The sequence below is a fragment of the Ancylomarina longa genome, from assembly GCF_003996985.1.
GTDB lineage: Bacteria > Bacteroidota > Bacteroidia > Bacteroidales > Marinifilaceae > Ancylomarina_A > Ancylomarina_A longa.
The window spans coordinates 57,672-115,342 of sequence record NZ_RJJX01000005.1; the positions used below are offsets into that span (position 1 = coordinate 57,672).

At 34.6% G+C, this 57,671-nt stretch carries 52 protein-coding genes (2 of these 52 cut by a window edge); 1 reads left to right on the forward strand and 51 read right to left on the reverse strand.

The annotated features are described in order from the left end of the window. The 38 genes from DLK05_RS05450 to DLK05_RS05630 form a co-directional block, all read right to left on the reverse strand. Nucleotides 1–65, reverse strand: the beginning of a protein-coding gene (locus tag DLK05_RS05450; RefSeq protein ID WP_127342999.1) for a hypothetical protein. Its footprint begins 925 nt before the window's first position; 65 of the gene's 990 nt are visible here — the first part of the coding sequence; the start codon lies at nucleotides 63–65; its stop codon lies off the left edge, out of view. A gap of 25 nt (nucleotides 66–90) precedes the next feature. Then, a complete protein-coding gene (locus DLK05_RS05455; protein WP_127343000.1) occupies nucleotides 91–879 on the reverse strand; it encodes an HNH endonuclease family protein in 789 nt (262 codons plus the stop codon). Next, a complete protein-coding gene (locus DLK05_RS05460; protein ID WP_127343001.1) occupies nucleotides 866–2,458 on the reverse strand; it encodes an AAA family ATPase in 1,593 nt (530 codons plus the stop codon). Before DLK05_RS05460 ends, DLK05_RS05455 begins: the two co-directional genes overlap by 14 nt. 37 nt (nucleotides 2,459–2,495) lie before the next feature. Next, complete coding sequence (locus DLK05_RS05465) at nucleotides 2,496–2,771, reverse strand: hypothetical protein (protein WP_127343002.1); 276 nt, start codon at nucleotides 2,769–2,771, stop codon at nucleotides 2,496–2,498. 41 nt (nucleotides 2,772–2,812) lie between these two features. Beyond that, entirely contained in the window at nucleotides 2,813–4,240 is a 1,428-nt protein-coding gene (locus DLK05_RS05470) for a restriction endonuclease subunit S (RefSeq protein ID WP_127343003.1), read from the reverse strand. Then, complete coding sequence (locus tag DLK05_RS05475) at nucleotides 4,230–5,633, reverse strand: class I SAM-dependent DNA methyltransferase (protein WP_127343004.1); 1,404 nt, start codon at nucleotides 5,631–5,633, stop codon at nucleotides 4,230–4,232. The genes DLK05_RS05470 and DLK05_RS05475 overlap by 11 nt, the downstream gene beginning before the upstream one ends. 108 nt (nucleotides 5,634–5,741) lie before the next feature. Then, complete coding sequence (locus DLK05_RS05480; protein ID WP_127343005.1) at nucleotides 5,742–8,018, reverse strand: DUF262 domain-containing protein; 2,277 nt, start codon at nucleotides 8,016–8,018, stop codon at nucleotides 5,742–5,744. Nucleotides 8,019–8,120: 102 nt separating this feature from the next. Continuing rightward, a complete protein-coding gene (gene hsdR / locus DLK05_RS05485) occupies nucleotides 8,121–11,381 on the reverse strand; it encodes a type I restriction-modification system endonuclease (RefSeq protein WP_127343006.1) in 3,261 nt (1,086 codons plus the stop codon). 26 nt (nucleotides 11,382–11,407) lie between these two features. Further along, entirely contained in the window at nucleotides 11,408–12,313 is a 906-nt protein-coding gene (locus DLK05_RS05490) for a restriction endonuclease (protein WP_127343007.1), read from the reverse strand. A 114-nt stretch (nucleotides 12,314–12,427) separates the two neighbouring features. After that, nucleotides 12,428–15,004, reverse strand: coding sequence for a phospholipase D-like domain-containing protein (locus DLK05_RS05495; RefSeq protein WP_127343008.1), 2,577 nt, complete (start codon nucleotides 15,002–15,004; stop codon nucleotides 12,428–12,430). Between the two features lie 8 nt (nucleotides 15,005–15,012). Then, the gene (locus DLK05_RS05500; RefSeq protein ID WP_127343009.1) at nucleotides 15,013–16,584 is read right to left on the reverse strand and encodes a hypothetical protein; all 1,572 of its coding nucleotides are present in this window, start codon (nucleotides 16,582–16,584) and stop codon (nucleotides 15,013–15,015) included. Nucleotides 16,585–16,783: 199 nt separating this feature from the next. Next, nucleotides 16,784–17,695 carry a relaxase/mobilization nuclease domain-containing protein gene (locus DLK05_RS05505; RefSeq protein ID WP_127343010.1) on the reverse strand — a complete coding sequence of 304 codons (912 nt, stop codon included), beginning with the start codon at nucleotides 17,693–17,695 and terminating at the stop codon, nucleotides 16,784–16,786. 17 nt (nucleotides 17,696–17,712) lie between these two features. Beyond that, nucleotides 17,713–18,090: a hypothetical protein gene (locus DLK05_RS05510; protein ID WP_127343011.1), complete on the reverse strand. Its 378-nt coding sequence runs from the start codon at nucleotides 18,088–18,090 to the stop codon at nucleotides 17,713–17,715. A 225-nt stretch (nucleotides 18,091–18,315) separates the two neighbouring features. Continuing rightward, entirely contained in the window at nucleotides 18,316–18,984 is a 669-nt protein-coding gene (locus DLK05_RS05515; RefSeq protein WP_127343012.1) for a DUF3945 domain-containing protein, read from the reverse strand. A 31-nt stretch (nucleotides 18,985–19,015) separates the two neighbouring features. Beyond that, nucleotides 19,016–20,947: a YWFCY domain-containing protein gene (locus DLK05_RS05520; protein WP_127343013.1), complete on the reverse strand. Its 1,932-nt coding sequence runs from the start codon at nucleotides 20,945–20,947 to the stop codon at nucleotides 19,016–19,018. 25 nt (nucleotides 20,948–20,972) lie between these two features. Beyond that, nucleotides 20,973–21,773, reverse strand: a complete 801-nt coding sequence (locus DLK05_RS05525; protein WP_127343014.1) for a DUF4138 domain-containing protein — start codon at nucleotides 21,771–21,773, stop codon at nucleotides 20,973–20,975. Between the two features lie 2 nt (nucleotides 21,774–21,775). After that, nucleotides 21,776–22,969, reverse strand: a complete 1,194-nt coding sequence (gene traM / locus DLK05_RS05530; RefSeq protein WP_127343015.1) for a conjugative transposon protein TraM — start codon at nucleotides 22,967–22,969, stop codon at nucleotides 21,776–21,778. Next, a complete protein-coding gene (locus tag DLK05_RS05535) occupies nucleotides 22,944–23,270 on the reverse strand; it encodes a hypothetical protein (protein WP_127343016.1) in 327 nt (108 codons plus the stop codon). The genes traM and DLK05_RS05535 overlap by 26 nt, the downstream gene beginning before the upstream one ends. A gap of 16 nt (nucleotides 23,271–23,286) precedes the next feature. Then, the gene (gene traK, locus DLK05_RS05540) at nucleotides 23,287–23,913 is read right to left on the reverse strand and encodes a conjugative transposon protein TraK (RefSeq protein ID WP_127343017.1); all 627 of its coding nucleotides are present in this window, start codon (nucleotides 23,911–23,913) and stop codon (nucleotides 23,287–23,289) included. A gap of 12 nt (nucleotides 23,914–23,925) precedes the next feature. Beyond that, nucleotides 23,926–24,879, reverse strand: a complete 954-nt coding sequence (locus DLK05_RS05545) for a TraJ family protein (RefSeq protein WP_127343018.1) — start codon at nucleotides 24,877–24,879, stop codon at nucleotides 23,926–23,928. 9 nt (nucleotides 24,880–24,888) lie between these two features. Beyond that, entirely contained in the window at nucleotides 24,889–25,608 is a 720-nt protein-coding gene (locus tag DLK05_RS05550) for a hypothetical protein (protein ID WP_127343019.1), read from the reverse strand. A gap of 11 nt (nucleotides 25,609–25,619) precedes the next feature. Next, a complete protein-coding gene (locus DLK05_RS05555) occupies nucleotides 25,620–26,270 on the reverse strand; it encodes a hypothetical protein (RefSeq protein ID WP_127343020.1) in 651 nt (216 codons plus the stop codon). A 12-nt stretch (nucleotides 26,271–26,282) separates the two neighbouring features. Further along, complete coding sequence (locus DLK05_RS05560) at nucleotides 26,283–28,703, reverse strand: TraG family conjugative transposon ATPase (RefSeq protein WP_209319730.1); 2,421 nt, start codon at nucleotides 28,701–28,703, stop codon at nucleotides 26,283–26,285. A 103-nt stretch (nucleotides 28,704–28,806) separates the two neighbouring features. Then, nucleotides 28,807–29,208: a DUF4133 domain-containing protein gene (locus DLK05_RS17995; RefSeq protein ID WP_127343022.1), complete on the reverse strand. Its 402-nt coding sequence runs from the start codon at nucleotides 29,206–29,208 to the stop codon at nucleotides 28,807–28,809. Further along, nucleotides 29,103–29,417 carry a DUF4134 domain-containing protein gene (locus DLK05_RS05570; RefSeq protein WP_127343023.1) on the reverse strand — a complete coding sequence of 105 codons (315 nt, stop codon included), beginning with the start codon at nucleotides 29,415–29,417 and terminating at the stop codon, nucleotides 29,103–29,105. The genes DLK05_RS17995 and DLK05_RS05570 overlap by 106 nt, the downstream gene beginning before the upstream one ends. 21 nt (nucleotides 29,418–29,438) lie before the next feature. Further along, nucleotides 29,439–29,798: a hypothetical protein gene (locus tag DLK05_RS05575; protein ID WP_127343024.1), complete on the reverse strand. Its 360-nt coding sequence runs from the start codon at nucleotides 29,796–29,798 to the stop codon at nucleotides 29,439–29,441. Nucleotides 29,799–30,803: 1,005 nt separating this feature from the next. Next, on the reverse strand, nucleotides 30,804–31,094 hold the full coding sequence (locus DLK05_RS05580) for a helix-turn-helix domain-containing protein (protein ID WP_127343025.1): 291 nt from the start codon (nucleotides 31,092–31,094) through the stop codon (nucleotides 30,804–30,806). Between the two features lie 117 nt (nucleotides 31,095–31,211). Next, nucleotides 31,212–32,381 (reverse strand): RteC domain-containing protein, encoded by a 1,170-nt coding sequence (locus DLK05_RS05585; protein ID WP_209319732.1) that lies wholly within the window; start codon nucleotides 32,379–32,381, stop codon nucleotides 31,212–31,214. Between the two features lie 301 nt (nucleotides 32,382–32,682). Next, on the reverse strand, nucleotides 32,683–32,883 hold the full coding sequence (locus tag DLK05_RS18000; RefSeq protein ID WP_127343026.1) for a mechanosensitive ion channel: 201 nt from the start codon (nucleotides 32,881–32,883) through the stop codon (nucleotides 32,683–32,685). A gap of 696 nt (nucleotides 32,884–33,579) precedes the next feature. Then, a complete protein-coding gene (locus DLK05_RS05595) occupies nucleotides 33,580–33,771 on the reverse strand; it encodes a hypothetical protein (RefSeq protein WP_127343027.1) in 192 nt (63 codons plus the stop codon). Then, nucleotides 33,764–34,834: an adenylate/guanylate cyclase domain-containing protein gene (locus DLK05_RS05600; protein ID WP_209319733.1), complete on the reverse strand. Its 1,071-nt coding sequence runs from the start codon at nucleotides 34,832–34,834 to the stop codon at nucleotides 33,764–33,766. The genes DLK05_RS05595 and DLK05_RS05600 overlap by 8 nt, the downstream gene beginning before the upstream one ends. Further along, nucleotides 34,827–35,021 carry a hypothetical protein gene (locus tag DLK05_RS17470; RefSeq protein ID WP_209319734.1) on the reverse strand — a complete coding sequence of 65 codons (195 nt, stop codon included), beginning with the start codon at nucleotides 35,019–35,021 and terminating at the stop codon, nucleotides 34,827–34,829. The genes DLK05_RS05600 and DLK05_RS17470 overlap by 8 nt, the downstream gene beginning before the upstream one ends. Before the next feature lie 93 nt (nucleotides 35,022–35,114). Beyond that, nucleotides 35,115–36,479 carry a TolC family protein gene (locus tag DLK05_RS05605; RefSeq protein ID WP_127343029.1) on the reverse strand — a complete coding sequence of 455 codons (1,365 nt, stop codon included), beginning with the start codon at nucleotides 36,477–36,479 and terminating at the stop codon, nucleotides 35,115–35,117. A 17-nt stretch (nucleotides 36,480–36,496) separates the two neighbouring features. Next, nucleotides 36,497–39,553, reverse strand: a complete 3,057-nt coding sequence (locus tag DLK05_RS05610; protein WP_235831957.1) for an efflux RND transporter permease subunit — start codon at nucleotides 39,551–39,553, stop codon at nucleotides 36,497–36,499. After that, nucleotides 39,550–40,620 (reverse strand): efflux RND transporter periplasmic adaptor subunit, encoded by a 1,071-nt coding sequence (locus tag DLK05_RS05615; protein WP_209319735.1) that lies wholly within the window; start codon nucleotides 40,618–40,620, stop codon nucleotides 39,550–39,552. The genes DLK05_RS05610 and DLK05_RS05615 overlap by 4 nt, the downstream gene beginning before the upstream one ends. 206 nt (nucleotides 40,621–40,826) lie before the next feature. Beyond that, nucleotides 40,827–41,402, reverse strand: coding sequence for a TetR/AcrR family transcriptional regulator (locus tag DLK05_RS05620; protein ID WP_127343031.1), 576 nt, complete (start codon nucleotides 41,400–41,402; stop codon nucleotides 40,827–40,829). A 280-nt stretch (nucleotides 41,403–41,682) separates the two neighbouring features. Further along, nucleotides 41,683–41,931: a type III secretion system chaperone family protein gene (locus DLK05_RS05625; RefSeq protein ID WP_438830176.1), complete on the reverse strand. Its 249-nt coding sequence runs from the start codon at nucleotides 41,929–41,931 to the stop codon at nucleotides 41,683–41,685. 1,165 nt (nucleotides 41,932–43,096) lie between these two features. Further along, on the reverse strand, nucleotides 43,097–43,948 hold the full coding sequence (locus DLK05_RS05630; RefSeq protein ID WP_127343032.1) for an SDR family oxidoreductase: 852 nt from the start codon (nucleotides 43,946–43,948) through the stop codon (nucleotides 43,097–43,099). Between the two features lie 123 nt (nucleotides 43,949–44,071). On the opposite strand from DLK05_RS05630, the gene DLK05_RS05635 reads away from it, so the two are divergent. After that, nucleotides 44,072–44,449 carry a winged helix-turn-helix transcriptional regulator gene (locus DLK05_RS05635; RefSeq protein ID WP_317126934.1) on the forward strand — a complete coding sequence of 126 codons (378 nt, stop codon included), beginning with the start codon at nucleotides 44,072–44,074 and terminating at the stop codon, nucleotides 44,447–44,449. A 198-nt stretch (nucleotides 44,450–44,647) separates the two neighbouring features. On the opposite strand, the gene DLK05_RS05640 is transcribed toward DLK05_RS05635, so the two are convergent. The 13 genes from DLK05_RS05640 to DLK05_RS05700 all read right to left on the reverse strand — a co-directional run. Beyond that, complete coding sequence (locus tag DLK05_RS05640) at nucleotides 44,648–44,872, reverse strand: DUF2798 domain-containing protein (RefSeq protein ID WP_127343033.1); 225 nt, start codon at nucleotides 44,870–44,872, stop codon at nucleotides 44,648–44,650. Beyond that, nucleotides 44,872–45,255: a hypothetical protein gene (locus DLK05_RS05645; RefSeq protein ID WP_127343034.1), complete on the reverse strand. Its 384-nt coding sequence runs from the start codon at nucleotides 45,253–45,255 to the stop codon at nucleotides 44,872–44,874. Before DLK05_RS05645 ends, DLK05_RS05640 begins: the two co-directional genes overlap by 1 nt. 66 nt (nucleotides 45,256–45,321) lie before the next feature. Further along, nucleotides 45,322–46,173, reverse strand: coding sequence for an NmrA family NAD(P)-binding protein (locus tag DLK05_RS05650; RefSeq protein WP_127343035.1), 852 nt, complete (start codon nucleotides 46,171–46,173; stop codon nucleotides 45,322–45,324). 87 nt (nucleotides 46,174–46,260) lie between these two features. Next, nucleotides 46,261–47,160, reverse strand: coding sequence for a helix-turn-helix domain-containing protein (locus DLK05_RS05655; RefSeq protein WP_127343036.1), 900 nt, complete (start codon nucleotides 47,158–47,160; stop codon nucleotides 46,261–46,263). Nucleotides 47,161–47,393: 233 nt separating this feature from the next. Further along, nucleotides 47,394–48,131: a fibrobacter succinogenes major paralogous domain-containing protein gene (locus DLK05_RS05660; protein WP_127343037.1), complete on the reverse strand. Its 738-nt coding sequence runs from the start codon at nucleotides 48,129–48,131 to the stop codon at nucleotides 47,394–47,396. Nucleotides 48,132–48,183: 52 nt separating this feature from the next. After that, nucleotides 48,184–49,236 (reverse strand): NAD-dependent epimerase/dehydratase family protein, encoded by a 1,053-nt coding sequence (locus tag DLK05_RS05665; protein ID WP_127343038.1) that lies wholly within the window; start codon nucleotides 49,234–49,236, stop codon nucleotides 48,184–48,186. A gap of 32 nt (nucleotides 49,237–49,268) precedes the next feature. After that, complete coding sequence (locus tag DLK05_RS05670) at nucleotides 49,269–49,439, reverse strand: nuclear transport factor 2 family protein (protein WP_127343039.1); 171 nt, start codon at nucleotides 49,437–49,439, stop codon at nucleotides 49,269–49,271. A gap of 147 nt (nucleotides 49,440–49,586) precedes the next feature. Continuing rightward, complete coding sequence (locus tag DLK05_RS05675; protein ID WP_127343040.1) at nucleotides 49,587–50,462, reverse strand: AraC family transcriptional regulator; 876 nt, start codon at nucleotides 50,460–50,462, stop codon at nucleotides 49,587–49,589. Between the two features lie 130 nt (nucleotides 50,463–50,592). Further along, nucleotides 50,593–51,846 carry a group II intron reverse transcriptase/maturase gene (gene ltrA / locus DLK05_RS05680; protein ID WP_127343041.1) on the reverse strand — a complete coding sequence of 418 codons (1,254 nt, stop codon included), beginning with the start codon at nucleotides 51,844–51,846 and terminating at the stop codon, nucleotides 50,593–50,595. A 921-nt stretch (nucleotides 51,847–52,767) separates the two neighbouring features. Continuing rightward, entirely contained in the window at nucleotides 52,768–53,619 is an 852-nt protein-coding gene (locus DLK05_RS05685) for a tetratricopeptide repeat protein (RefSeq protein WP_127343042.1), read from the reverse strand. A 316-nt stretch (nucleotides 53,620–53,935) separates the two neighbouring features. Next, nucleotides 53,936–55,087 (reverse strand): IS91 family transposase, encoded by a 1,152-nt coding sequence (locus DLK05_RS05690; RefSeq protein WP_209319737.1) that lies wholly within the window; start codon nucleotides 55,085–55,087, stop codon nucleotides 53,936–53,938. Further along, nucleotides 55,068–55,904 (reverse strand): tyrosine-type recombinase/integrase, encoded by an 837-nt coding sequence (locus tag DLK05_RS05695; protein WP_127343044.1) that lies wholly within the window; start codon nucleotides 55,902–55,904, stop codon nucleotides 55,068–55,070. The genes DLK05_RS05690 and DLK05_RS05695 overlap by 20 nt, the downstream gene beginning before the upstream one ends. Before the next feature lie 802 nt (nucleotides 55,905–56,706). Continuing rightward, a protein-coding gene (locus DLK05_RS05700) for a TonB-dependent receptor (protein ID WP_127343045.1) crosses the window boundary here: on the reverse strand, nucleotides 56,707–57,671 show its 3' end. The gene runs 1,372 nt beyond the window's last position; the window shows 965 of its 2,337 coding nt (coding positions 1,373–2,337); its start codon lies beyond the right edge, outside the window — the gene reads right to left on this strand; its stop codon occupies nucleotides 56,707–56,709.

Sequence of the window (57,671 nt, forward strand, 5' to 3'; positions counted from 1 at the left end):
TCTTCGTGAGTTTGAGTATTTTTAAAAGAAGACCAAGTTGAGTCTGGAGTGGTGAATTTTTGCATAAAAATGATAAGAAATAAACTACACTTATAACAAACCTCTCTTGATATTTTCCCTAATCATACCTGAGAACGGTTCATGATCGTCTATCGCAGTTCTAACAAATTCGATAGCATCATCAATCTCAACTTGTGTTATTTGCTGGTCAGGGGATAGTCTTTGGGCAATTATTTTCATTGCTTTATATAACCTTAGGCGCTCCTTTCTACCAGAAATAAGATCATATCTTTGATCTAAACCTAGGATTTCAATTGTTTGCTCTCCTCTAAAATTATTATTCACAGCAATAGGATTATCCAAATTAAAAGAAATAAATATAGATGGATCTTCTTCTGCTGGGTTTATAAGAACTGGCAATTCATTTCTGTAATCATCCAAATGAGTTTTAGCTCTATAACCATTCATCAAAGGAAATAAATTCCCCTTTCTTTCAGACTTGTTGCAGTCATCACATGATAATAACATGTTTTCCCAATAATAAGCTAGCCAATAATAACCTGGTCTTATTAATGAATTACGTTTAGCCACCTTATAAGCCTCCTTGGGTCTAAAATGCTCAATAGCACCACTATCGATTGGTTTTTCACAATAGCAACATTTAGGACCTTGAGCATCTCTCAATTGTTTCTTAAATTTTGCATAACCATAAGCTTGGGTGAATTTATTCTTATCCTTAAGAAAATCCACCAAACCTGAGTTATATTTTTTTATTAGAGCTAAAGTAAATACTCTCCATTTTTGTTGATTGTAATTAGGGTGAGAATTGCTAGTAAACTTTACTACAGGAGGAGAACTTTGTTTATTAATCTTTATCATCGCCTTTATTTATTCTAAGAGCTATATTATGAATTGTATTTAGTGCTTTCACATCACGAATAGTCTCTCCTGTTGGGAATACATCTTCAGTTTTTGATATCTCTTTTAAGCCAGCTATATCCTCCACACTTAAATCCGTTTTGGACAGGAGCAATTCTCTCTCCTTCATGAATTCATCTGTTGACGGGGGTCTTGAATTCTCCAATCCGAAATACTTGCTCATCATCACATGATCAATTCTCCAATTGGCTATTCTGTGGGGATCCTTTAAAACAGTAATCTTATTGTTTTCATCTTTTTTAAAAAGAAAGACGTCTGCTTTATCGGCAGCTTGAACAATCAGGGGACTATGGGTTGCTACAATGATGTGACTATTCTCGTTTTTCTTATTGAAGTCATCCAGCAAACGTACGTAATCACGCTGCCATTGAGGATTTAGGTGAGTATCTGGTTCGTCTAAAAGAAATAAACAATCCTCTTTGCCAAAAATTAAAAGTAACCCCAACACAGTTAATAATTGCTGCTCTCCTTCACTTAATTGAATAAATTCAAAAGGCGTGGAAATCCCTTCCTTTTTCACCCTTAAACTTAATTTATTAAATATATCAATCTTCTGAATCATTGTGGATTCAATAGCGTCAAAAAAATCAAGAGGTGATGGAAATTCTTTTTTAACATCATTGTATAGCTCTTTTAATCTTATTCTATCAAACTCAAGCTCCTCTCTCTTTTCATCAGTATTGAGACCTGCCAATGGAACACCATAATCAATTTGATGATCGTATAAGACTGTCAGTAATTTGTCAATTTTACCAGCCAGGTTCCAGAAGGGAAACTCAACTTCAGAATTGATATTCTCAACTATCAATTCTATACTCTTATTAACACCACCAATATCTTCAACTTGCCACGAAGGTTGTTTGAAATGCAAAGACAAATTTTTGATTTCTTCTATTTGAAGATAGTTTTCAAATAAATCTTCAACACTACTATTGAATTCATTTTCATCACTTTCAAAGAATCTATAAACTATTAGAACAAATAAGATAAGTTGACTGTGATGATTTTCAGAAAAGTACAAATTACGGAATGAACTAATCGTATCAGCCCCCTGCATAGATCTATAGAGCAAATCATATTGTTTCTCTTCATGTACCTTAATAATATCACGTACACGCTTATTTTCACCGGAATAATAACCTATAATATATTTAGGAAGGTATTTTTCTTTTCTGTTCTTGATAAAATCGCGAAATGTAATCTCTTGATACTCGCCCACTGTGTTCCCCTTCCAAACCTCAAACACGTTAGATTTACAAACGATCTTTAAATCATTACCTCGGCAAGAATATTCAATTTCATATTCGAAGCGATCATTAGGATTTGACCAAACTTCAAATTGTTCCTCTTTAGTTAGTAAATCTAAATCTCTAAAAATTAAAGCTAAGATTTCAATTAAGTTGGATTTACCTAAACCATTCTTTCCAACAAGTAGAGTGATTAGGTGATTGGAATCAAAATTTAGAGTTAAATCCTCAATATTCTTATATTCCGAAATCCAAAGGCTATGTAACTTCATTATTAATGGTTTGTATTTTAATTAAAATATATCAATTCTAAACACATCTTTTTTTAGCCTTGTATGGATCCGCTATAACTAATTGACAACCTGAAATCAAATTGTCAATATGGTCAATTAAGGATATATCTGAATTGAGTTTTAACATCTCTAAACTTGACATTAATTGCCTTGATTTAGCAATTGCTTCGTCTTCAATATCTATATATTTATTCTGAATAACAGGATTTTTACTTTTACTTTTTTTATCTGGCAAATCAGATATAATTTTCGAAATCTCGTCTAATTTTATGTTCGCTTCTTTTATAGTCATTGTATCTTCAATTTAATCTTAAAAAACTATCAGGTATAACTTCACTTTCGTACTCCTTTTTTAGGAATAGACGCACCCTCATTTTTCTCTTCATTTATACGATCAAGAAGTTTTTCAGAGGATTCCCAATCTGGGCTTTTTCGAATATTTTCTAATTCTTTTTCCGAAAGGAGTTCTCCCCGGAAAGCTTTATCCAGGATTGCATATGGTAAAACAACCAACTTTTCTTTAGCTAACTTGCACTTTACTTCCAGTTGATCTGCAATAGCAAACAATTCCTCTATTCTTCTAACAATTTCTTGTTGTTCTTCTTCAGAATATAAAACTATTGGCGTTTCAGAAACAATCCTCTGGTTTATTTTGGGCATATTCCCAGCTGTACCTGAAGCATTTTTTCTAAAATATTCTCTTACCCGAATTGATGAAAGTTGATAATAAATATAGTTCGTGAGATTCTTATCTTTTAATCTCAACTTCATCATTAAATCAGGGTATATAAAGTCATCATCAATTCCATCATAAATAGCAGAGACACCAACATAATCTAATGAGTTTGATCTTTGCACTAATAAGTCTCCATTTTTTAACCATAAATGGGAATCTTTAGATGGCCTGTCAATATCCAAATACTTCTTTTTTGATGGATCAAACTTACCAGATGTAGTCGCTCCTAATGATAAACTCTTAACATTTGTGACAAAATCGACACCTTTTGGGGAAAATCCATTCCTGGGTCTTTCAGATAACAAATCAATTAATTGTTTATTTTCCTTTTTATCATGAAGATTACTACCCTTCCTCCACATCTTTGTTAATTCACCAGAAAAAGCTTTATGAAGAACAGACTGTCGAAAATCTTTTATTATTTTCGGGAATACATCTAATTTGGTATGTGTAGTCTTTAGCTCATCCATTATAATATCGAGCCTCTCAGCAATCTTATTTTGTTCTAAGATTGGTGGTATTGGGATTGATATTTTCTTATAATCTTTAAATTTTAGATTTCTCAAATTATTGCTACCTCCTTGATACTTTACAACTTCACCTGATTTATAAAAAGATTGCAAATAGTAATTTAGAAAAGTACTATTGATATTTGAAGATGGTCTTAATAAACGGAAAAAATTTGTACACACTTTAGGTAAACCTGGTTCAATATTAAGAACTTCCTTATCAATAACCACTGTTCTTCCTACAGGTTGATCTGGACCACCACCTGAAATTTCAAGTAAGATATCGTTCTCCTTAAGTCTTCGTTTTTCCAAGCTTGTAATTTTAATACTTCTTAAAGCAGCTGACCTCCCTTTATCTCTCTGCCAATTTTTAAGCTCTGAACCACGAATACAAAGTGCATTTGAAAAATCTTTATTTTGAATACTCGGATCCTTTCCCCAGTCTCCACCTAAAACAAAAACAAGTATTTCCTCAAGTTTCGAACCACACCATCTTTCTGGTAAATTATTTTTCATTATCCAAAATTTTTATGATGCTTTCAATACTTGAAGTGATAGCCTTCATATCATCTTTCAATCCTTTTACAATATCAATTGGTTCACCCATGTTTTTGCCATTTTTAAGATTATCATCTGGCATCTCACCAAGATCAAGAAGATCATTGTTTTCACTAATCTCAGCCCTTGAAAAACAAGACCAGCGTTCATCTTTAATAGCTGCTCGGTTTTTAGCTTCATATGCCGTTTCAAAATCTGTAAAATGAGCTTCAGTAAGTGGGCTGTTTTTTCCAAAGTTGGGCATATTGGTGCGTAGATCGTAAAACCACACCTCTTTGGTATTTTTTTTATCTGTTCTACCCCTTTCAAAGAAAAGGATATTGGTTTTTACACCCTGAGCATAAAAAATTCCGGTAGGCAAACGAAGGATGGTATGCAAATTACATTTATCCATCAAATCCTTTCGAATGTTCCTACCATCGCCATCCTCAAACAATACATTATCTGGCAATATGACTGCTGCCCGAGCACCACCTTCAATATGAAGAGAACGATAAATGTGCTGCAAAAAGTTTAACTGCTTATTAGACGTTGGAAATGTTAAATCGGAACGAGTTGGTCGATCCCCACCTTTTTTTGTACCAAAAGGTGGATTAGTGAGTACCAAGTCGTAATTTTTCATCAACTCACCTTGTTTGGAAAGTGTATCTCCCAAATTAATGTGAGAATCCAGACCATGCAGCATGGCATTCATCAGCGCCAAACGATGAGTTTCAGCCACCAATTCGCCACCAGTAAATGCATTATTAACCTGAAAATCGGCATCAACATCGGCATCCATATATTCATCGTACTTTTCGTACAAATAATTATGAGCCGCTACCATAAAACCAAAAGTTCCACAAGCAGGATCGTTACAGATTTCACCCAATTGGGGTTTCATCAAACGAACCATCACATTAATCAAGGGACGAGGTGTAAAATACTGACCTGCACCCGATTTTTTTTCATTGGCATTTTTCTCCAATAAACCTTCATACATGTCTCCCAATCCTTCCTCTTTAGCAGAAAACCAATCCAATTCATCTATGGATTTAATAATCTTGTGAAGGTTTACTGGCTGGCTAATATTGGTCTGGGCATTGTTGTAAATCAAACCCACTTTTCCGCTAGCTTTTCCTAAATCGAGTAATAGTTGACGGTAGAACTCGTGTAATTCCTGTCCTTCTTTTTCAGCTAAATTTTCCCAACGGTACTCTTCTGGAATCTCTCTTTCAGACCCCGTTTCCTTTGCCATTTTCAAGAAAAGGATGTAAGTTAATTCTGTTACGTACTGGTGGTAAGTAATACCATCATCTCTTAATACGTTACAAAGATTCCAAAGCTTGTTTACAATTTCCTGAGTACCCATATTTTATCTTATCCATTGTTGGTTCAATCTGGTTGAACCTATGTAAATATCATATTTAAATCTTTTGCGAAGATAACATTTTCGACTTGAACTTTGAGTTTATAAGCCTTAGGATTCTAGAGCCACCTGCACAAAATCTGGAATATCTTTCACTTGATCTTCATCATCAAAAATATAGTTGATGATTTTTGAAATTTCTTTTTGTTTTCTCTCCTTACATTTTTCCAAATTCCAAACAGGATAATCGTTTGGTTGATTTTTTGCTATACCATATGTACTTTGGAGATATCTTTTAGTTTTTTCAAAATATGGTTTGTTACTTATTGAACGATTGATATCAGATTCCAAAACCATTAAGTTACCTATGGAATTTAAATTATAACCCCATTCGTTCTTAATTTGATCTCTTTCCTCGATATTTTCATCATTATAAGACTGTATATGCTCAATATCAATGGGTAAATCAAACAGTTTTTTTCTCAATCCATTTATTTTCTCAATATCCACCGTCATGTAATCCTCCTCCAACATTGCAGAAATACGGCATATGATATTCTTCATTTTAACATTGTAAATGATATCCCTTTCTAAAGTATATCTTAGAGCATTCCTACTATCACCTTTGTAAAGGGCATCTTCCATAAATTTCTTGTCAATAATTTCAATTATAGAATTGAAATCACCCTTAAGTATTTCCTGACTCAGATTATTGGAAAAAGTTCGGATATTACCAATGGATTTCTGGAAAAGAATGCTGTACAGGCTATACAACTTACTCAATTTACGAACAAAGGCTTGCATTAAATGCAAGCGGTTTTCATCCTCTTTAAACTTATACAAGAAAACAAATATCAAATCCCAATATCGACCGTAACGAGACCACCAAATTTGGTGAAGCGCACAAGCATCCTCAGCAGTATGATATCTGCTTCTCTGCCATTCATAACGAACTTCAACAATATCGTTCAAGTCATCTAAACTTAATCTTAAATCACCAAGCTTTGAAAAACTATCCCATTGGTTGATATTCAAAAGAGTATCAAACATTCTTTCGAAAAATGTATTACTACCTAAAGCATATAATACTACTGGCAAATTGTGTTTTGCAACGAGAATTTTCTGATAAATTGATAAAACACCTGCTATGTCAGTCACCTTCCAACCAAATTCCCGGTTGTAGTCCTCTATTTTTTTATACAGTTCACTGATACGATTAAATACTTCCTTGGATTCATCATTCTTGTCCCTAAGGTATTCGTACATTCTAATTTTAAAAATATCGCCACCATTTAGGTCTAAACCAGTTGTGTTGATAGCATCGAAGATCTGCAAAGTTTTAGAAAGTCCCGCTTTAGTTTCAATCACCACAAAATAGATATTACTCAAAAGATGCTTGACAAAACTGTCTATATCAATTGATTTACCATTATCACCTTCAGGTAATTCCTCTTCGAATATTTCTTTTATCAATTGTGCATTCTGCCAATATCTGTTTAGGGGGTTTCCCTGATCGAATGATAAATCGGATTCCAGCAATTCATCCAACAATTCCTGTTGGGTATTGTTATTCACTTCAGTTTTTAGCCAGTTCAGTTGAATGGCATCCAACTCCTGACATGTGGGATAGTGACTCTTTAAAACCTTGAGTAAAATAAGAAAAGTCGTCAATCTCTGCTGACCATCCACGACCTCCTGCTGATTTGAATAATCACCAAAATAAGATTTTGATTTTTGAGTTAATTGCATGGTACCAATAAACATTGGCTCCTCATTCACTACTTTATCAACTCCCCAATATGATAGAAAAATATCAGATAATAATTTTCTTATTTGGTCTTCACGCCATGAATAGGGGCGCTGATAGATAGGAATTATATATTTTGTCTCCCCATTAAACATCACGTCCTGATCTTGCTGATCGTTATATTTAAGGGTACAGGTTTTTGCATTAATTGAAAAGTTGTTAGTGGCTGCTTTATTGAAATGACTCTTATATAATTTCAAAACAGTATCGTAATATTCACCATGAACTCTGTGGAAAGTTCCCTGATTATAAGTAAATATTTCATTGTCGTGGAGGAAAATCAATTTTACTTTAAAACCAATTACCCAATCTTCATAATCAAATCTCTTTATTTCTCTTTCTGAAAAATTAATTTGATTTTCGAATTCTGTTATCGGTTTGGGTTCTCCCAGTACCTTTCCAATAGCAATAACATCCAGACCATCACTTAAAGCAATCAGATCACCAATTTTGACTTCGTTTTGAATTCGTTCAGTCTTTCTCCCTGCGAAAACTATCTGATGGGTTTTAAAGATGTCTAATATTGATGATTCGGCTTCACCATTATTGCTCCATCTTGAAGCAATTTTCCATATATTCATATCGCTCAGGTTTATAATTTGGACTGATAAAATTCACTGGCATCTGTGGATTCCCAGATGCCAGTTTATTTTGAGATATTTTTCTTTATTTAGCAATTACTTTTATGCTAACTGAGCATACAGTTCGTCTGAAATTAGATCCAAAACCTGTTCAACATTCCCATCGAAAGCTTTATTGATAATTCTGACTCCTCCTTTTTTGGCAAAGGGATTTTTATCCAAATCTTCAATTTTCAAAATGCTCTGACGGAGTAGTTGCTTCTCAAAACTATCCAACCATTTTTTCTGAATTGCATCCCATTTTCGCTGTTGCCTCACCCTACTCATAGCTGACAGAATCCTTTCTTCGTGACTAATTAAACTATCACCAAGCGCCATTGTACGAATAAATGAAATAATATCAGCTCCAATATCCTGATTTTTTGTTTCGGTCCAAGCAGCATTCAATCTTTCTTTTGAAAAGCCATTTTGTTTCAATAATACACGTAATTCTTTCAAACTTACCCTATCCAGCTCCTTTGGACTTTTGCAAATCGTAGTTACCGCCGCAATGTGGTTAGGGTTGTTGATTACAAAATCCTGAAATTTATTCAAGAAATCCTCTCCTGAAACTGTGATATCGTAATCTCTCTCTACACTAAGCAGCTTGTCCTCTTCATTTGCAATAAGAATTACATTTTCTTTATTCTTATATGCATCCAAATATTTGAATACTTTAAAATTCTCCTGAATATACATCTGTCCATCACCATTATCCTGAGCTTTTTGTATTTCATTTTGGAATTGATCTGGGGTTAATCCTCCTGATATACTTTGAAAACTTTCCAATTCAGTTGTCGGTAGTCTCTTCTTTTTTCGATTGTACTTAATTAAAATTTGCTTGATCTGTTTATCGACCACTTCATTTGTTTCCATCAAATCGAACTCCTCAATCATAGATGCGAAATTCTGACTTTGTTTCGCGACCATAGGTTGCATAGATGAAACTTCCTGCATGTTACTGTATATGTCGACAGCATCAAAAATTCGAAATATTTCCTTCTTTAAAGACTCACATTTCCTTGTAGCTCTACCAATCATTTGCTCATAAAGTATTCTTGAGTTTACCCTTCGCATGAAAACCAGATTACAAATTTTTGGCACATCGATACCCGTGGTTAATAAATCAACCGTAACAACAACATTAGGTGTATCCTCATTTTTAAAATTTGTAATTCTTTGTTGAGGATCTGGTTTTACAACACTACCCGTAATTTTCATCACAGTATCGTCTTCAATATCATAACCAGCCTCCTTAAATTCAATTTTAAAAAGATTCACTAACTCATCAGCATGATCGTCGTTTGCAGCAAAAACAAGTGTTTTTTCTTTTTTCTCTGGATTTATGAACTTACACAACTCTTTAACGATGGTTTTATTAAACTCTGGTGTAAGAATTTTTTTATTGAAATGTTCTATTTCAAATGAGATCTCATCCTCCAAGGCATCCAATTCTACTATTTTATCTTCCGATTTATCGTAAGCCATAGGTTTATCGCCACTTTTCCAAGTCACGCCATTGGTATTCTGCTCTGTTTTTAGAAGATACGGTGGTTCGTATGGAATCAAAAAATCATCTAAAACTGCCTGTTCATATGTGTAGCGATAAATTGGTTTTCCAAATATTTCTATCGTATGAAGAGCTGGTGTAGCCGTCAGACCAAGTACAAAAGCATCAAAATAATCAATCACCATTTTGTACTTACTCATGTAATCTTTTTGATCTTTAAAGCCTAACTGATCTTCATCAATTTCCTTATCCAGAATATACCCCCTGTGAGCTTCATCCACAATGATACAATCATACGCACCAACTGAAGGAATTTGTCCATTATCTGAATAGAATAATCTTTGCACCAAACCTTGAACAGTTGACACATGCAATTTGGTTTCCAAATCAGGGAAACGATCTTTCAATTTCTTGATATCGTAATTATCTTCAAACGTGCTAATTTTTTCAATTGGGACATCCACAAAAGAATCCAACGCCTGCTCACCCAGAGATTTTCGATCTACAAGAAAGAGTATTCGTTTAAATCTTTTGGCTTTTATTAAGCGATAAGCTAAACCAAGAACAGTTCTGGTTTTTCCCGTTCCTGTAGCCATTGCTAAAAGGGCTTGTTTCGTTTCAGGTTTTTCACACAATAATTCCTCAACAGCCTGAATCGCTTCTATTTGATAGTATCTCAACCAGAGACCATTCTCACTCTTAAGATATTCAATGCTATCTTTTTTAAGAGATTCATCCCCTATATTTGCATCAAATTTTAAAAGATGCTTTAAATCATGTGGTCCCATCCATCCTTTTAATGGTTCTGCAATATTTGATTTGACACGGGAATCAAGGAACCAAATACCACTTTTTGTTGGTAATTGAGGATGAAAATCCCGCCCATTAGTGGCGAATAAGAATGGAACTCTAACATTTCCATTCATTTTTATTAATTGGATATCCTCTGCTTCTTCAAGATTTATAGCATCTTCCTTTGCCTGTGAAAGATCAGATATAACATCTTTGCCATACCTTTTGGCTTCAATTAAACCAAGTAATTCTTTACCACAAAACAAAGCATAATCAGACCAACCTCTACCACACTTCCATTCTGCAATAGCCATATATTTGCCAGCTTTTGGAAGGGTTCCGTTTTTCTTGTAGTTTAGGTTTACTGAATCTACCTCCCAACCAACTTGAGCAAGTTTTCTGTCAATAATTTTTCTCGTTTCGGCTTCAGACAAATTAATTTTGCTCGCAAACCTGCGACCATCCTCAATTGGATTCCTACTTTTATCAACCTGTAAGTTTTTAAATTTGAGTTTGTATTCCTTTTGTAAGTCGATATACTTATTTTCCCAATCTTTAATCCTCTTGTTCAAATCAGACAATTCCATAGAACTGTCGACTTTAACAGGCTTAAAAAAGCGTAATTCTTCTACACCTGAACGTTTTACTGCATAGGTTAAAACAAACCATTTCGAACATTTAAAAGCTGACAATAGACATGTTATTGCTTTATCCACATTTCCATCATCGTCATGGACAGCCAAATTTCCATGATTTTTGATTGTATACAACAAATCTACGACCTGAGTTGGAGCAAGATCATTTTTTTTAATTTCGCGCAAATAATTATTAAACTGCTTCTTTTCACCGTAATCTATGCCAAACATATCCAATAAAGCCTGGCATAACTTTTCTCCAAATGTTCTGGTCTTAGTCATAGAGGCTGCAGGATCAGAATAAACGTATAATTCTGCTGCCTTACCTAAATTTGCTAGAAAGGAATACTCTTCTATAAGAAAATCAAAATTGGTTTTAGTAGTCATAGCCTTACAATTCCATTAAAATAGTATCAGTTTTCAAAATAATCTCCATCCATTTCTTTCAAAACGAATTTGCGCTTTGTGGATACACCTACGCTGTGTTCAATCATGAATTCAGCCAGTCGATGGCCGTCGATGAGCACAATTGTGCGGTCGATATTGTCTACAAATTCAAAAGCTGATTTGCTAAATTCTGAAGTGGTTATGAAGACACCCTTGCGAGCTTTTTGTGCGAGTAAAGCCCCAGCAAAATCTCGTATTTCCTTGATGGGAACCGTATTCTCCCAGCGTTTGGCTTGCAAATAAATCTTATCCAATCCCAAACGATCTTCATTGATGATGCCATCAATGCCACCATCACCGGATTTGCCGACCGTTCTACCAGCTTCTTGTCGAGAACCGCCGTAGCCCATAGCCAAGAGCAGATCAACCACAAGTTGCTCAAACTTATACGGATCCATTTGTTTCACCTTGTCCAAGATATCTCCAGAAAGTGTTCTATTGAGCTTTGTCCAGGCACCTTCCAATTGTTCTTCGGGTGTTTGAATCGTTTCTTCAACTAATTCCTGATTATCGGTTTTCCCATTGGGCGTATTTCCCGTAAATTGATTGAAGGATTCGAAGCGTCGAAGAAAGGCATTGTTAATCATCTCGGGTTTGGAAGCCAGAATCTCATGTCCTAAGGCAGTGATTTGAACGTAGCCCCGTTTCTCGGATTGTAATAAGCCTGCCTTTTTAAGATAAGTGTTTGCCCAGCCCACACGGTTATCAAAAAGGGGCTGACTGCCACTTGGCAAAAGTTCCTTTCTCTCTTCGGCTGTCAGTTGAAATTGCTTAGCCAAAATATCGATAAGATCTCTATAACGAAAGATTCTGTTATCTGTAGTTGCCTGTAATAATGGAAGCATCAGGCTTTGGTAATCGGGTACAGCCATATATTTTGGTTTGAGATTGAGTTTTCACATTCCTCATTTTACGGGTTTATATGGTAAAATGAGGATAGATTCAAAATTAACAAAATAAACTAGATCTTTTAATAATTATATACGTCATTGCGTATTTTTTTGATTTGACACTGGTTTCTTTTTTTTCAATTTAGTAAGACTATATTCTAATATTTGCATTGGGAACTGAATACACTTGTATTTAATATTTGAAGAATGTTTTTCTTTTATAAGACATACTCCATTTTGTTCATGATAAAATATTTTTTCATTCTCGTCTATATGCAAAAACTCCTCATTTAATCGTTTATTCAATCGAATCACACTCAAATAATTAAAGTATACATCCAAATTTGATTTGGAAATTGCTTCCACATAATCACGAAAATTTTCATCAGTTTTTCCAAACTTTTTTAAAATATTCAAACAAGCAAGATCCGACATATCTGAATGAGGGTTCCCCATCCTATTTCCATTAATCAAATAATTACAAATTATGGAATGGTCAACTGCTTTCTGTAAATACTCTCTTAGCTTATTATCTTTATATTCATCACTAGAATAATCTTCTAATTGACAAGAAATAACTACCCTCGAAAAAGCCAAAAGTACTTTTTGCATGATACTATGATAATGTTCTCTTAGAGTGTCTTTCCATTCATTTGGATCGTAAAGCTTGTATTCTTTTTTCGACTGATTATACGGGAGCGTATAGTTTGTAAAACACAGAATAGCTGTAATAACATGTGATACAACAAGAAACTGACAAACCGTTACTTCATTTATTTTAAATTCATTATCGAACTGGTTCTTTTCCATGGCCTTTTCAAAATCAAGGGATAACTTAGCAGTCCTCCTTAAAATACGATTTGCTTCAGATTTATCTTTTATTTCATGAGAATCAAAATCTCTTATTGTTGCCTTCCGTTCAACACTTACATTAGCACTTCCATCTTCTTCTTCATCATTTAGCTCTTCGATATTTGAACTGTGTTGTTCATTAAAAAGTTGGGTAAGCGTCTGCCAAATCCTGATAGTATTGTGAGTTTGAAATAGTTTAGCCTTTACATCTTTATTCTTCGATGCAGCAACAGCTTCTTCATACGTCACCTCTCCATGTACATCTTGTACAGAAAAAGTTCTATTCCCAGACGAATGATTCTTATTTTCTAATGCCTTACTAGAATCCAATTCAGTCAAGTAATTCATTATCTGAAATTCATTCACTTTCCCAATTTCCAAAGCACCAATCAGCCCTCGAATCGTTCTGTTCTCCTTCGATGGATCAGTATGGTATAACTTGTCTAGATAATTAAGAACCTGTTTATTCGAGACTGCATCTCCCTTATCATTCTCAAATATTACATACGCAGGGTTAAGACTTAAACACTCTGAATTTAATCTCACAAAAATCTCTTTCGAGTCTACCTCAACTAAACTCTGTTTATAAACAACAGTTCCGACATCATTGCACAGTACAACAGACATATCAGGATGGCTTAGCTCTTGTTTTAGAAATATTTTTAGAGTTAGAACATTAAGATCACAGCTTAAAATCCTTATCTGTCTTTCCTTCCTCTCTTTGAGTTCGACTTCTTGTCCAGCTTTACTTTCTCTTTTGTAAGCAGATGGCTTAACCACTTTCTTTACACCTTTTATTCCCAAATCATCTAAAAAGTTTAATTTCTTTGATTTATACAAAGCACCAAACTCCTCATTAATACCCTTGTTCGATTCAGTCCCCCAAGCAGCCATAGTCGCATTTGCACTTCCAATCAAACAGTATTCATTCTCATCAGATTTAAAATTAAAAATCTTACTGTGTAGCTTCCTTTTAAACTCGGTCCCACCATTAAGATCCTTTTCCCCTCGCTTGGTATTCTCCCAAGCAAAAAATGACGCTCTATCATTTTCGGCCATATTTGTTGGAGGCAATCCAAATTCCTCAGGGATATAAACCTGCATAGTGGCATTCGGCAATTTATCCAAGAGGTTTAAAAGAAAATCCCCTCCTTCATCGAAGTAAGGGCAAACGATACTAATCAAACGGATACTGTCTTGAGGTAGCAGTCTGAGTAATTGAGAAAAAGCAGAGCTGACACTGTTATAAACTAACGCTATCTCAGTCTGATCATCGACCTTAACAAATGAATGTGGTTGTATTGTACTCTCACTTAACAAGTCACAATTTCTTGGGATAATATTAATTATTCGCTCTTTAGAATATCCTTCAATTCCAGTTGATAAATATTGTATATACTGCCACGTTTCAATAAGTAAGGGTAAAAAGGGGCTATCCTTAGAGTCAGCATAAAATGTCGTAAAAGTCTCATGATTTTTACCATGCCCGCCTGGAGTAATATTTCCAGATCCCATCACCATTAGTATTTCCTTATCACCTATAAAAAAATTGATCTTAGGATGAAAAGCTCCTTTTGCTTTTACTCCATTAACAGAATAGGATTGAGTCAGCTGACGTAATCCTCCTGAAGTTAAACCTATAGAATTATCCAACATATCAGAATCCACAAGCACACCAACATTAGTCACCCATTTGTGCTTCAGTGTTTTTAATACCTGATACTCGAAATGATGGAAATTGAACGAGAAACTGGTTAGAATTGCTGAATGAAATTTATTTCGACCACCAGGGACTTCAATATATATTTTCTTTTCTTCCATTTTATCTATTATATAGATTCTAACAATTCCATTCCTTTCACTGTCAAATTATTCTCTTTATCGATCATAAATAGATCTTGCATAAAATTTGAGACCGTTTTCAATCTAGGTGATGTATGCCTAGGTTTCATGGTTTGAACATGTGAAATAACTCCATCTTCAATTATAAACTTCAACAGATTACTTTCACCATTACCCATTTTTCGGTATGCCGTATTTACATGATCGTTTATTAGCTTTTTAATGGTTTCTTCGATAAATAATTCAAAGCTCATATCGAGCGATTGCCTCATGTAAACATTTAGATTTTCCGTAACACGCCCTTTTTGTCCCCAAACCTTATATTTCTTCTCAAACTCTTCTAATTCATCAATTCGTTTCTCATTAATTTCATAAATAACAAACATCAGTTTAAAAGCCATTACAATAGCTATCTCTGAATTTACTGGTGATTTAACTACTTGCTCCAATTCATCTAATAATTCAACTAAATCCTTAGTTTCATTGTTGCACCAAACATCAAAAACAGTTTGATCAACAGTAACACTAAAGTTTTTTATCGAATCTACAATTACTATTTGACTGATGTCCTTAATAAACTTCACAACCTCCTGATCGTTTCCATCTAAATGAATCAAAATAGACCAGAAAATTGTTTCTAATGCTATATGAAAAGCTTCATTCACGTAATAATAATACCAGCCAAAAGAGGCATCACCCTCTTTCTGCAATAGGTTTAACTTATACTGACTTGTTATAAAACTACGCTCTTCATACGCCCCAGTTTTAGTAGATATGTATTTTAAATACAATCCTATAGTTTCTTTTCTCAGTGAAGTGTGATGACCGTTTATATCATTTATCTCTCGCCCATCCTTATTTAATAACACACTGTTGTAACAAGACCATTCTTCACTGTCAACCTTAATATTGTTAATCGAGAAATCAGAAAGAAAATTAATATCATCCTCAGTTAGTCGTCCTGTTTTTATTATTTGTAAAAATCTATTTTGCTTCTCTAAGGAAATACCAGATGCAAATGCATTAGCTAACTGTAAACCTTCTTGATAAACAATAAAAAACTTACTCTCTATCTCTATTAAGTTTAACGCAATTAAAGAACCCGCATAATACTGTCCTAAGGCACCCGACGGATAATCCCAATAGACAGAACCTTTTACTGTATCCTTGTTTTTATCAGCTCCCAGGTGAATATTATAAAAACCTTTCATTATAAGATCTTCCTGATGCTTTGCTGTAAAATCACTACCTACAATACTAAGTTCATCAGGAAACTTCTCCCTCATTATGAAAGCAACAATCAACTCAGCTCTTCGAATAAAATTATAATGCTCGTTTAAAGTACCTTCATGCCTTAAGGTACTATCTTTTCCATACATATTAAGAAGCCATAAATACAGTCCATAATATCGAAGTCGAAGGGTTAGGTTAGTCATTCCAGGTAATAAACGACCATAAGTTGTTATCGAACTATTTTGAACACCTAAAGGATCACGACCAGTCATAAAACCACTATTCTCAGCCCAAAATGGTTTTTTATAAGTTTCTGTACTATACATTTGGATTTATCTATAGGAAATATTTAACAAGAAAGTAATTTATCAATAAATCAAAATTAATAAAATAAATAGGAGCATTAAGCGTTTGATCCTATTCTTTCATAACTTATTGTTTATCTAAATACGATTAAGTTAATCTCAATAATATTGATTCAGATTTAGAACATGTTCTTAAATAAGCTTTAAATCCAACAATTAACTAGATGCTTCTTTTCTTTTTACGATTCATTAGCAATCTATTTTTCTTACTATTTTTCTCATTCATTTTTTTAGCCTGAAACTGCCAAAGCAATTCTTTTATGAATGCTTCTTTTATACCTTTATCGATTTTCTCAGGCTTTTTAATAATCTGTTTTTGAATGAGTTCTTTTTTTTGAACCGTATAAAAATTGGGCTTCTCTTTAAATCTTGACAATCGAATGGGATAACGAATTACCTTTTCCATTCCATCAGTCACAACAACAATATGCCCTCTTCCTGATTTTCTTATTTCCACATTAAAAAGTTTTAATGCTTCATCATACATCACTTTCGAATTAATCGAATCCATCTGGTTTAAGTGCTGAAAAAGGTTCTCCAGGCTTTGTTTGATATTTCGACTTCTTGCTGAAAACTTGAATACAGGCTTTTCCTTTCGAGTTTTATGATCCAACTGATGTCTAAGCCCTAATTCCTTAATGAAGTTTTGAACCTTTTGCCTCTCATGATTGTCTTTGATTTTCTTACCTGTATGACGATCTATTCTTGAAGATACAATATGAAAATGGACTCGATCCAAGTCTTTATGCTTGTAGACGAAATAAGGCTGACTGCCATAGCCCATATGCTGCATCAGCTTATCCATCTCCTCTCGAATTATCTTATCACCTAATTTCAGGTAATCACTTGTAGATGGGTTAAAGGAGATATGAAGACATCTATTCTTTACCCGAGGATTTAGCTTTTCAATGTCAAATATCTCTTTTAGGCGGTGTTTCTTATCGTATAAAAAGGGATTAATGGCTTTAGTGTTTCGACAATGAAAAAAGGTGGCAGTCTTCTCCTCCACTTTCTTCTCATTGTAAAGAAACGCATTCTCAGTACTGGCGGTTTGATGGATCACAATGACCATGGAAAGGGCTTTTATCTTTACTCTATCATATCCATATAATTCTGCAAAACAGAGAAACAGTTTCGAAGCTCTTGCAATACCTTCGAAAACATTTCTCGATCTGAAGGGGTGAGTTGGTAGATATGTTGGGCATTAATATTCCTAGAAACCTGGTTGAGATTCACACCAATTTTATTGAGCTCATAGTCCAGTTTTTTGGTAATCATCACAAACTCTTTACTCACCTCTATTTTCCGGATCTCCCTTTTCTTAATTAGCTTAGCTCTGCAAAAATCACTAAGGATTCTATAGCCTTCCTTCTGAGATTGTTTCAATAGCAATCTCTTTTCCAATTCCGTCAAACGAATCCGAACCCCTTCACCCAATTTATCCTGATCTGCTGTTTTGGGTCTCATATCTTTTCATTTATTAGCCTTCGCAGAATCAAGCTTTTCATCTGAGATGAAAAGTCCCTGCTGGAAGGCACAAGCGTTTTTGTGGAACAAAAACACATCTTGCATGCCCCTCTTTAAAGTTTGTTCTAGTAGCAAGCTTAAATTTCCATCTTTAAATAATAGGGAAAACCATACAAATAATAGTAAAGCCTTCCCCAAGATTAAATCAAGCATAATTCTACTATTCTATCCTACTTTCTGTTTTGTTGCTTTCGTTTTTTCCGCCTTCTGCTCTTTTTCTTTTTCCTTTTTAAAACCAGAAAAATTGATGTTTCTATTAGCGGCGTCTACTTGAAGGGTTGCCGTAAACTTCTTGCCATCTTTGCCTGTCATTCCTTTTACAACAATTTTCTTACCTGCCGCCAGTTTCTGCCTTTGTTCATCCGAAAGACCTGCTCCTTTTATTTTTTCAGGAACTCTGATGTGCTTTATCCGCAGAGGAATGAGTTCATTGGTCTTGGAATCTATGGACAAATAATAATTATCTTTCTTTCCATCTCTTCCTTTTAATTCTAGAGTTTTGCCAAGGTTCCTATTTTCCAGCAAGGCCGATTTTTCCTCTTTGGTAAACTTGTGCTGCATATACTCCTCCGGGATATGGAGTCGTTGGATGGGATGCACTTTAATGTTCACACTGCCATCCTCTAATTTTTGAAGGCGAATTTTCGTAGGAATCCGAAAGTTTTCATCATTAATTTTAGCATTGACTGTGTAGAGCTTCATTGATCGAAAACCATTTAAAAAGTCTTTCAATTCCTGACTTTCCATACGGTCCACAAAATCTCTTTTAATCCCGACCTTCTCCAATTTTTCAAAGGGGATTTCATCTTTACTAATGCGTGTTGTTTGTTCCATCTTTTTAGTTTTTTAATGCTTATTACTATTCTTATTTGGTGTTGATCTTACATTCTATTAAGATCTTTTGAATGTCGTTGTAGATTCTGTTTCTATTGTTTTCCAAGACTTTCTCTTTGTCATCAAACTCATAAATCTTAGGTATTGATTTGTATTTCTTTTCTTCTCTATTAATGGCTTCAGTATCTATTCGGATTAAACTGTTAAAATTCTTTTGCTGAATCTGCTCACCATAATTATCTGCTATCTGCCCGACCATATATCCTTGAGGGAGTGTGGCAATCTTACCTTCAGGTACCAGAAAATCCATTTGGGTAGAAAATGAGGTAGATTGAGAGTTACTATTTATATTTATGGATTGCCGCTCCTGAAGGATTTTCCCCATCCGATTTTGTATAAATCGGGCGGTCTCTCCCACGGATTGACCTGCGAATATGTTTCCAATATTTGTCAGTATGGCATTAGCCTGCTCCTTGCCGTAATCTCTAATCAGCTGAGCTATGGTTTGAATCCCCAGTAAGGTCGATATCAGATTGCTTCTAGCTGTTGCAATCAAGGTATCCAAACCTCTAAAATAGATGGTTGCTAACTCATCAAAAATCAAAGAAGATTTGTGTTGTCCCTTACGATTAATCACCTTAAGCATTCTAGTAATATACAAAGACAGGACAGCTCCATACATTTCAATTCGAAGTGGGTTATTTGCCAAACAGAGTACTTTAGGATAATTTGGGTTATTAATATCCAGTGAAAAATCATTTCCTGAACAAATCCAATAGATCTCCTTGCTGATGATCTTGGAAATGGCAATCTTCAAACTTCCCAACTGTCCTTCCAATTGCTCACTGGCTCCCCTTTGATGTGCATTGATAAAAGGGTTAATAATATTAACCACATCCTTTTCTTGGGAAAGTACCTCAAAGAGATCATCGTAGTCCAGCTGTAGAAGCTCAATGGCATGTGGTAAACTGCAATACTCGCCATCCTTATAGCGTTTTAAAAACCAGATGACTGCTGCAAAAAAGGAAACTGCAGATTCTGAAAAGAATTCGCCTTGTTTTCGAATCCATTCCCTGTTTAAATTATACAATACCGTCCTAGAGGATTCAAAGGCATCTATGGGACTTTCTAAAAACTCAGGAGCCAATGGATTGCAACGATAGGATCTAGTGATGTCATCAAAATTAATGATGTAAAAAGCAGCACTCGATGGTAACTTCCTTCTCTTTTTTGCTTTGAGAAAATGATTATAAGTGACTATTGAAAGGTCCGGAAACTTAAAATCATAGACACACATGCAAAAGCCTTTTCTAAGATGCTGTTTAATAAAAGGGAGTACTACGGAAAAGGATTTTCCTGAGCCTGGTGTGCCAATCACCATACTTCCCCGAAAGGGATTGACCACATTGATCCAAGCGTCATGTTCCTTATTTTGAAGCAGATATTTGCTTTTAAGGTTCACTGAGTACTCGTTTTCTTTTAATTCCTCTTCCTGAGCAAAGCTTTCATTTTCATGATTGAAGCGATCTTTCATCAGGTTCACATTGATCAGCTTGGAAATATTGTCAAAAGCAATATTGAGGACGATAAATCCCCAAAAAGAGAAAAGCAAATAAAGACCTGCCTGCCAATCTTTAAGAAGCAGGCTTCCCCAATACAAGAACAGGCCTAAAAAGAGTTGATACAAGAGTGTTGAAATCTTTAAATCCCTATCCTTTTTAGCTTTTGTACCTATACAGGTTATTATCAAAAAACTCATACAAATCACCTTGGCATAAATCGGATGAATTAAGAGATCCAAATTTTGTAGTTTATCTATTAAGCCATCTAATTCCTGCATATAAAAACCCAAGGACTTAAAAAACTGAAGCTGGTTCAGGTATAAGGAAACCAGTAACAAGAGGTAAGAGAAGAATCGAAACCCCTCATGCATCCTCACCAGTTCTCTTGATTCCCCATTCATCTGTACTCCTCCTCTTTGTTGTTTTTTATAAACTTTTGGCTCTTAGAATGTGTTTGTTTTTAAGCTCTATAGAAAGCTTTCTTCCGGTATTGCCCAATGCTTTTTCAAGCAGTTCAATTCGTAGGATTCTTTTATCTGTAATGGTAAATTTTGGTAAGACGAAGATCTCCCTTGCCTTACTTTGGGCTGGTATGCGTTTTAATTCATCGTATTGAAATTTGGGATGAATCTGATATTCTTGTGTATTGGTCGCTTTTAGTCTTTTTTGATCATCTATCCACCACTTAAAACCCTCCACATCATAAGCCATATTGGTTGTATTCTCAATCTCCAATTCAAAAAACAAAGCGTCATCAAAAAGGTAAATATTTTGAAGACTTAACAGAATGCCATCTTTTTGGGATTTTCTTTTTCGAATGTGTTTTTTCTTTTGAGAGAGAATGTATCTGCAAGTTTTCTTTAAGGTCTCTTGGGTCATCAAACTGCCTTGATAAAGATCTGCCTTCATGGCTTTAAAGCTGTTCAGTTGGAAGGAAGTCTCTTTCGATTCTCCATATATTAAGCTAATGGAGTAAAGTTTTCCACCAGTTACCAGAGCTATGGAAGATTCTCCTTCATATGCTTTTACCGCTTTGATTCTTGCCATATTGGGATGTTCCGATACGACTTCGGCCAAAACCAGATCAGGATTGCCAACTTGCAGATAAGTAATCTTCTTTTTTGAGATCAGGTGAATGACCTTATTTTCATTGATTGAAATCTTATTTTGTCCGATTAAACTAATGGATATAAAAAGACAAAACAGACTGGTAAATAGATATTTCATGGCTACTGGTTTTGATTGATTAAATAGACTAGGGTATTCTTTTTGATTGTGATCTTTTTTAGTCTCACTCGTTTGATGAAAGCCTGAGCCGTTCGATCAGCTGTATTGATCCCAATACTGCTTAAAGGATCACTCCCCCGACTCAAAAGAGATGAAGTATTGGTACGACTACCGATCTCCTTACTCACTCTTCTTGCAACATTATCTGGAATGTAAAGACCTGGTAAACCATCCAAATCATGAATCTGCAAATCGACAGGAAGAAAATGTTCTTCCAAAGGAAATCTAGTCACCTGTATGTTTAACCTTTCATTGTTAATCTCACAGATTCCATAGAAGAAGGTATTTTTCCCTGCTCGTCTTCCTTCTATCCAGGCATCATCCAGCAATCGCATTTTGATTCGATTCCCATCCAGAACTGTAGTGGTCTCATAGACCTCTGCTTTTATCAAAGAAATAGATGCTTTATTCTTATCAAATCCCGTACTTGACTTCTTTTCAAGCGAAACTATTTGCTCTTTTTTCTGATTCGATATTTTAAGGTTTGCCTGAGCCTCTTGAAGGAAATATTTCAAGGAATCATTCTCCCTGTTTAAACTAATATTTTTATCAAAAACCTGTTCCAACTCTTCCAGTCCAGTCTGTTGATCTGCAATTCTCTTTATCAAGTTTTCTTCTGGACTTGACTGATTGACTGTTGCTTTAAATTGTGTCTTGCTTTGGCTTTGTGCCTTAAGATTCTTTGTAACTAAAACTGGCTTAAAATCCTTATCCTCATTCAGATCTGTCCGTACCAATTCTTCCTTTTGCTTGATATGAGCCAATAAGCTATTGGACACATCTGCTTTTGTTTGATACTTAAGCAAAACTTTTAAACTATCGGCCTGCAGATCTATTAGATCCAACTGACTAGCCTCAGATGACTCCTTGTTTACTGATAGCGTGTTTTGAGCATTTATATCGGCTGACAAATTCTGACTTTGATAGGCTTCCATTTTCTCAAAGATTTCAATGCTCTTTTCAGCTTCCGGAAGCAAGTAATTGGCTCCTTCCTGATTTGCATGAGTCCTTATTGGGGACTTGTTATTTCCAGCTTTCTCTCCTCCACCTAGTATGTAAAAAATCAAAACGATAAAAGGGAGTAAAACCAAGGGTAGAATCAATAGGGCTCTATTCTTTTTCAGATATGTTTTCATGAATGTTTCGTTTTAGATGTAATTCAAATGAATCAACTGGCATTTCAAATGTGGGAGTGATTGTTTTATTATCTAAGTTTTCTGGCTTATTAGGAACATCCAGATTGTTACTGGAAAGCTCAGTCATGGGATCCCAAAGAAAAGAGGCAGCAAACAGCACAAACAATGCGCTTAGGATGAGCATCCATTTTCTTTTGCGAACAGCAGGCTTAAGCGATTTATCAATGCTATCTGCTCGACTAATCCAATGTCCTAACTTTCGTTTGAATGATCTTTCTTTATTTTCATCTTTCTTATTCATCACATTTCCTCCCTTTTTAAAACACCTTCCTTTTGATACTCTCTAGATCCTTATTATCCACGATGCGCCAGTTTTCCATCAAAAATCCATGTGGGTTATTGTCCGTTCTGGAGATATTCCTCAATGTTCCTGATGTACTCAAACTTCGAATCGTAATATTAGATTTCCTGACAATCTTCTGTTTGCCATAAAAATGAAAACGGTAGGGATAAGCCGAAAAATCCAATCGGATGGAATCCGTATGAAGCGTCATGCTAATATCAGAAGCAATAACTTGATTGTACAGGTTATTCTCTTTATAGGTCTGGTATTGCTTCATGGCTGAACGATCCGCCAAATGAAGGGCTTCCCTTATATTATTTTCGATATAAGCTTTGTCAGGTTCCATAGTAAAGAACAGTTCATGAAAGCGCTTGACATGATCTCTGGCTTCTGCATTCCTGTTCTCGGATATGTCTTCACGAAGTGCTACCAAAAGAGATTTTCCATTGTCTAGGACATAGATTTTTTGTTGGGAACGCTCGACCAAGTTTGCTGATAGGGTAAACACATAAATGCTGACTCCAATCAATAATAGGGCTGTGATAAAAAGCACATAAACCGTGAATCGGAATTTTCTTTGGATATCGAATATTTTTTTCATGCCTTTTGCTTTTTATGATTTCATCATTCCTTTTGTAACAGCCATGGTAGCAGCAGTCCTCAGCATTCTTCCTCCTCCGGAATTTGTACCTGAAGCCTGAACAATCCAAGATGCAATCTTTGGTACCATGCTCAATCCAACAATACCACAGATGGGAACCACCAGATTGGTCACATAGAATAGTTGGGGTTGGTAGATCAGCATGCTATTAATTACTGTAATTTCCCACTCCAGCACATAAATGAGTACTTCTTGAACCAAAGCCAGAATTAAAAGAGCAATGGGCAGATAGAGGTTCACATTGATGAACCTTGCGATCCATTGCAAGTAATTGTCCTGAAATCCATCAAATATGGATAGGGCAAAAACAAGGGGGCCAAAGATGACCAGTAAAACACAGAAAATGGTTCGAAGAAAGGCAATCAGGTAAACAATGGCTTCAAAAACAGACTCCAGAACCTGACGTATCGTATTCATGATGTAAAAACTGATCTGATTCTGAATGGCTCTTCCTGTTACGATATTATAGGTTGTCAGTAGCAGGTTAATGCCCTTATCCCAAAGTGCTGCCTCCTTTTCTTCATTCTCATAAAAAATGGGCAAATCCACGGCAAGAATGGCGTTTTGTTTCTCTTCCAATCGTTGAGCTACGATATGCTTTTTATCGGCATATATGGCTTCTGAAAGGGATGAAAGTCCTTTGGTTGGAACCATTAGAAGGTTCACAAAGACACCCCAAAAACTTAATACCAAGACAAAGGCAAAAGGACGAAGCAAGGGCAATAAAGAGATTGGGTTATCGACAATGAGCTCTTCATAAATTCGTTTGGAGATGTAAAAGAAGGCGGCAATTCCTCCGATGGCTCTCGCCATATCCACCAGTAGACGGGCTTGATTAATACCCGATTCCACCAGACTGTCTGTAAAGGCAAAAAAGTCATTTGTTGTTAATATCTGTAGTATCATGGCGATCGTTTATTGGCTTAAAAAAGCATAATGATTCGTATTGTATTTCCCATAGGAATTAAAGAATTTCATTTTATTAAGGGTATAATCCACCTCTCCTGAAAGCTGAATCAGTGATCTTTGCATTTCTGTAAAAGCTTTGAATTTCGCTCCATGATCTGCTTCCAATAGATTGATCATCAAAAATTGCTGTAAAAGCTCATTAACTTCTGTCTTAAGGAGTTTCTTGACCCTTCTACCATACTCGATATGATCCAAATTATCCATGTTCTTATAGAGAACCAGAAAAGTCGCTGTTAAACCATAGATATCTTCCAGTTGGTCTCTGCGACTATCAAACAGTTTTTGATCAATTTGCTTTTGAAATTCACTGATCACTTTGATCATTCCTGTTTCTTTATACCTTCCCTTGAATTGTGACTTCTCAATGAGCCTGGAAAAAATGCGAAGCAAACCTGTTTTTGTCTTTCCAGTAATTTCTCTGGAATCTGTCGAGGGCACCGACTTGACTTTTAAATAGTAATGAGTGAATGGTGTTTTAACAAACAAATGTGGTACAGGTGGCAACCAGCCTTTAAATGAAATAAAAGCCTGTGGGTATGAATTTTTCATTCTTGGATATCTTCCCTTCCACTTTTTGATTGCTACGGCTTGTGCATTTGCCATGCCTCCCGATAGTACCAGGAGAAACATCAGGCACAGGATACTTATCAATTTGAATCTTTTCATGATAGGATGAATTATTTGTATAATGAATAATACATGGCAAAGCCTTCCAGATTCTTGCTCTCATAGCTTCTCAGATAAGAAGCATAGAGCAATTTATTATAGAGGTAACAGATCGTTCCATAATGGCGTCTGACACTCAGGTAAACTTCATTGATGGTATCGTAACGCTGCTTGTCATCCATCATCAGAAGATTATCTTTTAAGATGGTTTTAAGGATGGTATTAACCAACTGTCTGCTGTCATCTAGAATCAAGTCAAAAGATTGTACAATCACCACAGCTTGCTGATTGGTGAAATTATCATCCTGAATGAGTCGTGGTAATTTTTCGGTGTAAATATCCATCACCTTTCCCAGCATGTTTCGGGTTTCCTGTACTCTTTTGTAATCTTTGATCAAACCAGATACTTTCTCCAGGCTTTCCAGCAGTTGCTGATCTATGCCAAGCATCTCTCCTGTTAAACCTTTGATGTCTCCATTCAAGGCCTTGATCAGTACATTATACCAATTTATTTTAGCCAGTATTCCTTTTTCCTGCTTCCAAAGGGCTTCTCTTTGGATGCCTGCTCCCACATCCGTAACAGGCGTTTGAGCTATTCCTTTGATCGATCCGCTCATTATAATCATGAAAAGTAAAACGATACCTATGACTGTTGTTTTCATATTAATGTGTTTTTAATGTGATTCCATTTGTGATAAAATTTCTATTAGTGAATGATCTCCTGAAAGTTTATTCAGGATCATCTCCTTTTCCTTCTGTTCAGTCGTGTAGCAGAAATACTCACTTCGACTCACCTCAAGGGCAAACACTCTGGAATAGGATCCCAGTGCAATGAATACTTCCTTGAGTTTTCTGTCACCTGGTAGGTTCTTGTTGATGGACAGTATCTGCTCCTTTTGAAAATCTGTGAGGCCTAAAAATTGGCTGATCTGATCAAATTTGTTTTTGAACTTACTCATGTCCAGAAGAATTCTGGTATCTGCATTGTTGATGATAGCATCCCTAATAATGGGAGAAGAAATAATGTCATCGACCTCCTGGGTCACCACCATGGCTTCTCCAAAGAACTTCCGAATGGTCTTAAAAAAGTATTTAAGATATGCGGCCATTTGAGGCGTTGCTATGGCTTTCCAGGCTTCTTCTATGCAGATCACCTTTCGAACGCCTTTCAGCCTTCTCATCTTTTGAAGAAAGATATCCATGATGATCAGTGTTGCCACGGGAAAGATCACAGGATGATCCTTGATATTATCCAATTCAAAAACGAGAAAGGGACAGGCAAAAAACTCATCGGTTTGCATGGGCTTGTTCAGCAAATAATCATACTCGCCTCCTTCAAAGTATTTGCTTAGGATGAAGAAATATTCATTGGAGTTAAATTCAAGAGATTGTCTATTCACCAAATCTGGGATGTATTCCTTACAAAATCGGTAGTAGCCATTAAAGGAACGTTCCAATCCTTTAGTATTTAAAAAGTCTGTCACCGAGTGGGCGATCACATCCTTTTCCATATCCGAAAGTCCTTCTTTGTAAATGGTATAGATGACTGAAAGAATGGTTTGCTTTCTTTCTACATTGAGTTCTCCATCAATAACAAAGGGATTAAAGGAGATGGGATGTTCAGTCGTAAATTCCACCATCATGGCGCCTCCTTGATCCTTCAAGCTTTCATTCAGGTAACGTGTTAGTATTTCATAGCTACGTCCCACATCCAAAAGAACCACATGGCAGTTTCCGCTCTCAGCATATTGCCTTAATAGGTGATTGGTAAAAAAAGATTTTCCTGAACCTGATCCTCCAATAATGAGCTTGTTTCTGTTGTGAATCAAATGCTTTTCCATGGGCTCATCGGAAAGATCAATTTGCACGGGGCAGCCTTCTTGACGATTTGAAAGCTGAATGGTAAAATCGGAATCGGAGTTCCGAATCTCTCCTTCAAAGTTGGTAAAACAACAGGCTTGAGGCACCTGTGTAATGAACAGTTCCGTTTCAGGTAACTGCGTAGAAAATGGGACACAGGAAAAAAACAGGAGTGGTAAATCAAAGGTATGTTGATAAGGGAAACAATTCATCAATGAAAAGGCTGAAGAGCATTCACTCTTGTTTTGTTTTAATGTCTTGATGGATTCATCCATCAGCATGACATTAAAATGAGTTTTCACAATCTTCTCTCCACTGCTTTGAACCTTGTCAAGGAACTTTTCGATTAAGCCTGCGTTGATCTTGTTTTCGGATGAAAAACGAGAAAGGCTATAGATCTTTTTATAATCACTTTCCAACATGGCTTTTACCTCCTGTTGTCCTGGCATATAAATAAACTGGTTGCTGATATGTGAAAATGGCAGGTGATAAGTGATCGGATAAACAAAGGAACATGGTAGTCCTGTCCCAGGATGTCCTCCAATCGGCTTGACATTGGATGGCACATGGGAATAATCACTCAAACTCATAATTTCCACAAAGCTATCCATTACTCTGAGTCTGTCCCTAAAGTCAATGCCTCCCAGTAGTGGGCTTTCTTTTTTAAAATTAAGTGTTAGATAAGATTCTATTAAGCCTGTAGATTTCTGAGTTCCAACAGCCTCTTCTCTACTAATGAGGTCACAGTCAATACCAGATTGGTTAAAAATAGTCATCAGGTTGGCTTGCAACTCTTGAGCCTTTTCATGTCTTTGCAATTCCAAGTCTCTCACCTGTCTGGAAAAGATCAAGGAAGAGCTTAGGTAGTCTTTCAAAAGTCCCTTATTGAGCAAACTGATATAGATATAGCATTCATGCTTCAAAAATTCCCTTCCCTGAAAATATTTTCCGTAGGCTTCATTCAGCTGGGATCTGCTTTGGCTTAATTTTGATCCTTCATTTGTAAAGTGATCCACGAAAAAGAAATCCTGCTTGTGTAGTAAGGTGTTCTCTGGCAAAATGTTGACAACACGCTCAAAACTATCGTGCAAAGCGTAAAGCTTTTCCTCACTACAGGATAATAATTCAGGTAAGTTTAATTTCAAGCCAAAGCTCAGGTCCAAGTTATTGGAGATTAAAAAATCGCCTTTGAATCCAAGTATGGACAATGTTTTATCTATGGATTTTACATTCATGTGTTTAAAATTTATTTTCATTTGCCACATTGAACTCTCTATGAATTTTAATCATTCTTCTGTGAGTATTTTAGAATGTTAAAATTCAAGTTCGTTTCATGGCTTAACTTTGACAAATTCTCTTTTTAACAGAAATAAATTGAGGTAGTTTCCCTGCATGTCTTTTTTTACTCCATCCCTTGTGACCATATTTCTTTTGATTGCCGTTAAGTCGATAGAGAAGTGTAAAAAAGCAGGGACAGCAAATTACCAGGGCATAAAAGACACCAGCCAATATGTAGAGCAAAACAAACAGGATAAATGTCCCGATAATACTATAGAGTGCTAAGTACACTAGCTTTCCCGAGAAGCCCTTAACGTAGAGACTGGTGTCTATTTTTTGAATCAAATAATTTTTCATCAGGAGAAAAAAGCTCTGATCACAACGCCCACAAGGATTAGAAACAAACAGGCTCCAAACCATCCCATAATGGCTTTCTGAGTATCCTGATCGCCACTTTGCCATTTGATATACACCCGAACGCCACCAATGAGTCCTACCACAGCACCTATGGCAATAATCATATTAGATACGGGGTCCACATAGGAATTAATTTCGCTTGTGGCTTGATCAATTCCTGCAGCATTTTGTGCCATCAAAAGAGAAATGGAACAATAAAGACCAAGCAAAAATGAAGTCAGTCTTTGTAAATTCTTTCGAATATCTTTTTTCATAGAAATAGTTTTAAGGGGTTATTATTCATATTGAACCTGACTCAAAATGGAAAAAGCTGAAGCATCATGTTCTCCCAGAAAATAATCCAGCTGATAGCCTTCATCCATTCCTGTTTCTTCATAGAAGGATGATACCAAGGCGATATTATCGTCTGAAACTGAACTGATCATCTGTGAGGGAAAATCTCTTTCAGAAACTTTCAATAGTGAAAGCTCACTTCCTGAAAAATCAGAATCAGCATCATCCTCAAAAAGAATTTGCTTTTGACGGGCATTAGCTTTCCACCAAGCCGTAAAAAGAAGGGACAGGTACCAAAAGACAAGTAGTGAAGTAAGCAGCTTGAGAAATGCTGCCCAGGCAATTTGTTCTAATCCAAACATGAGCTATCATTTTTTGTTTGACTTTTCTTTTAATCGAATGTGATAATTTCTGATTCAATAGGACAAAGCTCAGGAATTGAATTGGGGGAATTTCACAAGTTGGGAAGGGCTTGGGTGTTTTTTATTGATCAGCTAAAAACACGAAAAAAAAGGGAAATAATCTGTTTAAGATTGTATTGACATCTAGATTCTCTTATATAACCCAAGTTGGGATTCAATCTGATTCTCTTTAAATCAAATTTGTTGTTCATAAACTAAAAGAAGAGAAAAAAGACTCAAAAAAAGAAAAGAAAGTCTTTACAAAGCCAGGAGTAGGATAAAATACAAGGCTACCAGAAACTATGCCTAATAAAGCAACCTCTTATATCTCTAGGGGGTACTTTGTCTTGGCCTTGTATTTTAGTATGCGATAGCACCGCTGTACTCCTGGCTAGATTGGGTTTTCTTTTTGCTTTCTTTGATTGTTTTTGTTTTAAACAAGACATCCTATTTCAAACAATAAAAAAAAATCAAATGTATGCTTGTAACGAAGTGGAAAGCATTCTCTTGATCTCTATGTAAAGAGCCTTTTAGAGTAGAAATGAAAAGTGGGTAAAATTCGCAGGCGAAGCCTTTGTGTATTTTTCACTTGAAATGGAAGCTCTAAATGGGTCTGCACAAAATAGCCAATAAAATGGTTCTTACTTTTTAAACCATTAACCTGAACCAATAAATCAAATAGATAGCAAGTGTATCCCTGAAACAAAGTGGAAGGATACTTTTGCTCCCTATGTAAAAGGTATTTTTTGCTGATAAAAATCGGTGGGATATCTTTATCTGAAAAAGGACGAACAGATAATTAGAAGTGAATTACAGACAAGAAAAAGGCCTTTACATGACATAAAGACCCTTTAAAATTCTTTTGTACCCCAGAATGATTATCAAAAGCTGATAAATGCAAAATTTTCCGTTCTCTTTTAGAAAAGCGATTCCCATTAAGCAGTTTAAATATCCAACCTTATTCATCTAACTCGCACTGGTGAATCGCTTTTGAATGAGGTTCTCATCCAACATCTTTTTGATGTTTTCATAGTCATAGAACATCATGCCGCCTATCTTGGTATAGGGAAGTGTTCCGTTTGATCTCAAGTTCTGAAGGGTACCTGGAGAAATACCCAGTAATTCACGAACTTCATAGGACTTCAACCACTTTTTTGAAGGGTGCCCATAATGTTCTTTAAGTAGTGCCTTTAGCTCCTGGAATAATTCTGTTTTGAATTTCCGTAAATCATCATTCGTCACAATTTCAGTTGGCATATCCGTAAGATTTTAAATGAAACAAATTAAGCTCCAATACAAATTGCAACTTTTCAATCAGAATTATTCACAAGCTATTCCCAACTTGGGAAGGATAAATTCGAAATTATTAATTGTTTATTTCCAAGATTTTTCATCAGACTCTTTCATCTTAGCTAGAAGTGAATCTTTCAAGAGATCAATAAACTTTGTTTGCTCAATTTTCCGGTTTCGAACCTCTGAGAATGTGTGATAGACATCTCCTAATTCAATTGAAAACATGGACTCAAATAATTCAGCAATTGTTTTAATATCGACTCTTCCTTCATTGATTGAATGCGAGCTATGCAAAGCATATATGAGTTCAACGAGTGCCGCCTTACTTTCTGTCCAATTCAACTGCGGAGAATCAAACTTTTCATTTTCAAAATTTAAATTTCCTTCAGAAAAGGATTTTACTATTTTGATTCCTCTTACTATATCTTCTTTTATTTTATCCTTTGATATTTGAGAATTAGCCTTTTCTAACGTTTGAAGTATTTCTCTTAAAAAAATCTCAATCTCCAGTTCTTCTTGATCAAATTTTATTTTCTTACTCAACTTAGATTCATGCATTAACAAATCTTTGAGGCATTCAATTCGAGATTCAAAGAAGAAATTTATAGCTGATGAATAAAGATCTTTTCCTTTATTTTCAAATTTGATTGACAGATCCATGCGCTCATCTTGTAGAAATTTAATTTTCCCAGATATTGAAGAAATCTGGTTAACCCCATCTTTGAGTCTCATCATATCAGGATAGAAATCTTTTAATTCATCTTTCCATGATAGAACACGAGGTTTGGTGCCTATATTTGATTTCTTACATCTTTTTAGGAAGATCCAGATGAATTTCATGGACTTCTGTATGATTTTTTTTTGATACTGAAAATAAGCCAACATTTGTGATAGATCATCAGCATTTGTATGTATACAGGACAATTCGGCATTATTTTGAGAAACCATTATTGCATTCCTATGAGAAGATACAAAATCCGGGTAGGCACCATTTTGTTCATCTAAGATTTCAAATACATGGAGCAACATTTGTAGATAAATCTGTACCTCTTCATCAGATTTAAAACTAATTAGATTCACGCGAACTTCTTTGATAAATTCATAATATAAGTTGCTCAAATACTGTTCAAACACATGGTAACCAGAATGATTATTAAAATAGAGATTATAACCATTCTCTCCTTTATCAAAAGCCACAATTGCATTCGATAATTCAATTTTTAGTTTAAAAAAGCTTTTTTCAATAATCATGTATTAATTCTTTAATTCTTATTAACTCATACAGTTATTACAATTAATGAATCTATTTCTAACCTTGAGAGAATAATTATTAGCATGTCAATTCCTTTTTAGATTATAAACAAGACCGAATGGTAAATATTATATCATTCGGTCTTTACTATAAATTAGTTACACACTTTACTAGATAGTGTCAATTTATTATTAATTTTCTTCCTTGTTATCAGTATTTTATTTCACCAATCGTTTTTAAATATTTTGATTCATTTATTTCAAAATTCACTTCAGCATCAATATAATCGGCATAAGATTTTTACCATTGCAATTGTGCATTTAAAACATCGCCTACTTTACATGGGTTCATATAAGAAGTAACAATTCCAGCCATAAAATTAGCAATTACAGAACTCCCTCCAATTGTAATTAAAGCAGCTAAAAAAGTAGCAACCCCTTTAAATGCTAAAGATTCATAGCCAGGCATTAATGGAATAATCATAATAAGTAAAAATGCCAAAAGAATAAAATTAATTATTTTAGCAGTTGTTTTTGCCCAAAGGGGGTTAAACGCAGAAATTTTCAGAGTTCCGTTTTCAATTTCTCTCGCTAATGTCTTTATTAGTTTAAACAGGTAGCGAAATATGATAACAATAATAAGTATGCTAAATAAATTTGGTAAATAATCAATCAGGCTAAAAAAACTTCTTTAAGAGGAATGAGAATAAAATCAAGCAATTTGTTTACTATTACTTTGGTGTCAGGAAATAAATTTTAAATTAATAATAGAGAAAAATTAGCACTAAAAAGTATAGTTATAATTCGGATGGTTTTAATCACCAAAATCATGATGACCTTTTGTTTAGACAAACCAATAAATTCAAAAGATTGAATTTTAAATAAGTTTGATTTTAAGCTCTGAACTTTCTTTTTCAAGTAAGATGTCCCTTTGTTGATTAACCATATTTCTACTATAACTAATAGGAAAATAATTAAACTTATAATAAGCATTATTACGATTTAGAAATATAATTTTGTGAATTTGTTTTTAATTTCGGATAACTCCATTGTCTCATTGATATCCTAAAATTTTAAAGCCACATGCAATTCCCATTACAATATTATGAAAATCATTAGCTCGCACTCTTACTTTATCTTTCACTATACAAAGTCGTTTTATGCCTCCAATAACATGTTCATTTCGTAACTATTCAGTTTACAATAGTGCTACCGTTTCACAAAGCTTATACCAAGGGTTTATTCCTTGTTTTAAAGCCATGTCAATGCATGATCTAAGGGTGGCATTTTCTTCTTCAAATTCCTTAAGGAGATCGCCAGCCTCTTTTTGAGCTTTGAATGTTTTAACCAAACTTATAGCTAAAGCTTCCATATCAGCATCTTCATTCATTAAAGGTATAAATCTCAATAGGAATTTCCTTTCCTTTTAGCACAACCTGTTTCAAATGCTTGAACTGTTTCATATGACCATTATAACCTTTAAGTTCTGTGAGTAAATCAAGAGATATTAATAATCTTGAATCATAAGTATTACAGAGGCCTTGTATTCGAGCAGCAGTATTAATTGCATCGCCATGATAAGCAATTTCTGATTTTAATTCACCTATTTCGGCAACCATAACCTTGCCCGAGTGAACACCTGCTTTAAAAATAGGTAGCATACCATATTCAGAATAATAATAGGCTTTCTTTCGCTCCAATGTCTCTGTAAAATCGATAAACAGTTGAACACATCGCTTCTCTACTAAGCCATCCTTCATCTTCCAAGTTAGAACAACCTCATCACCAATATACTGATAAATTTGAGCCTGGTTCTTTTTAACTGAGTACGTCAAATCTTTAAAACAATCCTGAATCAATCTACTGTATTTAAAATGGCCCAATTTCTCAGCATAATAAGTTGATGATTTCAAATCCATAAACATAAAGATCCGTTCCTCTTCTTTTGGCTTGTAATAACGACCCAACAAAAATTTTATGAGCACTCCCTTGCCGAATTTACGATCGATATCATGGAATATTTCAATCAATGCTCCAACAATAAAGAAATAGGCCAGGATCGCATAAAACAATTGAGAATTATATAGATCCAGTAACTGAGAAAAGGTTTCCGGAAATCCTTCCATAGAAAAAACATCTCCCATGTGATACATACTATATATTAAAAGATATGCACTTGAAATATTTACAAATATGGAAAGTAAAACTGTAAGCAGATAGTTATACAAAAAACGCCTAAAGTATCGTGCAATTCTAAATATACTACCCCAAATTACACCTGCAATCATACCTGACCAAAGTGTATTTTTCAGATTCTGCATTTTAGTAATGGAAAGTGTACTTGTTTCATCGACCTGAAAAACGGTCAAAAAAAAGAATGCAACGATCCATATTAGTACAATCGTAATAAAATAAGTACTAACAAAACTAATGCTGATTTTTAAATTATTCATTATCATTAATATATTCCACCAATTCCTCGACCTCCTTAGAAGAATTGATAACAAAATCTTCATTAACTTTTAAATGAAAAAGATGCTTGATAATTATATTTATATTCTCTTTTGAATGAGTTCTCAGTTTAGACAAAGCTATTTGATACAAGCCCTCACGTTTTTTTGAACTTTTAATTAAATTCATAATATCATAATAAAACGCGACCGAATCATTAATTGAATCACCACAACCAATTAAATCATCCTACAAGGTTGATTCGGCCACGTTCTTTTTAATTTATTTTTCTAATTCACCTATCGATTTCAAGAATCGAATTTCACTTAGCTTATAATTGATCTTTGAATCGATTAGCTCACTATGTGCTTTCTGCCAAAATGCTTGTGCATCGAGTAATTCTCTAGTATTTGCAAGGCCTTCATAAAAACTATTCTTTGTCAACTCAACATTCTCTTTTGCTTGATCCATTGAGATTTTTGCTAACTCAATTTGCTGAAAAGCTTCTTGACGATTAAAATATGACTGCTGAACTTCCAGACTTATTAAATCCTGAGTTCTGTCCATCTCCAATTCAATCTGTTTACTTTTAAATCGCACCGCAGCAAGTTTATGTTTCCGCTCTTGCCAATGGAAAATTGGAACTGAAACATTAGCTTGTACAGCCAACATTTTAGTTGAACCAATCATACTATTTATTTTGCTGGTGTAAGAATAAGAAGCCCCTACTCCCATTTGAGGCAGGTAATCTGCACGTGCATATTTCACTTGTTCCCTCGACAATTCAACCTGCTTCGCTTGCATCAGCAATTCTGGTCGATTTTGCATAGCTCTTAGTAAATAATCAGTTTGAATTTGATTCTTACCAATATTAATGCTGGTATCAGTTGCAACAACTTCACTTCTCAAATCTTTACCAATAACCTGACACAAGGCCATCTGAGATAAAACATAGCCATTTTCGGTTCTAAACAAGTCTAATCGAGCTTGATTTAACTGCACCTGAGCTTTTAAGAGTTCATTTTTAGTTGTGATCTCCAGATCATAAGCATTCTTCAAGTCCTGAACCAAAGTAGAAAGCATCTCAACGTACTTATTTGCCAAAGACACTTTTTCTTTAAGTGAAACCAGATTCCAGTATGCCTGATCGGTTTCCAATAAAACATCGGACGACTGCAACTTTCTATTGTAAGTTGAAATTTCAAAACCAAGTTTACTCATTTGATAAGCACTTCTGATTTTACCCCCCATATAAATAGGCTGAGCCAACTGGACATTAGCCGAATAATAATCGATATTTCCCATCTTCAGGTTTAGGCCTGGAAAATAAACATCGCTATCTCCAGTGAAATTGCCTATATCTGCCTCAGCTAAACTACTAGCTGTCTTCAAAAAACCTCCATTCAGATTAATATCATTAATATCGTGGAAATAATTGTACGAACCACCTGCCGAAAGATTAGGTAGAAAATGAGTAAATGCAAACTTTACATTTGACTGATTTTCAGCGATCATATAGTCTGCGATCTTTATTTTCTGGTTGTACTCCAATGCCAGTTTTCTACTCTCTTTTAGCGAGAGTTTTTCTTGTCCCAAAACTTGTAATACGATCAAGCTAAGGAGTATTAAAGTAGATATCTTTTTCATCGATTTCTTAAAATCATTTATAAGTTCATAACACTTTTAGTTGAAACCTTGTAAAACAATGCATAAAGTACTGGCACAACAATTAATGTAATAACCGAACCAATTAATAAACCAAACATGATGGCAACAGCCATTCCTCCAAACAGTTCGTCTGAAATAAGTGGAATCATTCCTAAGATTGTTGTGAAAGAAGCCATAATAACCGGTCGCATCCTTGAAACTGCTGAATCAATAATGGCATGTAGTATATCCTTACCAGCTGCTATTTCCAGATTGATTTGATCTAAGAGGACTACAGCGTTCTTAATCATCATTCCCATAAGCCCAAGCGTACCAAGAATAGCCATAAAACCAAACGCCTTACCTGTTAATAATAAGCCATAACTCACTCCAATAAAGGCAAGTGGCAAAATAGAAAGAATAATGATGGGTTGTCTGAAATTGTTGAACAACAACAGAATGATAAAGATCATAAAGAAGAAAGCAAGCGGTAAAAACTTGTTCATATTATCCAGCGCATCTTTACTCTCCTTATGCTCTCCTAACCATTCAAAATCATATCCTTCTGGTAATGAAATTGCTTCAATATCACGATGCAGTTTGGCAAAAATACCCGGAGCATTGTAACCCGGAGCCGGGTCACATTGTGCCTTAATAGCTCTTCGTCTGTCATACCTGTTGATAATTGGGTTTTCAAACTCAATATCAATATCAGAAACTACTTGACGTAATGGAATACTATTGGGATTATTACCCCAAATTGGTGTATTCTCCAAAGCTTCAACATATTTATTTTTGTCAGCCTTGGTTTTTAAAAGAATTGGCAGCATATCATCACCCTGATGAAAAAGACCAATAGGCAAGCCTGTTGTGGCACATGCCAAGGCATTAGAGACATCAGATCGTGTAATATTAGCAGAACGAGCCTTGGCCTGAGAAAATTTCGGATTCCAAACTTTCACCTTATTTTTCCAATTGTTCGTTACCATTACAGCTAAAGGTTCAGCTTCCATAATCTTTTGAGCCTGATCAGCCAAATCTCTTAAAACTTCAGGGTCAGGGCCAGAAAATTTAGCCTCAATCATGTACTCCGAAGAAATAGGAGAATAATATCTAACACGACATCTAGCCCTAGCATAATTTTCATTCACATAAGCTTGCAACTCTTTCCCAAATCGTTTGGTTCCTTCATAATCCTTAGTGTCCACAATCAATTCACCATAATTGGAATAATTATTCGTTATAGGACGAACAAGGGTATATCTTGCAGGAGTACTACCTAAACTTGTGGTTACATTAACAACATCCTCTTGCTTCAGCAAATAAGCTTCCAGTTCCTTAAGTTCTTTTTCAACACTCGTAATATCACTACCGTCAGGTAAGAAGTATTCCACAATGAATTGGTTATAAGCCAAGTTTGGCATAAACAGTTGTTTCACACTGGAAAAAGCGAAAATTGATGATATAAATAAGGCAATTGTTATTAAAATGAGAGCTATTTTGTGCCTTAATGCATACTTAACGAATGATCGGAAAACCTGATAAAATTTACCTGCGTAAAGATCCGTATCATCCTCGTTTTTCTTTGAATACTTGTCGCCTTTCAAGAACAAATCACAGAAGTAAGGTGTTTGAGTTAATGCAAGCAACCAACTTAAAAACAAAGAAATAGCAATAACAATAAACAAACTGGAACAAAACTCTCCTGTACTGTCTGGTGATAAATAAATAGGTAAGAATGCTAAAATTGCAACCAAAGTAGCACCCAATAATGGCATTGCAGTTTGCTTAGATGTTTTCGTTATTGCCTCTTTTCTCCGAACTCCTTTTTTCAAATCAATCAGAATTCCATCAGCAATTACGATAGCATTATCAACCAACATCCCCATTGCAATAATAATAGCACCTAAACTGACACGTTGTAAAGCAATATCGAAGGTTAACATCATAATGAATGTTGCCAAAATGGTAAAAATCAAACCACTACCAATCAACAATCCTGTTCTAAAACCCATTGCAAATAAAAGAACGATAACAACGATTAAAACAGATTCTATCAGATTGACCATAAAGACGTCAATTGCCGAACTAACACGTTCCGGCTGATAAAATACCTTATTTAAGTTGATACCTACAGGCAAGTTTGATGTGATCTCATCTATCCTTTTTTGAATACGCTCTCCCAATTCGATCACATTCCCACCTTTTTCCATAGCAACCGCTACGCCAATGGCAGGCATTTGATTATATTTCAATTTATTGGAATAAGGAGTAATCAAACCTTTCTTTATATGAGCAATATCCTTTAAGTAAACAGAATTTGATCCACTACCTGAAACCAATAGGTTTTTCAAGTCTTCCAACTGGTGAAAACTCCCATCAGATGCGATACGCACACGGTCTGTCCCTACTTTTAAACTACCTGGATCAATCACCTTATTCTGATTGTTGAGTAACTCAACAACCTTGTAAGGATGAACACCCAAAAATGCCATCTTCTCTTGAGAAAGTTCAATATTAACACAGGTTTGTTCCTCTCCATATAAATTGATACGCTTAACACCATCAACCAAAAGAACCTCTCTCTTAACATAACGCGCATAATCTTGTAATTCTTCACCTGAAAAACCATCACCGCTTAAGGCCAAAAATATACCATACACATCACCATAATCATCGAATACCATGGATCTAGAAGCTCCTTGAGGAAGATAAACCTGAGTATCGTTTACCTTTCGTCTTAAAAGATCCCAAACCTGTGGTAATTCATCTGTTACCAAAGCTGGGGATAAATTCACACTTATTTCAGAGTATCCAGCCATAGAACGAGATTCGATGAAATCAATATTGTCCATTGACTGAATGGCTGTTTCGAGTACATCAGTAACTCTCAACTCTACTTCATGTTGAGATGCCCCAGGGTATTGTGTAATAACTAATGCTGACTTCACCGTAATCTCCGCATCCTCAAGCTTTCCCATCTTTAAAAAGGAGAATACGCCTCCTATTGCAATGGCTATCAATGCAACCAACAGCACTTTACGCTGTTTCAAAACAGCCTCTGTAATATTCATAGTTGACCTCCTATATTCGAATTAGTTTTCTTACTTAGCATTTTCACCTTCTGGCCTTCTCTCAGGGTATGAACACCAGCAGAAACAATTATGTCCCCATTTGAAACACCTCTTTCAATAGAAACCATACCTTCAGAATCGAAACCATTCAACTTCACCTCTTTAAGCTCAACACAACTCTTTGTTCGATTAAATTTCCACACATATGATTTTCCCTTTTTACTAAAAACTGATTCTGATGGAACCTTTTGTATTCCATTTTCTTCTGTTTTTAGATAAGTACTAACACTAGCCACCATACCTGGAACGATATGAACATTTTTAGTATCAATAGCTAATCTCATTTTATAGAAATTATCTCCATTGGGTTTTTTCTCAATATCGATTAGATCTAAATCAAATATTTTATTTGGAAAATGTTCAAAATTACACTGAAGTTTTGTGAACAACTTATATTGTAAAAAACCATTCTCACTAAGAGCTACTACCAATTCCAAATGATTTAAATCAAGTAACGATATGATTGGTTGACCTGCACCAACCTTTTCAAAGTTCTCTACAAACATAGATTGCACGTAACCTGAAAAAGGAGCATAAATTCTTGTGTCTCTTAATGCATTTTCAGCAGCTTCCTTTTGAGCTTTAGCCAATTTATAAGCAGCTTGCATCTGATCATGAACACTTTTCGAAGTACTTCGTTTCTCATATAAAGCTCCATACCTTTCAGCTTGCAATTTTGCATTCTCATAATTTGCATTTGCCGATTCAAATTGAACTTGGTAATCACGCTCATCTAAAACAGCCACAACATCACCCTCTTTAACAAACTGCCCCTCATCTACATTTAGATTTACCAGAGGCCCTGGAATCTGAAAAGCCAACTTGACCTCTCTAGATTCTTTTACCAATCCCGTAAATACCTTTTTTGAAAAACTAGACGACTTAGCATCCACCTTAAACACCTTAACAGGCTGAACGATTTCACGTTTAACAGCACTCTCTTCTTTGCAAGCAAGCATGCCTACCGAAAGCAACAGCGCAAACATTATCATTCTTGAAATTTTCATTTGTCTCATTTTAACAATCGTTCTGAACTGTAACTGTCTGTTTAGTTCATTTGTTTATAAAAAATAATAGAGCAATAATTACCCTATTGTATCTAACACTATCAATAATCCCCTCATTAAACCCACGTGGTATTAAGAGTTCATTTTGTAATGCAAAAAAAGATGAAGCACGACTGCCTCAACTTTAATATCATAAGAAAATCGCCTTAAAGTGGAATCCCCATCCCAATAAAAGTACAGCGAAAAGCAGACTGCAATCTCTTAATTATCTCTTCATCAGAATAATCACTAATTATATAATGGTCATTCAAGACATGAAGCACCTCTATGCAATATTCAACATTTACATCCTCACGAACCAGCTTACGTTCTTGCCAAATTTTATAGCATGAGATCACTTTTTGCATTTCTACATCAAAATATTCGTTAACAGATTTCTCTATCAAAGGATATTCTTTAAATATTTGTAGCAAAAGGATCTTTTGCCCCTGAATTGCATAGTTAAAATAGTTATTCAAAAACTCTCGACTTGCCTCAATAGGATCATTTTCAGGTTTAAACGGATACAAAGTCTTAATAATATTGACATTAAAAATCTCAATAGAAATTTCCCTGACCAAATCCTCCTTAGTTCCAATTATCTTATACAATGTTGCCTTTGCCAAACCACAACCATCAGCTAACTCAACCATGTTCAAACCTCTTAGACCAAACTTAAGGATCATATCCATCGCCACCTGATTCACTCTCTCTTTAATCTCAACCTTGTCTATTTTTGCCACAATTGAACTCAATTAGTTTTTCGAGTACAAATGTAGTTAAAACTATACATTAATTACATTGATTAATAAATTTTAACAAATAAATATTCAGGCTCTAAGTGCGACAACTAAACAAAATATCTAATTGATTATAGCTATATTCCTAAACCACACATACTTACCAAAAAGTAAAAGCTGCAACCTTTCGACCACAGCTTATCCTACATTATCTCTTTCAAAGTCAAACAGAAGTCAGCAATACTTCTACCCGCCTATTCAAGACTCTATTTTTTGTTTTAAATTACATTTTAAAAAACTTAATAATCTTGTTGGTATATTCGCTCAATAATAGGGTGAGTGCATTTAAAGAGTCTTCGAGTTCGTTAAGATCCAAATTTTCAATTTGCAACGTATCTCTGAAAATAACCTTAGATCCATTTTCATCAAGCACAAGGGCTCCATGTACAATATCTCTGTTCTTAATCAGTAAACTCTTAAAAACATCCATATTATCATTTTTCAATTCGAACAGAAACAGGGATAAGCGCAATGAGGAATACAGACATGACTTGGCTCATCGAAAATATTTAAGTCGCCTCACTAGTAAGGCTAAGCGACAAAGGTTTATTACTAGTGTAAAGGAACGGGTAGAGTTTATGCTAAGAGAAGATTTTAGACCTGAACAAATTGTAGGTCGTTTAAAAGCAAAGGGAAAACCAACTGTTTCTCATGAACGTATATATCAGCATATTTGGTCAGACTTAAAGACAGGTGGTAGCCTCTACACGCATCTTAGAAGAAATAAGAAGCGATACCGGAAACGGGGTGGATCGTCGAGTAGGCAAAGGGAGTCTCACCCTAAGCCTCTCACAGAACCGTACGTGATAGTCTCCCATCATACGGCTCCTCTAATTTTATCTACAAGTAAATGCTCATCCTCTTTCAAGTTGGCAAATTGTAGAATAAATTAGCTGACCCCTTTGCTCCATTCCCATTACAGGAACTTCATCACTACTACGGATCAGTCCGCCCCTACACAACACTTCGATATTCTGCCTCTAGGTTGATCCTATTGTGCATTTCTCTTTACATTGTTATGCAGATTCCCGAGTTCCGTATTTGAGCCTAAATAAAGGTCATGCCACCTGAATGACGCCTGCCGCATAGCCAATAAACAGGTTACCGCTATACCTATCACTGTATTCATACCTCTACAGCTTTTGACAGAAGGTTGCACTTTCTCGACACCTCTTCAGTGGTTCACTTTCGTTCATCTCCTTTATTCATACCTGACTAATTCTTGACTAGCCGTTTCCTAAACGCTCAGCACCATGACTCTTTACCACAGCACCTTTAGGTGGTTTGCAAGCCTCGCCTGTACAACGCTTGCGGTGGCTCATCCGACTAAGACGGATTCCACCATCTCAATTACAGCATGCAGTGAACATAAAATTGCCGTTCACTGCTTCTCGGCACACATATAAGTAGTGGCGATTAAAGAGCAATGATTTTCTGTCGAAAACAAATTTACAAAAAAAAAGTACATACTTTGGGCTTTGTACTTTCTTAGCCATTACTCACACACGGCGTTATTGCTTATTATTCAATTCATTATGACTAACCTATTGAATGAATTTATTATTATTTATACTAGTCTACTTTAAGATAAAGTCATTCCATTTTATGATAGATTTGCTAACATTTTGATTTAATTTTTATGCCCAAATAGATTTGTTTTCATTTACAAACTGCATAAATTTTATAGCCTTTTTCCCTGTTACTTGTTCTACTGTGTTAGTAGTTTCCACAGCGTGACCTTGTTTTATACTTTCGTTTAGACTTATCATTAAATCAATAATAAAAGGAGGAAAGTTGATATCCTTCATTGCTTCAATAGCCGCTTCATTAGGTACTGCAACATATTTTGAATCTTTACCAAGAATTCGATTCATTTGATTAACCGCCTCTTCATAGTTAAAACTTTCTGAACCAGTAATGGTTAGTGTTTGATTTAAATACTTTTCAGGACTTAATAATGCTTCCACATTTACTGCTGCAATATCTCTTATATCTGTCCATCCAATTTTCTCATCTCCTGCAGGTTGGTAAATAGTTCCGTTTTTATAATCCTCTCCAAAAAAATTGATGAAATTTTGCATAAAGAAATTTGGTGCCGTAATGGTGTAGTTAATACCACTTTCTTTTAAAAATTTGTCAGTGGTTCCCAAGAGTTTTTCAATTAATAAATCTGAATTTATATCTGCTAAAGAACCACTTGAACGAACAATATGTTTTACTTGTGCTTTCTTTGCGGAATAAATTATATTCTCGCCCCATTTTACCATATCAGGATGATTCGGTAAGACCATAAACACGGTTGAAACTCCCTGCATTGCTTTTTCTAAACTCTCGGCATCAGCAAAATTTGCATTTACAGTTTCAACTCCATCAATTGATTCTCCATTTGTAGTACCTGCAATAAAATTTGCATTTTTTTGTTTTAATAATTCGATAATATTTTTTCCAATATTACCAGTTGCTCCTGTTACTAAAATTTTATTATTCATTTTTTCCCTTTTTTAAATTAATACTTTGCAAAGATAAAAGCGAAGTGCTATATTTGCAAGTAGTTACATAAATGTTGTATAGTTACATATTTACACCTATTGTAGATAATCAAACACTTATAAATGAAAAAAGTTAAAGAAAAAACTGATCGATATGAATTAATGAGTGCTCGCTATGAAAAATATGGCATATGTCCAGTTAATGCGACACTTAATTTAATAGGCGGTAAATGGAAAACTCGAATTTTGTATCTTATAAGTTCAGACGTAAATAGATTTGGTCAAATCCTTAAATTAAACCCAGAATGCAGCAAAAGAATATTAACTGTTAATTTGAGAGAATTAGAAGCAGATGGGGTTATAAATAGAAAAGTTTATCCTGTCGTTCCTCCAAAAGTTATTTATAGTCTTACTGAACTTGGAGAAACACTTCATCCATTATTTAACTCAATGAGTGAGTGGGGAATGAAACATATTTTAGAACCTCAGTTTGAAAAATAATAAAAGTTTTGATTTTTTGGTTCAATTTTAATAAACCATAACGCTCAACATAAGAACAGAAGCCGGCTGCGAGCTTCATTCCTGTCAAGTTGCACGAAAATTGAAGCGGGCTACAACCCTTGATTTTACGAACGAACCAGCTATTATTTTTATACTTTGTTGACGTGTCGTTTTTCTATTCCAAATTATTTTGATATATCAATTTCCTACTATCTTATCTGTTAGTTTTTTTGCTATTGATACCAAGACAAGAGAAGTTGGAAATGCAATTGAAAAAGCCATTCCAAATGATTTAGCCCAACGTAATAAAAATTCATTTTCCACACCCGTTAGTATCGTAACGACTATTAAAGATATAAATAGTCCTAAGCTTAATGACATTATTAATGTAAATATGATTGTCTCGTATTTTTTTAGTTTCATTATACCTTCAATTTTTTTTTACCGTTTTCAAAGAATTTAAAGGTAGTTCGCCATACTAATGTAGAAGTGTCAAAAAATTTAATCTCGCCATCTACATCATAGGCTCTACCTGTCCAGTTATCCCAGCCACTGTCCCATTGAGTTGTCAAAGTATCATTGTCCATATCAATAATATTTTTACCAAAATGATGTGAACCAAGGTCGTTTACACCTTCCATATTACCTTTATTATCAATATAAGTAACAAATATTCGTCCTATGAAATATTCACCTCTAACGGTTTTATTAAAAATCCTTTCTTTTAATTCATTTGCTGATAACTGACTGTATCCCTGCTCTTTTATCATTGGCTCTATCAAACCAAAATCTATCATTTTTTTCATTCTTGATTTTTACAATTTAAATTGTGAATTAATTAATCCACAATCTAAATTATTCTTTATTTTCGATTACAACCAAACGTTTTTATTGTATTCAACAAATTGATTAAATGTGATGGCTTTTCTACCTAAAACATCCTCAACAATATTTGTAGTTTCTACAAGATGACCTTCTTTAATGCTATTATTCAAACTTATCAATAAATCAATAACAAACTGAGGAAAATGCATGTCTGCCATTGCTTTCGCAGCAGCTTCGTTAGGAATTGCAACATATTGTGTTTCTTTTCCAAGAATACTGTTCATTTTATTTATTGCATCTGCATAATTAAAACTTTCATTGCCAGTTATTTTAAGTGTTTGGTTTAAGTATTTATCAGGGTTTAGTAATGCTTCAATATTAACAGCTGCTATATCTCTAGTATCTACCCAATTAATTTTTGCATCATCTGCCGCTTGATAAATTACTCCAGCTTTGTAATCGTTTACCATTTGAGTGCTAAAGTTTTGCATAAATGATGATGGAGCCGTGATAGTGTAGTTAATACCACTTTCTTTTAGGAATTCATCTGTTGAACCAAGTAGTTTTTCAATCAACAAATCGGAATTTGCATTTGCAAACATTCCACTCGAACGAACAATATGGTTAATGCCACTTTCCTTTGCCAACTTGATAACATTTTCACCCCAATTAGCTGCTTCCGGATGACTTGGCAATAACAAGAAAAGTGTTGTTATACCTTGAAATGCATTTTTAAGACTTTCGTTATCTGCAAAATTAAACTTTACAGTTTCAATTCCATTTATAGCCTTTCCGTTTGATGTGCCAGCAACAAAATTAGCATTTTTAGCTTTTAATTGTTTTACAATTTCCGAACCAATATTACCTGTTGCCCCTGTTATTAATATTTTATTTTCCATTTTACTAAGTTTTTAATTGTTTGTTAAAATCGACAATACAAAAGTAAAACTCAGTTATGGTTCAGAACGGAAACAAATCAAGGGAACTTAGATACTTTTTACTGATTTTCGGAAATCGGATGGAGAAAGATTAGTTTTCTTTTTAAAAAGACGAGAAAAATAATTTGGATATTCAAAGCCAAGAATATAAGAAATTTCAGATACTGTTTGGCTTGATGTTATAAGTAGAATCTTTGCTTCTTCAATTATATAATCGTGAATAATATTTAATGCTGATTTACCCGAATGATGCCTAATAGTATCGCTTAAATAGTTAGGTGTAATATTTAATTTATCGGCAAAATATATTACGGATGGCTGCTCATTATTTGAAAAATTGCTTGTGTTTTTATAATAGGATTTTAATAGTTTAAAAAAATCGCTTGCAAGTTGATTGCACATTGTTTTACGTGTAGAAAACTGGCGTGCATAAAACCTTCCGGTTGTAACTAATAATGTGTTAATATATGACAATACAATTGGAATCGAAAAATCGTCTTCCATATTATTCATTTCGTTACAGGCTTGCTCCATTAACAAACTTACCATGTTTTGTTCATCTTCTGTAAGCAATAATGATTCGTTTACATCATAAGAGAAAAAAGAAAAAGTATTGATATTCTTTTCTGATGCATATTTTTTATAAACATCAGGGTGAATTAATATCTGATAGCCTTCCCAAGGTTTGGTAGAAGTGCAAGAGTATTTTTGTTCAGGCTCTACAAAATACAAAACCCCATTTTTGTCATTAAATTTTGTATTACCATATTCTAAATAACCATTAAAATTCTTCACAAATGAAATTTTATAGAAATCAAATACAGTAGGTTCAATTTTATTAGGATTTGTTTTAATTATATCCGAATACCTTCGAATATCAACTAATGAATGCTTTGATTCAATATGATAATATTCGTTTACATCTTTTATGTTTTCAAAATATTTCATTGTCAATATTTTTTTTCGCTATCGTTTTTTCTAATGCACGCCAAAGTTTGGTATATGAAAAGTAAGCGATTTCGAAGCACAAATCTTTCAATTTGCAAGAAAGGTGAAACGGGCTATAAATCTTGATTTTACTACTATTCGCTTATTTTTTATATACATTGTTATGTGCTGACATTAATTACTATTGTAGTTTCGCTTCTAATACTTCTATAAAATATAAAAGAAATATTGTATCAGTCTTTTACACACCTAATTGAAAATCCAAACTCTTTATTAAGAGAACCTCTGAACACTTTGCTAGAGCCTAAGTGCAATGGAAGCCAAACAAGACTTCTATTCCATGCTTCTGACGAACGGTTTTCAGTTGCAGTCCAGTAGTCAGCATATCTGCCACCGCCCCAAAAAGGTAAGATTAAATCACGCCTTGTTCTTGCACCACTTGGCACGGCAGAGAAGCCTGAAATATTTATTTCTTTTCTTTTCTTATTATTCCAGAAATAAGCCCTTTCGAATTTCTTTAAATTTGTGCTTTCGTTAACAGTTTTGCGCCAGCCTGTGCTATTAGCTTCAGTATTGCTCATTCCTAATGCTTTTTCAAGCGTTTTCCATTCTTCATCAGTTGCAATATGCCAGCCTTCTGGGCATAATCCTGAGGGATTAACTATTGCTTCCCATTGATATAATCTACCGTATTTTTCGATATTTTTTTCGTCATTATCATAAATTGAAACACCTTTAATAGTTGTGCCATCAATATAGTGAGTTGACCTTAGGTTTTCAGTCATCCAGACTTGATTACCAATTTTGACAGTATGGTATTTATTACCATCATAGTCTTTGACAATCTCGTTTTGAGTATTATTAATATTCAATCTATTATTTGTTTTATCATAGCCAAAATCACTAAAAAAAGTAACATATACAAATAATATTAAAGTTATTGCCATTATTATGAATAAGACCATTTTCATACTTTTATTTATTAAAATTAGATGCACTAGATAGACTTTACTATTTTACAAACTACTTAATCAAACCAGTTTTAATAAGTTGTTCGGCATGCTCAATTATTGTTTCTTTAATTGGTCTGTATTTAATACCTAAATCTTTTTTACTATATGAATTATCCAACTGTGGTCTGATTCCTAAATTGTTTTTTAGAAAACTCCATTTTATTTTAAGAAAAGGAGCTGCCATATATAAAAGAAATCTTGGAACATTTTTACTTGGAAATGGATATTTAGCCCCATATTCAGTTTTTAATATTTTAGCTATTTCCAAGAAAAAAGGCAGCTCTCCTGAAAATAAAATATGCCTACCTTTTGAGTTAGTATTAAATGCACCAAGTATTTGTGCATTGGCAACATCCCTGACATCAACTACTGGAAATGATAACTCAGGAACTCCTGATTTGTTTTTGCCATTTAGCATAGATAGCATGAAATTTATACTAAAAGAATCGATACGATTTGAGAGTGATGGTCCGAGAATAAAGCCAGGATTCATAGTAATTAAATCCCAACGATTTTGAGCTTTTGATATTTCCCATGCTGTTTTTTCTGCAATCTTTTTAGAAAACATGTAAGGATTGTCTTTTAAACTGCTTTTTGTATTCCACGATTTTTCATCAAGTTTTTTGTCTTTTGCTTCTTTAGCGTCCTGATAAATACTCGCACAACTAGAAGTTAATACTACCCGTTTTAATGTCCTTGTTTTATTAACTGAATCAAGCACATTTTTTGTACCTTTTAGTGCAGGGTCAACTAATTCTTTTTGAGCGTCTTTTATGTTTTCCATTTGGAATGGAGATGCCGTATGAAAAACGAGTTCGCAACCATTCATTGCAGTATCAAAAGAACCATTTACTAATAAATCTGCTTCAAACAATTCTAAAGCCCCCTTACTATCTTCTCCTAATCTTGATAGATATTTATTTTTTTCTTTATTTGATTTATTTCTTACAGTTGCTCTTACACTTAAACCTTCATCGAGTAATTGTTTAATTATCCATAAAGCTAAGTAACCTGTTCCACCTGTTACTAAAATTGGTGCCGTTTTATTAATTTCTTTATTCATAATTATATACGTTTTACTAAATCAAACATTCACTAATTATCGGTTATCAATTTTCTGCTTTTGAATTTCCAACCATCTGCTGTTTTAACAAATTCGTCTTCATAAATTCCTTGAAATATTGATTTTGATTTGTTGAAAAATCCTTTTCGCCACTTCTTCTCAAACAGATAAGTTCCTAAAAGCATGGTTCTTGTTTTAATCATTCCGCTTTTATACTCTAAAATAATTGTGTTATTCTCTTTAAAGTTGTCATATTTTAATCGTTTTAAATTAATAAATTATTTACGATGTAAAATTATAACTTCAAACATTATTATCTTTTATACAAAACAAGGAGTGTTTTGCACTTTTTAAGAATTACGGAATTGTATTGGTGTTAAATTTGTTTTTTTCTTAAATAGTCTTGAAAAATAATGAGGATTATCATAACCAAATTTTATTGCAATTTCTGATGCAGTAAGTTTTGTTTGTTTCAACAATATTTTTGCTTCACTAATTATTTTTGTGTGAATATGTTCAATTGCTGTTTTCCCTGTATTGATTTTAAGAATATCACTTAAGTATGCTGGAGTAATATTTAATTGCTCTGAAAAAGTTTGAACATTTGGTACAATTCTTTCATTTTCTTGGATGTAATAATTGTTTAAAAGACCTTTGAATGTTTCAACGTAGTTATTGCTCTGTTCTACTGTAACAAATTGCCTTTTATAAAACCTATTCGAATATTCTAAAATTAAACCCAATATAGATATTACAATTTGTTGTGAATATTCTTCATGGTGAATTTCGGAATGTAAATTTTCTAATAAGGAGATTATTCTTTCTTCTTCTTTTTCGGTTAATATTAGAGCTTCATTAGTATCGTATGAAAAAAAATTAAAGCTATTGATTTCTTTACTTAATTCGTGTCCATTCAGTAAGTCCGGATGAAAAAAAAGTACATATCCTTCATCCATCTTTTTATCTTTCCAAGATAATGTTTGCCCTGGCTCAGTAAACATCAAAGTACCTTTATCCAAATTATATTTCGAAAAACCATAATTCAAATTACAAGTAAATTTTTTTTGAATGCCAATTTGATATAAATCTAATATAAAAGGTGGGACTGTTTTAGGAAAATCAAATGAAATATTACCAGTGTCCTGAATATCAACTAGTCTATCTTCTGAATATTCATCATCTCCTAAAAAATTGTGTAATTCTTTTATTGTTGTAATTCGTCTCATTTTGCTGTTGTTTGCACATAACGGTCTTGCGTCGAGTAGGCAAAGGGAGTCTCACCCTAAGCCTCTCACAGAACCGTACTTGATAGTCTCCCATCATACGGCTCTTGTCGTATATAAATCGGATTACAAGTTAAATAGAAAAGTCCAATTTCCAATGATAAAACAAATATGGAAACTGCTTTCTTATTCGTTTAAGCCATGCATATGCGCGGCAAATACTATTCTTATAACGTTTGTACTTTCGTCGTGTCCATCGAACCAATCGACTGTGTAGTAAGCGGAAAACATGATGCATTTCCCACATGCGGAATTTACCGTAATAATTAAGCCAGCCTCTTATCTGAGGATTGAGCCGTTGTGCTATTCCCACAATGCTTCTACACGTTTTACTTTCTGCTAGCAAAATGGCTACTTTTTCAGCTATCTTCTTACGTGAAGAAATGCTGATTGCGCAACCGTAACCCTGAAAAAGATTACCTGTTTTCTGTGATTTACTACTGCGTGGCTGAAAACTATAACCTAAAAAATCGAACTTGACATTCTTATGCTTTTCTTGCCTGCGGTAATCTCTACAATAAACCAGTTTGGTCTTTTGGGGATGCAATTCGAGATGACATTCTGCCATTCTTTCGTGCAATTTGTTCAGCAGCCAATCTGCTTGTCTTTTGGTTTTACAGTGAATTATGGCATCATCAGCATAACGCTCAAATTTCACATTGAAATTTAGATTCTCTATCCATTTATCGAAAGCATAATGTAGAAACAGATTCGCTAACAAAGGACTGATAACTCCACCTTGCGGTGTGCCTTTTCCTTGTTTTTGTATCAATTCTCCATTTCTTCTTTGAACTGGCATCTGCAACCATCTTTCGATATACACACACGCCCAATTCTCGGGTATGTGCTTTCGTACCGCTAGCATCAGTTTTGCATGATCAATATTATCGAAAAACCCTTTGATGTCTAAATCAATTACCCAGTCGTTTTTCCAACAATTACGCTGAACCTCCTCTAATGCTTGATGCGCATTCCGACCAGGCCGATAGCCATAACTAGTGTTGCTGAAAATTGATTCAAATCTTGGTTCTAGATAATTCTTAACCACTTGTTGACCGATGCGATCGGCAATAGTAGGAATCCCTAGCCTACGCATTTGTCCATCCTTTTTCGGAATTTCAACTTCTTTTACTGGCGGTGGGAAATAACTCCCCGATGCCATGCGATTCCATAGTTTGTAGAGTTGTTGCGATCGGTCGGATTCAAATTCATCCCAACCCATATCATCAACTCCAGCACTTCCTTTATTGGATTTCACTTGCTTGTAAGCATTCCATATCATGGTACGACTTATAGGTACCGATTTTGTTTCATTCCATAGATTCATCCTCTTATCGAGTTGATTTCTGTTCTAAAACCATACGACTCTATCCCTTTGCTCCACTTCCATTACAGAAACATCATCACTACTATGGATAGATCCGTCCCTGTTGTTGTACATTGCTATTCGGCCTCTAAGTTGTTCTTATTGCGCCTTTCACTTTACATTACAGCACAGGTTCCCAAGTTCCTTATCTGAGCCTAAATAGAAGTCATGCCACCTGAACACCGCCTGCCGTACAACCAATAAACAGGTTTCCGTTGCACTTATCATCGCATAACTTACTTTACGACTTTTGACAGAATTTACCCACTCTCGACACCTCATCAGTGGTTCACTTTCGTTCATCTCTTCTATTAATACCTGACTAATTCTTGACTAGCCGTTTCCTAAACGCTCAATACCATGGCTCTTTACCACAGCACCTTTAGGTGGTTTGATGCCCTTTCCTGTAAAACGATATCGGTGGGTCTAGCTTACAACTGCTATCCACCATCTCAAATAAAGCATGCTGCACGGTTTTATGCCGATGTGCAGCTTCTTGGCACACTAAGTTTCGTGGGCGATTAAAAGAGTAATCTTATCAATGCGCCAAGTAAGCAAGCCGAGTGAAATTGTTTATATTTTGAGCAAACCAATTTTAATTGGCTTGCTGGTGTTTCTTAATTGCACTAAACTTTCAAACTGCTCATCAGCGCCCATGAAATTTAGCTTTTGTTGGCATTTCGTTATTTTATCTAACATCTAGCTTCCCAAATTCAAATGGACAATTTTTGCTTCCATTTGCTAGCAGATCTATAAGTTCGTCAAAACTATTATTTCATTTCATACTTTGAATTTCTGGATTTTCTTATAAGCAACCAAAGCAATTGGTATAAAACCTTAATTTTACTTATATCTCATTATCAATTTAGTATAATATCTTCCTTAATAAATCCTTCCTTTCTTCTGTAATTTTTCATAATCTTCTTGCAGATAAGGATGTAAATCTATTGCTTTTTGAAAGCATTCTTCTGCTTCATGTTTTCTCTCTTTTTCTTTTTCTTGAATTTCTTTTTCCTTCTCTTCCTGACTTCTTGTATCGAACATGTAACTCGTTTTATCGTATCTCCAAAAATCTAAGATTGCCAATCCTTTATTAAACCACGCAAAGGCATTTTTAGGATTTATTTTTATAATCTTGGAATAGCTTTCCATTGCATCGTAACTACCATGCTCAGTTCCTAAATCATCAGTAGCTTGATTTGCTTCTCTACTTAATTCACGTTCTTTTGTAGATTTTGAGCCAAATTCTTTATCGTAAAAATCTTTTGGCTTCAAACCACTTAATCCCATTTTTTTCTGACTTAATCTTCTAAATTCATCAAAGCTTCCTTTTACAATTTTGTTGTTTTTTAATCCGATTGTGTCAGCAAGCATACTTATGTGAAATTGTTCATAGTTAGAAGAGAAGTACTGTAATATCTCTATGAATTCTTTGACAGGAATATGGATTTTTTGACTTTCATTATATGGTCCAAATCCTTCAAATTCGAAATATTTTTTTTTCTTAAATATGTGTTTTTTTTCAATCTCTTTTTCTAATAGCCACATTTCATCACTATTATGGGTGAGTTGAAGCATAAGTTTTCCAGAATTTGGAGGATATCTTTTGTTACCCAACTGTTTCAAAAAAGGGTCTAATCTAAATTCGCAGTTTTCGATGAAAGTTTTCAATTCCTGTCCTTTTATGATTCTCATTTTAGTTTTTATATTATCACCATTTATAATGAATGCCAACGTAAAAGTGTTTTATCCTTTAGTTTGTCGAAGTTAACAAAAAAAGCTATTTATGGCTTATTACTATTCTGTTTCCTGATAAGGATTCTGACAAATGAAGGATAAAACATAGTTGGACAATGCCGTTGAGTCTATGGGTATTCTATGGGTTTTTGTTTCCAATTGGAGGAAACAAACTCGCAAGCATTGCTATGTTTGTCAAATTTTGAGCTGTTTGGTTTAATATTGGATCAGGTTTAGACATAATTCTCCCTTTATAGTCTTTAACTATTAATTTTGTAATCTGTTTTCCAAAGAACTTTACCTTCAGTTTTTCTTAAGTTTCAGGGCCTGGTAAGGCTCTGCATAATATTCTCCCTTTTCTGCATTTAGGACACCTGCTTACATCTTTGCCTGTTATTAAGCTGTAAACTTCAACGCCAGAGAGCCCTTCATATTTAGGTATGGCTATGTAAGTCTCCATAAGTGCGCTAACCTGTTGTCTTTTTGTTTGAGAATTGGTCGATGCTAAAATGCCGTAATATCTGATTTTATAGAAATTATGGGGCAGTATGTGTAGCATAAACCGACGAATAAACTCCAACGTATCAAGTTGTATGATTTTTGAAACAAGCCTCTTTCTGTCTTTATATCTAAACGATACCTTCCCATTTTTCGTGTCTGTAATTCGAGCATTGTCTATAGCAACTCTATTGGTGTATCTACCTAGATATTTCACAACTGCATTAACCCCCGATATTGGCTTTTGAATATTGACATTCCATTTTGCTTTATAGAGAGTATTTTTAACGCAGGTCCATTTAAATTTATCGGGCACAACAAACTCATTATTCTTTATGGCCTTATTTATATTATGACAGAATATACCCCGAAACAAAGAGCTGATGATTCTCTTAGGTGCTAGAAAATTATTTCTGCAAGGAACCCATTCCATTTGATCATCAGATAAACCTCCTGATGGAATGATCATATGAATATGTGGGTGCTGATTAAGTGTTTGTGTCCAGGTATGCAGAACAGCAACAGCACCAGTTTGTGCACCTAAGAATTTAGGATTATTGGTCGCCTTACTCACAGCCTCCCAAGCCGAACTAAACAAAGCATTGTAAAGTTTTTTCTGGTTCAGATATACCAATTCGTTCAATTGGTGTGGTATCGTAAAAACCAAATGAAAATGCTTACAGTCTAAAAGACTAGATTGAAGTTTATCTACCCACTTGGCCTGCTTGATAAACTGACATTTGGGACAATGCTTATTCCGACAAGAGTTGTAAGCTTGCCTTTTATAATTGCAGCAGTTGCAATAAGCTAGGTGTCCTTTCAGTTGAGCTGTTCTGCAAGCACAAATATCTTGGTATGCTTTTTTCTGTTGTTGAAATAAATTGTATTTCTCTGAAAAAGACACCTTATTATCTCTTAGAATATCTGCCAAATCGAATTGTGCACGTTTATTTTGGTTCTGTCTCATCACAGCTTTCATTTGGTTGAAGTAAATCGGGCATTTTGATAGAACTCATGTCGGCTACATGGAGATAAATAGAGGTTGTTTTCATGGCATTATGCCCCAATATAAGCTGCAGCTGCTTTAAATTTAAGCCTCGCTCTAACATATGAGTCGCAAAGCTATGCCGAAGTGTATGAGGCGTAACCCTTTTGTTAATTTTTGCTTTTTTACAAGCTCTTTGAAGAATTCGACAAAAAGAAGTCGCAGAATAACTGAGTCCAACACGATAGCCTTCAAACAAAAACTTCAAAGGTCGATACTGCTTATAATATTCCCGAAGAGTTTTAATTAAGCTGTTATTTATGGGGATTTGTCTTTGTTTGTTGCCCTTCCCTCGATTTACGATAATCATATTTCGGGCAGAATCAATATCCTTAATACAAAGTTGCAACACTTCATTTCTTCGCATACCTGTAGCATAAGCCAGTGATACTAAAGCGTAGTGCTTAACATTCGAGATCGATGACAATAAGGATAAAACTTGTTGGGGAGAAAGAACTTGTGGAATCTTTTTTTCTCGTCTAGGACGTTTGACTTTAAAATCCTCCCATTGGCGCCTGAGAATATCACATTGTAGAATTCGCCATGCACCTATGGCTTGGTTTATTGTAGCATTCGAAATTTTATCTACCTGTACTCTTTCTGATAGGTAATCTTTAAACTGGTTTAAGCTTAGTAAATCTGGGGAGAGATTGTAAAAAAGGGACAGACTTCTCAGGCTTGAAACATAGCTGCTGATTGTACGTGGACTGTAATTGCGAATTTGCATTTCCGCAATCATCCGTTCTCTAAGGCTTTTTTTTCATAACTAACTATTTATAAATTAAACGTTACTTAAGTTACGAACTTAGAAAAGAACTACCGCCTTAGGCGGTTTTTGTTCAACTTGTTTGAAACAACCATATGGTTGTTATTTCTTATATATCTTTTGAAAAGGTGTTGTTATCCCACCATATTGGAGGGATAACAGCACCTAATTATGATTCATTTTAAATATTATGCATTAAACGACACTTAAATTCTTACTAAAGTATTAATTCTAAACTAAGATTCATACTGTCTAAGTCTACCAAGATTCTTATACAGATAAATTCCACTTTAATGAAGTTGTTATCTCAGTAACTGGATAAGCTGAATATTGAGCCAAGAAACTATGTATTCCTATTCGGGAATAAAAAAACCAGAACAGTAGATTAATAGATCCATACAGAAAATAAAACCTAATAATAGAGTTATTATAAAGGGGTATGTATCCCGTTCTGATCTAGATCATATCCCGATCACTTATTCTACTTAATCGATCTGTCAGATAGCAAGGCAAGTCTGTTTAGTGAAAACACCCATCTCACAAGGGAAATGAGCCATTTAAAGAAGTATGTAAGCCGTTTCGAGATAAACACAAAGAAAGCCTTAAATATATCCAAAGGCTACAAAATAGCTATACAGGTCAATACATCTAGGTTTAAAATGACAAAAGCCTAAAGATAGTTGTGACCTAAAAACAAAAAATCCTTGTAAGTGTTCACTTACGAGGATTCTTTGTTGTCTCTCTGGAATTGAAAAATATTAAGGCTATAAGCTAATTAAAATGATACCTTATAGCTAATATTCGGTATTATTAGAGCCTCTCTAAACATGTTCACCTCATTGGTTTTTAGATTATACCTATGACCTTGAAATTCTTTATAATTGGTTGCATTAAGAATCTTAAGAGATAGCTTATGGCTCGTCTTCTTTTTATACCATTCGTAGTTAATGGTCAAATGGGTAATGAATGCTGCATTGGTTTGCTCGGTAAATGGATTTGTTTCATCGTAAATCACATCCTTTTCAAGAGCCGAAGCGGTTTTGTCAATTACAGAATACCTATCACCACCTTGCAGGCTTAATTTTAAATTTACTCCAAATAAATTTTGCTTTTTCTTACCTACTCTAATCTCCTTACCCACAAGGGCATTAAAAAGGTAGTTTTTATTATATCGTGTGTTGTACCAATCGTTCTTATCGGTTTTATATTGAGAATTAAATACCGAAGAAGAAATTAAATAGTAAAAGCCATTGCTTATGTATTGTTCCAGGCTTAGATCCAAGCCATAATTTTGCCCTTTTCCTGAGTTGACATAGGCATCGTTAATAAACCAATCATCTTGTAAATTTAAAAGAGAACTTGTACTGTTCTTTACAATTGGGATGTCGAAAAGATACTGGTAATAGGGTTCAATTTTCAGATGCAGTTTTTCTGTGATATTCCAGTCATATGCTAATACAAAATGATGCGCTTTCGAGAAATCCAAATCTTTGTTAGCTCGTGCTGAAGCTGCATTAGTAGTATTTGCAAAATAGATGTTCAAAGCTTCAATTCTGCTATGTAAGCCATAACCAAAACTTATTTTTTTGTCATCATTAAATTGATAAGAAATTCCAAGCCTTGGTTCAATTGTGAAATTATTATTTAGAGTAAACAATTGAGAATTCAATCCAATATTTAGCTTGAAGTTTTTTAATGAAAAGGAAGAACCTGAATAGGCCGAAATTAAAGTCGTAAACC

Excerpts from the sequence above, each read along its gene's own strand:
- DLK05_RS05475 (WP_127343004.1), bottom strand. The coding sequence starts at position 5,633 with ATGGGTACTCAGGAAATTGTAAACAAGCTTTGGAATCTTTGTAACGTA.
- hsdR (WP_127343006.1), bottom strand. The coding sequence starts at position 11,381 with ATGACTACTAAAACCAATTTTGATTTTCTTATAGAAGAGTATTCCTTT.
- DLK05_RS05515 (WP_127343012.1), bottom strand. The coding sequence starts at position 18,984 with ATGGAACAAACAACACGCATTAGTAAAGATGAAATCCCCTTTGAAAAA.
- DLK05_RS05645 (WP_127343034.1), bottom strand. The coding sequence starts at position 45,255 with ATGAAAAAAATGATAGATTTTGGTTTGATAGAGCCAATGATAAAAGAG.
- DLK05_RS05460 (WP_127343001.1), bottom strand. The coding sequence starts at position 2,458 with ATGAAGTTACATAGCCTTTGGATTTCGGAATATAAGAATATTGAGGAT.
- DLK05_RS05480 (WP_127343005.1), bottom strand. The coding sequence starts at position 8,018 with ATGAATATATGGAAAATTGCTTCAAGATGGAGCAATAATGGTGAAGCC.
- DLK05_RS05630 (WP_127343032.1), bottom strand. The coding sequence starts at position 43,948 with ATGAATAATAAAATTTTAGTAACAGGAGCAACTGGTAATATTGGAAAA.
- DLK05_RS05525 (WP_127343014.1), bottom strand. The coding sequence starts at position 21,773 with ATGAAATATCTATTTACCAGTCTGTTTTGTCTTTTTATATCCATTAGT.
- DLK05_RS05655 (WP_127343036.1), bottom strand. The coding sequence starts at position 47,160 with ATGAAATATTTTGAAAACATAAAAGATGTAAACGAATATTATCATATT.
- DLK05_RS05520 (WP_127343013.1), bottom strand. The coding sequence starts at position 20,947 with ATGAATGGGGAATCAAGAGAACTGGTGAGGATGCATGAGGGGTTTCGA.
- DLK05_RS05605 (WP_127343029.1), bottom strand. The coding sequence starts at position 36,479 with ATGAAAAAGATATCTACTTTAATACTCCTTAGCTTGATCGTATTACAA.
- DLK05_RS17995 (WP_127343022.1), bottom strand. The coding sequence starts at position 29,208 with ATGGCAAAGTGGCGATCAGGATACTCAGAAAGCCATTATGGGATGGTT.
- DLK05_RS05640 (WP_127343033.1), bottom strand. The coding sequence starts at position 44,872 with ATGAAACTAAAAAAATACGAGACAATCATATTTACATTAATAATGTCA.
- DLK05_RS05660 (WP_127343037.1), bottom strand. The coding sequence starts at position 48,131 with ATGAAAATGGTCTTATTCATAATAATGGCAATAACTTTAATATTATTT.
- DLK05_RS05505 (WP_127343010.1), bottom strand. The coding sequence starts at position 17,695 with ATGGTCATTGTGATCCATCAAACCGCCAGTACTGAGAATGCGTTTCTT.
- DLK05_RS05465 (WP_127343002.1), bottom strand. The coding sequence starts at position 2,771 with ATGACTATAAAAGAAGCGAACATAAAATTAGACGAGATTTCGAAAATT.
- DLK05_RS05535 (WP_127343016.1), bottom strand. The coding sequence starts at position 23,270 with ATGAATAAGAAAGATGAAAATAAAGAAAGATCATTCAAACGAAAGTTA.
- DLK05_RS05600 (WP_209319733.1), bottom strand. The coding sequence starts at position 34,834 with ATGAATAATTTAAAAATCAGCATTAGTTTTGTTAGTACTTATTTTATT.
- DLK05_RS05670 (WP_127343039.1), bottom strand. The coding sequence starts at position 49,439 with ATGATTAAAACAAGAACCATGCTTTTAGGAACTTATCTGTTTGAGAAG.
- DLK05_RS05510 (WP_127343011.1), bottom strand. The coding sequence starts at position 18,090 with ATGAGACCCAAAACAGCAGATCAGGATAAATTGGGTGAAGGGGTTCGG.
- DLK05_RS05675 (WP_127343040.1), bottom strand. The coding sequence starts at position 50,462 with ATGAGACGAATTACAACAATAAAAGAATTACACAATTTTTTAGGAGAT.
- DLK05_RS05470 (WP_127343003.1), bottom strand. The coding sequence starts at position 4,240 with ATGAAAAATAATTTACCAGAAAGATGGTGTGGTTCGAAACTTGAGGAA.
- DLK05_RS05580 (WP_127343025.1), bottom strand. The coding sequence starts at position 31,094 with ATGCCAACTGAAATTGTGACGAATGATGATTTACGGAAATTCAAAACA.
- DLK05_RS05490 (WP_127343007.1), bottom strand. The coding sequence starts at position 12,313 with ATGGCTGTACCCGATTACCAAAGCCTGATGCTTCCATTATTACAGGCA.
- traM (WP_127343015.1), bottom strand. The coding sequence starts at position 22,969 with ATGAAAACATATCTGAAAAAGAATAGAGCCCTATTGATTCTACCCTTG.
- DLK05_RS05500 (WP_127343009.1), bottom strand. The coding sequence starts at position 16,584 with ATGTATAGTACAGAAACTTATAAAAAACCATTTTGGGCTGAGAATAGT.
- DLK05_RS05555 (WP_127343020.1), bottom strand. The coding sequence starts at position 26,270 with ATGAAAACAACAGTCATAGGTATCGTTTTACTTTTCATGATTATAATG.
- DLK05_RS05550 (WP_127343019.1), bottom strand. The coding sequence starts at position 25,608 with ATGAAAAGATTCAAATTGATAAGTATCCTGTGCCTGATGTTTCTCCTG.
- DLK05_RS05545 (WP_127343018.1), bottom strand. The coding sequence starts at position 24,879 with ATGATACTACAGATATTAACAACAAATGACTTTTTTGCCTTTACAGAC.
- DLK05_RS05560 (WP_209319730.1), bottom strand. The coding sequence starts at position 28,703 with ATGAATGTAAAATCCATAGATAAAACATTGTCCATACTTGGATTCAAA.
- DLK05_RS05690 (WP_209319737.1), bottom strand. The coding sequence starts at position 55,087 with ATGAGACAGAACCAAAATAAACGTGCACAATTCGATTTGGCAGATATT.
- DLK05_RS05695 (WP_127343044.1), bottom strand. The coding sequence starts at position 55,904 with ATGATTGCGGAAATGCAAATTCGCAATTACAGTCCACGTACAATCAGC.
- DLK05_RS17470 (WP_209319734.1), bottom strand. The coding sequence starts at position 35,021 with ATGAATTTAATTAAAAGTTCAAAAAAACGTGAGGGCTTGTATCAAATA.
- DLK05_RS05595 (WP_127343027.1), bottom strand. The coding sequence starts at position 33,771 with ATGAATGAAGATGCTGATATGGAAGCTTTAGCTATAAGTTTGGTTAAA.
- DLK05_RS05665 (WP_127343038.1), bottom strand. The coding sequence starts at position 49,236 with ATGAATAAAGAAATTAATAAAACGGCACCAATTTTAGTAACAGGTGGA.
- DLK05_RS05615 (WP_209319735.1), bottom strand. The coding sequence starts at position 40,620 with ATGAAAATTTCAAGAATGATAATGTTTGCGCTGTTGCTTTCGGTAGGC.
- DLK05_RS05495 (WP_127343008.1), bottom strand. The coding sequence starts at position 15,004 with ATGGAAGAAAAGAAAATATATATTGAAGTCCCTGGTGGTCGAAATAAA.
- DLK05_RS05610 (WP_235831957.1), bottom strand. The coding sequence starts at position 39,553 with ATGAATATTACAGAGGCTGTTTTGAAACAGCGTAAAGTGCTGTTGGTT.
- DLK05_RS05650 (WP_127343035.1), bottom strand. The coding sequence starts at position 46,173 with ATGGAAAATAAAATATTAATAACAGGGGCAACAGGTAATATTGGTTCG.
- ltrA (WP_127343041.1), bottom strand. The coding sequence starts at position 51,846 with ATGAATCTATGGAATGAAACAAAATCGGTACCTATAAGTCGTACCATG.
- DLK05_RS05570 (WP_127343023.1), bottom strand. The coding sequence starts at position 29,417 with ATGAAAAAAGATATTCGAAAGAATTTACAAAGACTGACTTCATTTTTG.
- traK (WP_127343017.1), bottom strand. The coding sequence starts at position 23,913 with ATGAAAAAAATATTCGATATCCAAAGAAAATTCCGATTCACGGTTTAT.
- DLK05_RS05635 (WP_317126934.1), top strand. The coding sequence starts at position 44,072 with ATGAAAAAAGTTAAAGAAAAAACTGATCGATATGAATTAATGAGTGCT.
- DLK05_RS05455 (WP_127343000.1), bottom strand. The coding sequence starts at position 879 with ATGATAAAGATTAATAAACAAAGTTCTCCTCCTGTAGTAAAGTTTACT.
- DLK05_RS05585 (WP_209319732.1), bottom strand. The coding sequence starts at position 32,381 with ATGATTATTGAAAAAAGCTTTTTTAAACTAAAAATTGAATTATCGAAT.
- DLK05_RS05575 (WP_127343024.1), bottom strand. The coding sequence starts at position 29,798 with ATGTTTGGATTAGAACAAATTGCCTGGGCAGCATTTCTCAAGCTGCTT.